Genomic DNA, 55,226 nt, shown 5'->3' with positions numbered 1-55,226 from the left:
GGATGCGGTTCGCGGCCCGGCTCGGTTCTGCAGCGAGGGAGTGAGGGAGCGTAGCGACTGAGCGGAGGAGTGAAGAACCGAGCTAGCAGGGTCGCGGACGGCCGGAGCGGAGCGGAGGCAATTGGATACAGCAACTCGTGGACTGCGAGTGGCGATGATGACTCGCGAATACCCGCCGGAGGTGTACGGCGGGGCGGGAGTCCATGTCACCGAGCTCGTGCCCCGATTGCGGCGGCTGTGCGATGTCACCGTGCACTGTATGGGGGTGGTGCGCCCGGATGCCGTGGTGCACCAACCGGATCCGATGCTCTACGCCGCGAACTCGGCACTCCAGATGATGTCCGCGCAGCTGCGCATGGCCGATGCCGCGAGCTTCGCCGACGTGGTGCACTCGCACACCTGGTACACCGGATTGGCCGGGCATCTGGCCGCGGAGCTGTACGGGATTCCGCATGTACTGACCGCGCATTCGCTGGAACCGCGGCGGCCCTGGAAGGCCGAGCAGCTGGGCGGGGGCTACCGGCTCTCCTCATGGTCGGAACACAATGCCATGACGTACGCCGACGCGGTGATCGCGGTGAGCGAGGGCATGCGCGCCGATGTGCTCGCCGCCTATCCCGATATCGATCCCGCCAAAGTTCATGTGGTGCACAACGGCATCGACGCCGATGTGTGGCATCCGGGCGAGCCCGCACTCGGCTCGCGGGACGTGCTCACCGAACTCGGCGTGTCACCGCAGCGGCCCATCGCGGCGTTCGTCGGGCGCATCACCCGGCAGAAGGGCGTCTCGCATCTGCTGGCCGCGGCCCGGCATCTGGATCCGGACATCCAGCTGGTGCTGTTGGCCGGGGCCGCCGACACCCCCGCCATGGAGGACGAGGTGGCGGCCGCGGTCCGCGCGCTGCGGACCGAACGCGACGGCGTGTTCTGGATCAAGGAGATGCTGCCCACCGAACTGGTGCGGCAGGTGCTCGCCGCCGCAACGGTTTTCGTGTGCCCGTCGGTGTACGAGCCGCTGGGCATCGTGAACCTGGAGGCCATGGCCTGCGGGACAGCGGTGGTGGCCTCCGATGTCGGCGGGATTCCGGAGGTGGTGGTGCCCGGGGAGACCGGACGCCTGGTCCACTACGACGAGACCGCGCCGCGCGACTACGAACGCGCCCTCGCCTCCGCCGTGAACACCCTCGCCGCGGACCCGGTCACGGCCGCCGCGATGGGGGCGGCGGGCCGCGATCGAGCGATCGGCGCCTTCGATTGGAACCGGATCGCCGCGCGGACCGCGCACATCTACGACCAGGTCCGCAAGGGGTAGCGGGGGCGCCGCGTCAGTCGGTCAGGGGGTACCGCATGAAGACATCAGCTCGGTCGTACGGGCTGGGCGGCAGCTCCGAAGGCGGGACGTGCACGAAGCCCATGGCCTCGTACAGGTGCACGGCGCTGGCCAGGCGGGCATTGCTGGCCAGGAAGAACTCCTTCGCGCCCAGTGCGCGCACCCGCTCGATGGCCGTGGCCAGCACCACGCGGCCGATGCCGCGGCCCCGCAAACGCGGCGACACCGCCATTTTCGACAGCTCGAAGATCCCGGGTTCCTCCTGGACCAGGGCGACACAGCCGACGGCCTCGCCGTCCAGCCGGGCGATGAGCACCTCGCCGCCGTGCTCGACGATCGCTCGCGGGTTGTCCAGGATGGCCAGATCGGCGGGCTCGACCGCGAAGATGGTCTCGATCCACTCCAGGTTCAGGTCCTTGAAGGCGCGGGCGTCATCCGGCGAGGACATCGGCGCGACCATGAGCGAATCGAGTTCGGGGGCGCGGGCTTCCGTCTGCTGAGTCACCACAAAAGCATGTCGGGCGCCGAACTATAACGTCCAATACTTGATAGCTGCGATCAATATGATCAGCTTATGAAAACCGGGGTGGAGCTGCGGCACCTGCGCTATTTCCTGACGGTCGCCGAGGAACTGCACTTCGGGCGCGCCGCGACGCGCCTGCACATCGCCCAGCCCGCACTCACCCAGCAGATCCAGCGCCTCGAAACCCTGCTCGGGACCAGGCTTTTCGAACGGACCTCCCGGACCGTAGCCCTCACGCCCGCCGGGGTCGTGCTGCGTGAGCGCGCCGGCGCGCTGCTCGGCCACGCCGAACGTGATCTGGCCGAGGTCATCCGCATCGGCCAGGGCAGTCAGGGCACGCTCTACCTCGGCTTCGTCCCCTCGGTGCTGCCGCTCGAGCCGCTGCGCGGGGTGCGCGAATTCCGCGAGCGCTTCCCCCTGGTCGAGGTCGATCTGGTCGAGGGTTTCACCAGCCATCTCATGGAGCGCCTCGCCAATGGCACCCTCGACATGGCCATCGTCCGCGATCCCGACCCGCGGCCCGGCACGGTGACCGTGCCCCTGGTGACCGAGCCGTTCATGGCCGTTCTCCCGGCCGATCATCCGGACGCCGATCGCGCCGGCCTCACCGGAGCCGAACTGGCCGCGAACCCGCTGGTTTTCTTCCCCCGCGCCGCGGGCGGGCTCGCCTATGAGAAGAATCTGGCCCCGCTGCTGGAGTCCGGGCGCCGCCCGCACATCGTCCAGGAGGCCACCAACTGGACCATCATCCTGTACCTGGTGGCCGCCGGCCTGGGCGTCACCATCGCCCCGCGCAGCGCCACCTTCACCGCCCCCGAATCCGTCCGCATGATTCCGCTGATCGGTACCGACGCCGACACCACGATCTATCTCGCCACCCGCGCGGGCGACGACCGCCCCCTTGTCCAGAACCTGCTCGACCTGCTCCCGAATCCGCCACGCGAATAACCGTGGGCGAGTGCCCCGCTCAGCGTCGGCGATACACCGACACCATCACCGAGGCGGTCACCGGCATCGGATCCGGCAGCGCCGCAATCCGTTCCGCCCGCCGCTCGGCGGCGTGGTGCGCCGACGGCCCCATGGCCGCCACATTCGACACATCCGCGTGCGAGAGCTTCATCGTGTACTCGACCGCGTCCCGCGCCACGAGGACGAACAGCTCTCCGAGCGATTCGGCGAGCCGATCCGCCTTGGCCGCGTCCACACTCACCATCCCGAGCGGCTCGATCAGCTCACCCAGATGCCGGGAGGTCGGCGTCACCACGATGAACCGCCCGTCCTCCGCCAGCACCCGCGCCACCTCGTCGGCATTGCGCGGTGCGAACACCGATATCACCGCGCTCATCACCGCGTCCCGCACCGGCAACCCCCGCCAGGCGTCGGCCAGCACCGATCCGGCCCGCCCGTGTGCCCGAGCCGCCCGCCGCGCCGCCGCCTTGGACACATCGAGGGCGATTCCCCGGGCTCCGGGCACGGCATCCAATACGGCGGCCGAGTAGTACCCGGTCCCCGCGCCGATCTCGAGTACTGCCGGGCCGCCTACCGTGCTTTCCCGCACGGCCGAATTCGGAACCGCCATCGAATTCTCCGCCGGCGTCGTGGACCGGTCGACGGATGATCGCCCAGGTGCGGCGGGGTCCTTCACGCGGCTGCTGCGGTCCGCGGACCGGCCTCCAGCGGCGAGCCGGTGATCGGCATCGTCCGCGGGCCACTGCCCACCGGGCGCTGTGGCCGATGTGGCGCGAGCGGTGGGTTCGGTTTCGGATGCGGGGGCCACGCCCGCGGACAGGAGGGTGGTGGCCAGTCGCGCCGCGGAGGCCGCGGCGACGGACGTCCCTGGCGTGGCGATTCCGGTGCGGAACCGGCGGCGCCGCGCCGGTGCGACTGTGCCGGGTTCGTCTGGATTGCCGGAGCATCCCGGGTCCGCGACCTCACCTGGTGCCGGTCGACGCTTCGCTGCGGCGGCAGCCGTGGACGCCTTCGCTCCGAATACAGCTGTGTTGAAACCACGGGTTGTGATGGCGGGCACGGGTGGTGCCGCCGGGGGTGGCCCGGCATCGGGCCGGGGGATGGCTGTCGCGACCGCGGCGGCGACAGCGTCGGCAATGGGTGCGAAATGTCCGGCGGCTTGGAAGGCGGCGCGGGCATCGAGCATGGCCGGGGTGTCGCCGGTCATCTTCGTGGACGCACCGGTGAGGAGGCTGACGTAACCCTGCTTGGCCAGGTCGAAGCTGTGGCCCTGTGGACACCGCAGGGCCCGTGCGGGTGGGTCGCCGGCAGCCGCGAGGGCGAGGCCGCACTGCGGGCAGGCCAATAGATCGGCACAGGCCAGGAGCCGGACCGCGGGGGCGGGCTCGATCGTGCCGAGAGGTGGGGAATATGGACTGTTATTCACCGTGGTACCGGTAAGCCGGGGTGCGGGGCGGGAGCCCCGGAAATGTCGCGGGGGTTCGGGAGGCGAAGCCTCTGAGAGTCCCGAGAGTTGGGCTTACCGGCACCGGCGAGTCGAGCTGTCAGCTGGTGACTTTGATGAGTTCGTCACCGAGCGCCGCGGCTTCATCCGGCGTGAGCTCAACGACCAGACGCCCGCCACCCTCGAGTGGAACCCGCATGACGATTCCACGCCCTTCCTTGGTTGCCTCGAGGGGACCGTCCCCGGTGCGGGGCTTCATGGCCGCCATCCTCTGCTCCCTCCAGATCTGCGCGGTCTACTGCGCACTTTCATGGAACTCCAGTTGTCACCAACCAGGCAGCCCGCCGGCATGTGGCGGGCTGCACCATGCCCATTCTTCCCTATCGCGGATCGGGGCGGGTACCTGAGTTCCAAAAACCGACCGCCGTGGCGTTCAGCGAGTACTCACATTCACCCAGCAATCGGCGATGTGATCGTCTACCATCCCCGTCGCCTGCATGAGTGCGTACGCCGTCGTGGGCCCCACGAATTTGAACCCTCGGCGCTTGAGTTCTTTTGCGAGAGCGGTGCTTTCGGCTGTGACAGCGGGCACATCGGACAGGCTCCGGGGCCGCTTGCGTGGGGCCGGGGCATAGGACCAGAGCAGGGTGTCCAGGCTCGCGCCGAGATCGCGGGCAACTCGCGCATTGTGGACGCTGGCCTCTATTTTGGCTCGATTGCGAACAATGCCCGGATCCGCCATGAGGCGTTCCACATCGGCATCCCCGAACGCCGCCACCCGTTCGATGGAGAACCCCTCGAATGCCGCCCGGAAGGCGGGCCGCTTCCGCAGAATTGTGATCCACGCCAACCCCGACTGAAACGCCTCCAGGCACATTCGTTCGAATAGCGCGTCATCCCCGTGCAGTGGGCGTCCCCACTCCTGATCGTGGTAATCCCGATAAAGCTGAGATCCCTCCGACCATCCGCACCGAATCAAACCGTCGAGGCTCGCTTCCGCGGTCACCGCGCACCCGGCTCTTCGCCGCGTTCGGCGGGGACGGCGGGCTCGGTCGATTCGGCCGGCAGCACCTGGGGCATCGCCGCCTCGCCGTTCGACTCGACGATCCGTTGTGGCGATACCGGCTCCGTCGGTGCAACGGGAGCGACGGCGGCCTGCTCGGTCGTCTCGGGTGCGGTCGCGCGGGCGAGCTGTCCCTCGAGTTCGTCGATACGGGCGGCCAGCCGGGTCAGAGCCCAGTCCACCTCGCCCGCCTTGTACCCCCGGAACACCTGCTGGAAGCGCAGCGCCCGCACATCGCAACCGCTGATCCCCGTCGCGGGCAGCACGGTGACAGTCGTCCCCTCCGGCAGCGGCCCGAGCTCCTCCGACCGCCCGAAGATCGCGCTGGCCACCAGGAACAGCAGCGCGGCGATCAATCCGACGATCAGCACGTACAGCAGCATCGTGAGCATGCCCCCGAGCTTAGGTGGAGCACGCGTTCGGGTCCGCCCTCGCCCCTGGCGGAAACCGGCCCTCGAATTCAGTGCTCCCCCATAGGGAGAACGAGCCGCCGTCATCCCGGCGCGTTTTCGGCCGGGATCCACGGCGGACAGGGTGGATTCGGGCCGAGAACGCGCCGGAATGACGCCATGCGTTACCGGCCCGAATAGCGCTGGTGCGCTACAGGTGGCGGGTGGTGTCGATGGACAGCGACATGCCCGCCAGGCCGCGGCGGCGGACGGCCAGCTTGTCGGCGATGTCGAGCAGGGCCTTGCCAGAGGCGCTCTCGGGGGCGCGCAGCACGATCGGGGTGCCCTCGTCGCCGGCCTCGCGCAGCTGTTGCTCGATCGGGATCTGGCCCAGCAGTGGGACATTCGCGCCGATGGCCCGGGTCAGGTTGTCCGCCACGGTCTGGCCGCCGCCGGAGCCATAGAGTTCCATGCGGGTGCCGTCGGGGAGGTCGAGCCAGGACATGTTCTCGATGACGCCGGCGATGCGCTGGCGGGTCTGCAGGGCGATGGAGCCCGCGCGCTCGGCGACCTCGGCCGCGGCCAGCTGCGGGGTGGTCACGACCAGGATCTCCGCGTTCGGGATGAGCTGGGCCAGCGAGATGGCCACGTCACCGGTGCCGGGCGGCAGGTCCAGCAGCAGGATGTCGAGGTCGCCCCAGAAGACGTCGGCCAGGAACTGCTGCAGCGCGCGGTGCAGCATCGGGCCACGCCACACCACGGGTGTGTTGCCCTGGGTGAACATGGAGATCGAGATGACCTTCACGTCGTGTGCGATGGGTGGCATGATCATGCGCTCGACCTGGGTGGGCCGCTGGTCGGTGCCCAGCATGCGCGGCACGCTGTGGCCGTAGATGTCGGCGTCGAGCACGCCCACCGAGAGGCCCTTGGCGGCCATGGCGGCGGCGAGATTGACGGTGACCGAGGACTTTCCGACGCCGCCCTTACCGGAGGCCACCGCGTAGACGCGGGTGAGCGAGCCGGGCTGGGCGAAGGGGATGACCGGTTCGGCCGCATCGCCGCGCAGCTTGCGGCGCAGCTCGGTGCGCTGCTCGTCGTTCATGACGTCCAGGTCGACCGTGATGGCGCCGACTCCGGCCACGTCGGCGACGGCCTTCGTGACCCGTTCCTGGATGGCGGTTTTCATCGGGCAGGCGGACGTCGTCAGGTAGACCACAACGTGGACACTGCCGTCCGCGCCGACCTCGACACTCTTCACCATGCCCAGTTCGGTGATCGGTTTCCGGATCTCCGGGTCGTTCACCTTCGCGAGCGCGCCCCGCACATCCGATTCCGTAACCACTGGCATGGGCCCAAGTCTAGGAGCGCCCTCGGCCGTGCCGATTTCGCCCTCCGCTTGTGCCCCGACCGGGCGCGGCGGCGTGGTCAGATTCGGGGCAGCGCGGCGGGCGACGGCGAGACGCCGGAGCCGTACGCGGTCTCCCATGCCATGACGTTGGCGACGTAGGCCATGGAGTTGTTGTAGCGCAGGATGGCCCGGGTCTGCTGGCCCGGATCACGCATGTCGAGGCCGCCCGAGCAGAGGTACTTGCCGGCGGTGAGCGCGGCGTCGTACATGTTCTGCGGATCGGCGATGCCGTCGCCATTGCCGTCGGCCGCGTACTTGCGCCAGGTCTCCGGCAGGAACTGCATGGGGCCCACGGCGCGGCGGTAGTTGCCGGACAGACCGTCCAGGTCGCCGCCCTCGGCGGTCTGGATCACGTTGTTGCCGTAGAGACTTCCGTCGAGGACCGGGCCGTAGATGGGCCGCAGCGGATTGCCGTCGTCGTCGACCTTGCCGCCGAAGCCGTGCGTGGATTCCACCCGGCCGATGCCGGCGAGCATGTTCCACGGCATATTGCAGGTCGGATTCTCTACCGCCAGAACATGTTCCGCGTTCTCGTAGGCGTCGAAGGCGATGCCGGGCATGCCGAGCGGTCCGGCGGGACGGGCGGAGGGCGCCCGGTCCTCGGACAGCGCGACCGACTTGACCACCGGGGGGCCAACGGGCGCAACCTGTTTGGCTTCGTGCAGCAGGGGTTCCGGGGCAGCGGCGGGAACCGCCGCCTCGGGTTCGGGTAGCTGTTCCGCGCCGTCTCCGGCCAGCTGTTGCTGGACGGCTGCCGTGAGCTTGTCGGCGATGTTCCCGTCGCCCGCTCCGGTAACTGTGGCCAATCCTGCGGGCACCAGCCCGGTCAATGCGATGACCGATCCGCGTCGAACTCTGGGGACCGGGGGTTTGCGGTGACGACCCACTGTGTGGTGACCCTCCATTGCCATCGGTTGATACCGGGGAGATGCAACGGAGGCCACGTTACCTTATCCGAGACCTTCTCGTTACCCCTTCGTGATCAACTCTCTGGATTTGAAGGAATCGCAAGTCAGACGCGAGTTCCGGAGCGCCGCCCCGCAACTCGCGAATCGCACATTCGCTACGGGACGGGCGCGGGGGCCGGGGCCGGGAGCGGAATCGTGATGCCGAACGGCAACGTGATGCCCGGGGCCGGGGTGGTGGTCTCCGGCGTGGATTCGGCCGGCGCGATCGGCTCCGGGTCGGGCGTCTTGGACGGCGTGACCGTTTGCTGGTCCCGCGGTTGCTGGACCGCCTGCTGCGGCTGATCCTGCGGCTTCTGCTCCTGCTGACCCGTCTGGGTGTTGCAGGTGGTGACCGCGGTCTGATCCTTGACCACCGGCTTGCCGTCGGGACCGAACTGCTGCTCGGCCGGCTGGCCGTGCTCGGGCTTGGTGCCGTCGTCGGCGGCCGCGTCGCCGGGAACCTTGTCGGTCTTCTGATCCGGCTGCGCCGGAACCGTCGCCTGCTCACAGGGATTCGCGGGCACGACCGGGGCCGGGCAGAAGATGCCGCACGGGATCGGCGGCAGGCCCGGAATGGTGATCATCACCTGGGTCGGCGTCTGCGTCGTGGTGGCCGGCTGCGTGGTGTCCGCCTCGGAGGTGGCCGGAATCGTGGTGGAGGCCACCGTGATGTCCGGGCCGCTGACCGGAACGTAGTTGTTGGGCACCAGATCCGGCGAGATGCTCACCTGCTGCGGCGTGCCGCCGGTCTTGTACGCATTGGCCCAGCTGAGCACATTGGCCGCGTACGACACCGAATTGTTGTAGCGCAGAACGGCCCTCAGCTGCTGCTGTGGATCCGCCAGATCCATGCCGCCCGAGCACAGGTACTTGCCCGCCGCCAATGCCGCGTCGAAGACATTATTGGGATCCGGTGTGCCGCTGCCCTTTCCATTGGCCGCGTAGATCGACCAGGTGCTGGGCAGGAATTGCATGGGCCCGACGGCGCGCACGAAGCTGCCGTCGGTGGCCTTGATGATCTCGTTGCCGGGCAGTGTCCCGTCCAGGGCCGGACCGTAGATCGGGCTGACCGTGGTGCCCGCGGCGTCGGTGCGGCCATTGTTGGCGTGGTTGGACTCGATGCGTCCGATGCCCGCCAGCAGATACCACGGCAGATGGCAGTTCGGGTCCGAAGACTGCAGTGCCAGTTCGGCATTGCGGTAGGCGGCCAGCACGATCTCCGGGATGCCGAGCACGCCGGCGCCGCCGGGCAACGCGATGTCCCGCAGCGGGACGGTGCCGCCGAACAGGGGTGTGCCGTCGGCCGGCGGGGTCATTGCGCTGAGTTTGCGGGGGGCCTCCGGAGCCGCCGGAACCAACCCGACGGTCTGATCCGCGGGGGTTTCGGCGGGGCTGTCGACACTCGCGTTGCGGGCGGAGGCGGCCGCCAGCAACGCGTCCGGCGCGGCCTGTGGGGCTGCGATATGGACGGTCGTATTGGTGGCAGAACCGGCGGTGACCATGCCTGCTATCAAGAGCGCCGACGCTGTCACTGGAGCAGATAATCTCTTCGCCACCACACAATCCCCTCAGTCGTGCGGCCGGTGCCCCGTGGTGACACTCATGGCGCGGTAGTGTCTGGGTCGGTCGCTCGGAACAACGTGATCCAGGTTACCCATCAGTCAGCTCGTTCGGTACACGTTCTGTGGTCAGTCGCCATCTTTTTGTGCCGAAATCGCGACCTCGCCAGGCTTTCGCTCGGTACTCTTCTTTGCCTTCTTGACCTTGGCGACATCATCGCCGACGGCCAGCTTTTCCAGTCTGGTCAGGAATTCCTTGATGTCATCCAGTTCCCGGCGCACGTAGTCGCGCGTGGCGACCTCGCCGACGGCCAGCCGCAGTGCGGCCAGCTCGCGCGCCAGGAATTCGGTATCGGCCTTCGTCTGGGCCGCTCGCGACCGGTCCTCCTCCAGCGAGACCCGGTCGCGATTGTCCTGCCGGTTCTGCGCCAGCAGGATCAGCGGTGCGGCGTAGGCGGCCTGGGTGGAGAACGCGAGGTTCAACAGGATGAAGGGGTACGGGTCCCACTGCAGCCGCAGCGCGAAGACATTGAGCACGATCCAGACCACGACGATCACGGTCTGAATCACCAGATAACGCCCGGTGCCCAGGAACCGGGCGACCTTCTCGCTGGTGCGGGCCATGGCCTCGGCGTCCCAGTCCAGGCCGCGGAAGCGGCTCTCGACCGGGGTCTCCAGGCGGCTGCGCGCGCTGAGTTTGTCGAGCCGTTCGCTCATGCGCGGCCTCCCGTCCCCTCGATCACGGGCACGCCGTGCACATCGTGATGGTCCTCGTCCTGCTCACGCCAGTCCTCCGGCAGCAGGTGGTCGAGCACGTCATCGACGGTGACGGCTCCCAGCAAATGATTCTCCGCGTCCACCACCGGGCCGCACACCAGGTTGTACGTGGCGAAATAGCGGGTCACCGCGGTGAGCGGGGCGTCGGGCCGCAGCTGCACCAGATCGGTATCGACGATGCCGCCGACCAGGTTCGCGGGCGGTTCGCGCAGCAACTGCTGGAAGTGCACGCAGCCCAGGTAACGGCCGGTGGGGGTGGCGGTGGGCGGGCGCACCACGAACGCCATGGAGGCCAGGGCCGGGGTGAGTTCGGGATCGCGGATGCGGGCCAGCGCCTCGGCGACGGTGGTGGACGCGGTGATCACGATCGCGTCGGGCGTCATCAGACCACCGGCGGTGTAGGGCGCGTGCTCGAGCAGGCGGCGCACCGGTTCGGAGTCCTCCGGATCCATCAGCGCCAGCAGCGATTCCGCCTCGCCTTCGGGCAGCTCGCCGAGCAGGTCGGCGGCGTCGTCGGGGTCCATGGCCTCGAGCAGGTCGGCGGCGCGTTCCACACCGAGCTGTTCGAGCAGGTCCACCTGGTCGTTCTCGGGCAGCTCCTGGACCACGTCGGCGAGGCGCTCGTCGTCGAAGGCGGCGGCGACCTCGATGCGTCGTTTGAGTGGCAGTTCGCGCAGCATGTGCGCGACGTCGGCGGGGCGCATGCCCTCGAACTGCTCGAGCAGTTGGGTGACGTCCTGGCCGGGCAGGTTCAGCTCGGTCTGGGTGAGGCCGCGCACCTGCGCCCAGTCGACCACGTGGACCGCGCCGCGGCGGCCGAAACCCACGCCCAAGCGGCGGCGTTCGCGCACCGCGACCCGGGAGACCACCCAGTCGCGGGTGCGGCCCTGCTCGATGCCCAGGTCGACCACCACGACGTCCACGCCCGCCAGCTGCGGCAGCTCCGGATCGGCGACGCGGACGGTGGAGTCGAGAATCTGTGCGATGGCCAGCAACTCGCCGGGCCGCTGCTCGAAGCGGCGCACGCTGATGGTGCCGGTGGTGAGGGTGAGCGCGCCGGGCTCGATGGCCTGGACCCGAAGCATGGGCACGAAAATCCGCTTCCGGGTGGGCAGTTCGACGAGCACACCCAGGACCCGGGGTTGCTGGCGGTCGTACCGTATCGAGATCACGATGTCGCGGAGGCGGCCGATAGACTCGCCGTCCGGTCCCAGTACCACCAAGCCCGCCAGCCGGGCGGCGAAAACCTTCGTCGCTGCCATGTTTGGTAAGGCTAGTGGGTCGAGCGCGCTCGAAATATCGCGCCACATGAAGGAGTGAGCCATGACATCGCGCCGATCGGTGCTCGCCGTACCCGGTAGCAACCCGCGCATGATCGAGAAGGCCAAGGGACTGGCCGCCGACGAGGTGTTCCTGGACCTCGAGGACGCGGTCGCGCCCGCGGCGAAGGCGGCCGCGCGGGCGAACATCGTGACGGCGCTCAACGCGGGCGGCTGGGGCACGCAGATTCGGGTGGTGCGGGTCAATGACTGGAGCACCGAGCACACTTATGCCGACGTCATCACGGTGGTGGAGGGCGCGGGCTCGGAGCTGGACGCCATCCTGCTGCCCAAGGTCACCGACGCCGGGCAGGTGCGGGCCTTGGACCTGCTGCTGACCCAACTGGAGAAGGCCAACGGGCTGCCGGTCGGGGGGATCGGGATCGAACCGCAGATCGAGAACGCGCTCGGGCTGCGCAATATCGACGCCATCGCCACCGCGAGCCCGCGCGTGCAGACCCTGGTATTCGGGCCCGCCGACTTCATGGCCTCCATCAATATGCGCACGCTGGTGGTGGGGGAGCAGCCCGAGGGCTACGAGCCGGGTGACGCGTATCACCACATCTATATGACGATCCTGTTGGCGGCCCGCGCCCACGGCCTGCAGGCCATCGACGGCCCCTACCTGGCGGTCCGCGATATCGACGGTTTCCGCCGCAACGCTTCCCGCACGGCCGCACTGGGTTTCGACGGCAAGTGGGTGCTGCACCCGGACCAGATCACCGCGTGCAACGAGATCTTCAGCCCGCGCCAGGCCGACTACGACCGGGCCGAGGAGATCCTCGAGGCCTACGCCTTCCACACCTCCACCGAGGGCGGCGCACGTGGCGCGGTCATGCTCGGCGACGAGATGATCGACGAGGCCAGCGCCAAAATGGCTCAGGTGATCGCTGATAAGGGCAGGGCCGCCGGAATGACGCGAACCACACCTACTCCGTGAATCCGGCACGGCGGCGCCGTCCGTGGACGCGAAATAGCATGATGGAGTCATGACGAATCCCTTGGGGAATGCGAACCGGGGCCGTCCGGGACTGCCGACGCCACCGTCGGGCTGGCCGGTCGGCTCCTACCCGACCTATGCGGAGGCGCAGCGGGCGGTCGACTATCTGGCCGACAATCAGTTCCCGGTGGAGGGCGTGACCATCGTCGGCGTCGACCTCATGCAGGTCGAGCGCGTGCTGTATCGATTGACCTGGGGCAAAGTCATTGGCGGCGGCATGGTTTCCGGCGCCTGGCTGGGCTTGTTCCTGGGTCTGCTGCTGAGCTTGTTCACCACCGGCGGGGCCATCGGCCCGCTGGTGGTCGGCCTGGTCGGCGGCATCATCTTCGGCCTCATCTCCGCGTCCATCCCCTACGCGGCCACCCGGGGCCAGCGCGATTTCGCGTCCACCATGCAGTTGGTGGCGGGCCGCTACGACGTGCTGTGCGACCCGAAGACCGCGGAGCAGGCGCGTGACATGCTCGCCAGGCTGGCCATCTAGATCGATGGAGGTGCTGGACGAGGTCCGGGCCGCAGTGCTCGGTCATTACGGTGTGGAGTCCGCGGACGCGGCGTCGGTGACGTTCCTGGGGTTGGAGCCCATCGACATCCTGCGCATCCCGGACGGCGAGTTCGTGCACTACGCCACGCTGGGCGGCTCCCGGCATCCGATGACGGATCCAACCGCGGCGCTGGCCGACCCGGTGCGCGGTCCGCGCGCGGAACTGGTGCTCACGCTGCGCGGCGGCGCGGGCGCGGGCTCGGGGCTGACCCGCACGCTGGGCGTGCTGGTGGCGGCCCCGTCGGTGGAAGGCGTTGTGCTGCAGGAGGATGCGCTGCTGGATCTGGGAGAACCCCTGTGGGCCGGTGCGCCGTTCACCGCGGTGCTGCTGGGCGAGAGCGATATCCCGGCGGTGACGCTGCCCGAACCCGCTGACCCCGTGCGGTTTCTGACGGTCGCGCCGATCACGGCGACCGAGGCGGCGTGGGTGCGGATTCGCGGCGCGGCCGCGCTGCGGGAGGCCTGGGCCGAGGCGGAAATCGATGTGCGCGATCCCGCCCGTGCGGCCGCGTCGCTCTAGTCGAAGGGGTTGCCGTCGATCGGGCAGGTCGCCCCGGTCGCCGGAAGCGTTCTCGCGGTGAGGTATTCGCGCACGGCGGCCTCGGAACAGGTGCTGTGCACGTACATGCTGCTGTGCCCGGCTCCTTCGACCACCAGCACGCGCGCGTTCGCCAGTTCCGCCGCGCCCGAGATGGCTCCGGCCAGCGGCGTCGCGGGATCGTTGCGGCTGTTGACGACCAGGATCGGGGCGGTGGGCCGATTCCACGGTCCCGGATAGGGGCGCACCGCGGTCTGCGGCCAGTAGGCGCACGTCAGGGCATCCAGGACGCCGAGACGGCCGAAGACCGGCACCCGATGGTCCTCGCTGGCGGCGAGGTCGCGGTAGCGCCGCTCGTCGCGCGGCACCCGGCTGTCGGCGCACTGGACGGCGTGGAAGGCCTCGGTGTAGTTGTCGTCGTAGGTGTTGACGCCGGTGCCGACCGGGCTCGCCGAGCTGCCCGTGCCGATATCGGCCACCTGCCGGACCAGGGCCGAGGTCTCGGCGAGCACATCGGTCGGCAGATACGGCGTGTCGCGGAGATCGTAGAGCAGTTGCAGGGTGGCGGCGAGCCGCGGCCAGCCGGCCGGGTCGGACAGCTGGCCCGCCGCGGCCACGACGGTGCCGTAGTCGTAGCGTTTGCCGTCCCACGAGATCGGTTCGCGCCGTACCCGTTCGAGGATCCGCTGCCATTTCTCGCGCGGATCCCCCGCGGAGAAGGCGCAGCCGGGCCCGGCGGCCACGCAGGCGTCGAGCATGGCGTCGAAGCTGCCCGCGATTCCGGTCGCGACGTCCTGCCGGGTGTCGACGGGCAGGTCGGCGGCATTGTCGTCGAGCCCGAACGCGTTGCCGCGGAAGTCCATCGAGCCGTCCAGCACCATGGCGCGGACGCGGCCGGGAAACATGTTGGCGTACACGGCGCCCAGATAGGTGCCGTACGAGATTCCGTGGTAGGTCAGCTTGTCGTCGCCGACGGCCCGCCGCAGCAGGTCCAGATCCCGGGCGGTGTTGTCGGTCGACAGGTGTGGCAGCAGGTCGGCGGCGCGCTCCGCGCAGGCGTCGGCGAGGGTTTTGGCGGCGGCGAAGAACGGCGGCTCGGTGCCGGGCGTGCCGGGCATGGCCGGATAGGTGGCGAAGAACAGCTGCTGCGCGGTCGCGTCCGGAAAGCAGTGCACCGGTGCGCTGTTCGCGGCGCCGCGGGTATCCCAGGAGACCAGATCGAAGCGGGCGCGCAGGGCGTCGGAAAACAGCCAGGGCCAGTGCGCCCGCTCTCGCAGGCGGGCTACGCCGGACCGGCCGGGGCCGCCGAAGTTGACGAACAGGGTGCCGATCCGCCGGGTGGGATCGGTGGCGGGGAGTTTGATCAGGGCCAGATCGATCGATCGGGCCTCGGGGTGCGCGTAGTCCAGGGGCACTCGCGCTGTCGCACAGGAGAATCCGGAATCGCAGCCGGTCCAGTGCAGGGTTGGGGCCGGCACGGCATCGGCGAGAGCGTCGACGTAGGAGTCGATCGCCGGGTCGGCCGACGTGGGCACCGGCACCGCTAGCAGTAGCCCGAATATCGCTGTCCACCAAGCCATCCGGCGAGGCATCGGAGTATCCCTCATCACGAACACAGCCGAATTCATAGCAACCCGGTGGCCGTCGAGTCGAGGCGCTCAGCAACGTCGCTGGTGGAGTGCGGTGCTCAAAGCCATTTGTTGCGGTGGAAATTCGCGTACAGGACGGTGCAGAGCAGCAGCATCACGCAGATCACCAGAGGATATCCGTAGGGCCATTTGAGTTCCGGCATGAAGTCGAAGTTCATGCCGTAGATGCCGGCGATCATGGTCGGCACCGCGGCCATGGCCGCCCAGGCGGAGATCTTGCGCATGTCGGTGTTCTGCTGGACGCTGACCTTGGCCAGCGCGGCATTGATGAGGGCGCTGAGCGATTCGTTGAAGTCGATGATCTGCTCGGTCACCGCGGTGTGATGGTCGGTGACGTCGCGCATGTAGCGGCGGATCTCCTTGGGCAGCGGCAGGGTCGTGTCGTTGGCGAGCACCTGCAGCGGCAGCTGGGCCGGCTTCACCGCCCGGCGCAGCTCCACCACCTCGCGCTTCAGCTGGTAGATGGCCTCGATCTGCAGCTTGTTGGCGGGTGTGAAGACCTCCTCCTCCATGGCGTCCACGTCCTCCTCGATGGCGGAGGTCACCGTCACATAGGAATCCACCACGTGGTCGGCCACCGCGTGCAGCACCGCCCCGGGCCCGAGCGCCAACTGCTTCGGGTCGGCCTCCAGATCCTTTCGCACCCCGGCCAATCCGCTGTGTTCGCCGTGGCGCACGGTGATCACGAAGTCGGGTCCGGCGAACACCATGATCTCGCCGGTGTCGACGATCTCGACGACGGTGTTGAGTTCGTGCTCGAGGTACTGCACGGTGCGCAGCACCAGGAACAGGATGTCGTCGTAGCGTTCGAGTTTCGGCCGCTGGTGGGCCTGCACGGCGTCCTCGGCGGCGAGCGCGTGCAATCCGAAGGTCTGCGCCACGTCGGCCATGAGCTCCTTGCCGGGTTCCAGCAGTCCCAGCCAGACGAATCCCTCGCGGCGCTCGCGCACTTCGTCGAGCGCGTTCTTGTAGGTGGATCGGTCCCACAGCCGCTGTCCGTCGACGTACACCGCGCAGTCGACGACGCGTCCCGCCCGGCGCGCCGGGAGCGGAGTGTCCTGTCGCGCGCCGGTCCACCCGGGCCAGCGGAAGGACGGCAGCGGCGAATTGGTCGACACATCAACGATGCTAATCGGCCCGCCTCCGGCGATCGTTCACGGCGGAGGCGATGATCATGTGCGGCGGAGGCAATATAGACGGCGTGCGTATCGATCTCCACACCCATTCCACCGCGTCCGACGGCACGGACACCCCGGCCGAACTGATCGCGAAGGCGGCGGCCGCCGGTCTCGACGTGGTTGCCCTGACCGACCATGACACCACCTCCGGCTGGGCCGAGGCCGTCGCCGCCCTACCGCCGGGGTTGACGCTGGTGCGGGGCATGGAGATGTCGTGTGTGGGGCTGGGGGAGGACGGCTATCCGGTGCCGGTGCACCTGTTGGCCTATCTGTTCGATCCCGAGAACGAGTCCTTCGCGCAGGAGCGGGAGCGGTTGCGCGCCGAGCGTGTGATGCGGCTGCGGGCCATGGCCGAGCAGATGGCGGCCGACGGCCTGCCGATCGATCCGGACGCGGTGATGGCCTCGGTCGGCCCGTCGGCGGGTCGCCCGCATCTGGCCCGGGCGCTGGTCGAGGCCGGCGTGGTGCCGACGGTGGACGCCGCTTTCCTGGAGTTGCTGGCCCCGCACGGGCGCTATTACGTCGAGAAGGCCGACACGCCGCTGCGCCGGGCGGTCGAGATGGTGGCCTCGGCGGGCGGCGTGAGTGTGGTGGCGCATGCCCGGGCGCGCAAGCGCGGCCGCCTGCTGGCCCTCGACCACATTCGCGAGCTGACCGATTTCGGGCTGGGCGGGCTGGAGCTCGACCACCCGGACCACAGCGCCGCCGACCGCGAGATCTTGCGCGGGCTGGCCGCCGAGCTGGGCTTGCTGACGACCGGATCGTCGGATTACCACGGGGCGAACAAGACCATTCGGCTCGGTGAATTCACCACCGATTCAACGCAATTCGAGGAAATCGTCGGCAAAGCCAGCGGGGTTCCGGTGATCTCCGTATGAGGGTGGTCCGGGGCCTGAGCGGAATGGTCGCGGGGGGCACGCTGGTGCTGGCGGCCACGGTCTTCGGTGCCGCGATCATCGGTGCTCGGCGCGGTTTTCCGGGTCCCGGATGGGTGGATGTGACGTGGCATGTGACCGCGGCGCTGGCGGTGGTGGCCGCCCAGATTTATGCCGATAAGCGTCAAGGTTTCGCGGCTTTTTTCGGATGTGCGGTCGTTTTCGGGATAGCTGGATATCTGCTCTGGGCGCAGTGGTGGAATTGAAATGCGCACAACAGTTGCGAGTGGGTGAACTGTAGTCGAACATTTGTCGAATGACCGAATTCGACGCCGATGTGCTGGTGCTGGGAGGTGGCCCGGCGGGGGCCTGGGCCGCCCTGGCCGCTGCCGCCGCGGGCGCGCGGGTATTGGTCGCCGACAAGGCTCGCTGCGGTGCCAGCGGGCCGACGGCGCGGGGCGGGGTCACGCTGTGGAACATCCCGTCCGGCGCGGCTCGCGAGGAGGCGGTGCGGCAGAACTTCGCCCACGGCGGCGGGCTCGGGGATCCGGAGTGGATGTACCGGGTGCTGGAGGAGACCCATCGGCGTGTCGGCCAGTTGGTGACCGGCGGCTTCCGTTTCCGGGGCGAACACGCGGAGCGCCCCGCGCGGGTCTATCTCGATGGCGCGAAGTATCTGGGGCGGCTGCGGCGCAGCATGGTGGTCGCGGGGGTGCGCATCCTCGATCACCATCCGGCGCTTCAGTTGGTCACCGACGGTGACGGTGTCGTGTCGGGCGCGTCGGGCGTGGCGCTGCACGGCGAGTCCCGCGGCTGGACCGTCCGGGCCCGCGCGGTGGTGCTGGCCACCGGCGGCTGCGCCTTCCTCTCCGGCGGCGCGGGCACCGATGTGGACACCGGCGACGGGCTGCTGATGGGTGCGGAGGCCGGGGCCGAACTGTCGGGCATGGAGTTCTCCAACGCGTATTCGCTGGCCCCGGTCGCCGACGGGCCGCTGCTGGGCGGCCGCCCGGTGGCCGCGGTGTTCGCCTCCGACCAGGTGATGCATTTCGCCACTCTCTACGACGAGTCGCGATCGGTGCTGTCGGGGCAGGGATGCGGTTCACGGGCGCAGGCTTTCGCGGCCATCGCCGACGGTCGGCGCGTCTATGCCGGCCTCGACGAGCTGCCCGAGACGGTGCGCGCGGAACTGTGGCGGCACTGTCCCAGCGTGACGGGTCAGGTGCCGCTGTGCGCCGTGCTGGAGGGCACCGTGCGCGGCACCGGCGGGCTGCGGCTGGCCGGACCGGATTGCGCCACCACGGTTCCCGGGCTCTACGGCGCGGGCGATGTCACCACCCGCGAGCCCATCACCGGGGCGGTCAGCGGTTTCGGCGGCCAGAACGGAGCCTGGGCCATCTCGTCGGGCGTGTGGGCGGGCGCGGGCGCGGCGGGTTTCGCCGCGGCCCGGCGCAAGCTCGGCAAGGTCCGTCCGGTCCCAGGCGCGGGCCTGGGTGACAAGGCTCGCCTGGATCCGCGCGCGGTGGTCGGTCTGGTCCAGGAGCACACCCTGCCGCTGCGCCGCAGCTACTGGCGCAGTGAGGGCAGCCTGCGCGACAGCATCTCCGAACTGGACGGCCTGTGGCCCGGTGTCGAATTGGCCCTGGGCGGAAAGGGGCCCGATCGCCTGCTCGCCCGGCAGGCCGCCGCCCTGCTCGCCGTCGCCCGCTGGACCAAGTACTCGGCCCTGGCCCGCACCGAGACCCGCGGCATGCACCGCCGCACCGACCACCCGGGCGTCGGAAGTGACTGGCGGGTACGGTTGCTGTCCGGGGGGCTGGAAGACGTATGGGTTCGACCGGACCTCACAGCGGTGGTCGCAAGCCCCGCTTGACAGCTCACAGCCGTGGTCGCGACCGCGTTGTGACAGTTCTCCGAGTTCAGGTTCCCACCAGCGAGTTTCCGTTCATCTGGGTGTGATGCGGCTGACTTACCCTTCAACGATGGTGAGGCGACGCGACGGACCCGGGGGCGATTTGGCAGGCCGTCGCGGCGACTGGCAGAATGGTTCGATCCCGGCCGCAGCCACCGCCCGGCCCGGGACACTCGGTGATCACGAACCCCGACTCGCGGGTTCACACGAGGTCACCCCGGCTGTATCGCCCGGACACACCCCTCCGGTTCTCGCTCGACGATCTGCGCTGCCGCGACACACTTCTCGCAATGCCGTAAAACTTTGTGTGCGTAGCCACGATGAGGTGGCAAGGTTTCCACGAAGTCGATCAGAAGTGGTGTCGATGTCGCTGAACGCGGCTGCGGCAAAAGATATATGAGCACCGAAACCAAATTCCGCCATTACCGAACGGTAACCGTCCAACGGTTGAGTCCGAACCGATCAGGAGTGAAATCGTGTCACCCGTGACTGAAGCAGTGAATGCCACCGAGGCCCCCGCGTCCGATGGGGCGAACCTGTCCGACATCACCACGGAAGAAATTTTCGCCGGGCATCTTGGCGGCAAGCTTTCGGTCGAACTCACCGCTCCGCTGGAGACCCAGCGTGATCTGTCCATCGCCTACACCCCGGGCGTGGCGAAGGTGTGCCTGGGCATCGCCGAGGACGAGTCCCTCGCCAAGACCTACACCTGGGCCGAGCGCCTGGTCGTGGTCGTCTCCGACGGCACCGCGGTGCTGGGCCTGGGCGATATCGGCGCCCGCGCCTCGCTGCCGGTGATGGAGGGCAAGGCGGCACTGTTCAAGAAGTTCGCCGGACTGGACTCGATCCCGCTGGTGCTCGACACCAAGGACCCTGACGCGATCGTCGAGACTCTGATCCGCCTGCGCCCCAGCTTCGGCGCGGTCAATCTGGAGGACATCTCCGCGCCGCGCTGCTTCGAGATCGAGAAGCGTGTCGTCGAGGCGCTCGACTGCCCGGTCATGCACGATGACCAGCACGGCACCGCCATCGTGGTGCTGGCCGCCCTCAAGGGTGCGGCCGCGGTGCAGGGCCGCGACATGTCCGGTCTGAAGGTCGTGGTGTCCGGCGCCGGCGCGGCCGGTGTGGCCTGCACGAATATCCTGCTGGCCGCCGGTGTCTCGGACATCGTCGTGCTCGACTCCAAGGGCATCGTCAGCACCGGCCGCACCGACCTCAACGAGGTGAAGGCCGAGCTGGCGCAGCGCACCAACCCGCGCGGCATCGCCGGCGGCGCGGCCGAGGCGCTGGCGGGCGCGGACGTGTTCCTGGGCCTGTCGGCGGGCACCATCGCCGAGGAGCTCATCGCGTCGATGGCTCCCGAGTCCATCGTGTTCGCCATGTCGAATCCGGACCCGGAGATCCACCCGGAGGTGGCCAAGAAGTACGCCGCCATCGTGGCCACCGGCCGCAGCGACTTCCCGAACCAGATCAACAATGTGCTGGCCTTCCCGGGTGTCTTCAAGGGTGCGCTGGACGCCGGCGCGCGCCGCATCACCGAGGGCATGAAGGTGGCCGCGGCCGAGGCGATCTTCAACGTGGTGGCGGATGAGCTGTCCGTGGACAGGATCATCCCCAGCCCGCTGGACCCGCGCGTGGCTCCGGCCGTCGCCGAGGCGGTCGGCAATGCCGCTCGCGCGGAGGGTGTCGCCTGATTCTCGACTGGAGGTCGGCCCCCTCGCGGACACTGCGAGGGGGCCGATTCATATTCGAGGGACGGTGTTCAGCGCAGAGTGCGGGACACCGTCCGCTATCGATCCGGTCTAGACCGTGGCCGGCGTCTTTTCGAAGTCGGTGGTGGCGGCATTCTCGCTCCAGCCGGGCGGGCCGAAGATATATCCGAGACGACCGCGCCAGGTTCGGGCAGTCCGGACATCACGGACCAGATCGACGAGTTCCGTGTAATTGACCTTGATCGGATTGTCGGTATTGATGTCTTTGGTCAATCCGTAGCGAATCGGCTCGGTTTCCGCGGCGAAGCTGCCGAAGAGGCGATCCCAGATGATCAGGATGCCGCCGTAATTGGTGTCCAGATACGGCTGGTTGGAGCCGTGGTGCACGCGGTGGTGGGCTGGGGTGTTGAACACGAATTCGATGGGCCGCCACAGGGTTTTCACGCGCTGGGTGTGGATGGGGAACTGGTAGAGCAGCCCCAGCGACTGCAGGGCGAACACCATCCAGGCCGGGAAGCCCAGCAGCGCGGCGGGCACCCAGCACAGGCCGCGCACGATAGCGGCGGCCGGATGCGCCCACGGCAGCCGGATGGCGGTGGAGAAATTGAAGAACCGGCTGGAGTGGTGGACGCTGTGCGAGGTCCACAGCAGCCGCACCCGGTGGTCGGCGCGGTGGGCCCAGTAGTAGCAGAAATCGGTGACGATCAGCCCCAGCACCCACACCCACCAGTGCTCCGGTGACAGGCGCAGCGGCGTGAAGTGCGCCGCCAGCACCACGCCGGAGAACGGGATAGCCTGCGCCAGAATCGGTTTGGCAATGCGTCCGAGCGCGAAGGTGGCGATGTTGGAGGTGGTGTCACGCCGGTCGATGCCATTGGCCGGCCGGGCCGGATCGCGGCGGTCCTCGACCCATTCGATCAGCATCAGCAGCGCGAACGCCGGCAGGGCGTAGATGAACAGATCGGCATTCACGGGCATGCTCCTCGGCGGGACGGTCGGGGTGCGGGCATGTCTTCGACGCTAGTTCGGCCGCGCGGCCGAATCGTCGCGCCGATGGGGGATTCCGTGTCCCCCACACGGGGGACGAGGGGTTCCCGGGGTACCGTGCGGCCATGGATATGACCAGGTCGCTGGCTAGGCAGTCGCTGCTGGTGGCCGCCGCGGCGGCGATCCTGGACGGCGCCCAGATGGTGATGTGCGGGGCCTTCGGCCTGGCGCCCGTGCTGGCCGCCATCCTCACGGTGGCCACGGTGGCCGCGGATCTGGCGCTGGCCGCACCCGCGTCGACGGCGGCGGCGGTCGCGGTGGCGCAGGTGGTGGTGAAGGTGTCGGTGGCGCTGTTCGCGCACCACTACGGGATCACCGCGCGGGTTTTCGACGTCGGTTTCCTGGTGGCCGGATATCAGGCGGGGGCGTGGCTGAGCGGGCTCATTTCGGTGCTGACCGTGCTGATGTTGGCCGGCGGCTCGCTGGTGGTGAACGTGGTGGCGGTCATTTCGGGGGCGAACAATCCGATCCGGCTGGTGATCTTCGCGCTGGGCGCGGGCGTGGTGCCGTGGTTGGTGGGCCGGTACACCGCGGCGCGCGGGGCCTATATCGCGGAGCTGGAACAGCGGGAGCGGCTGCGGCGGCAGGAGGAGCGGGCCGCGCTGGATCGGGCGCTGGCCGATGAGCGCGAGGCCATCGCGCGCGATCTGCACGACGTCATCTCCCACCATGTGAGCGCCATCGGCATTCACGCCGGGGTGGCGCGAATGGCCCTGTCCCGCACCGATACCGAGGCGGCGGCGCGGTCGGTGTCGGCGGTCGAGTCGAGCAGCCGGGCTGCCATGGTGGATCTGCGCAGGCAGCTGGATATGCTGCACGGCCGCGACGACGAGGGGCAGCGCCAGCCCGGCCTGGCCGATATCGAGGACCTGGTGCAGCGGGTGCGGGACGCGGGATTGACTGTGCATGTGGCGGTTTCGGGTGAGCCGCCGGTGCTGCCGGAGTCGCTGGACGTCATGCTCTACCGGGTGGTCCAGGAGCTGCTGACCAATGCGCTGCGGCACGGGCGCGATCCGGCCGCTCTCGAGATCGATTATCTGCCGGGCGCGGTGGAGCTGCGCGAGACCAATCCCATTGCCGCCGTGGAGACCACCGACGAGGTACATCGCGGCCTGGACGGCATTCGCCGCCGGGTCGAACTGTTCGACGGCACCGTGGTCTACGGTGCCGACCCGTCCGGGACCCGCTGGGTCATCCGGGTTTCCGTGCCGATCGGAGCCGCATGAGCATCACCATCCTGATCGCCGACGACCATACGGTCTTCCGCTCGGGCCTGCGCGCGGTGGTGGACGCGCACCCGGATCTCGAGTGCGTGGCCGAGGTGGGCGACGGCCGCGCCGCCATCGAGGCGGCCGCGCGCACCCATCCGGATGTGGCGATTCTGGATGTGCGGATGCCGAAACTGGATGGCCTCGCCGCCACCGAGGTGATCGTCGCCGCGGGCGGCACCCGCGTCCTGGTGCTCACCACCTACGACAGCGAGGCCAACCTGCACCGCGCCCTGTCGGCAGGCGCGAGCGGCTTCCTGCTGAAAAGTCTTCCCCCGGAAGAACTCGTGGCCGCCATCCGGGTGGCGGTGCGCGGCGACGCCGTCATCGACCCGTCCATGACCCGAAGGCTCGCTACCCGTTTCGCCCTCGGTATCGCCCCGCCGGTGGAGCCGCCCGAACTGGCCCAACTGACCGCCCGTGAACGCGAAGTCCTCCTCCTGCTCGCCGACGCCCGCAGTAACGGCGAGATCGCCGCGGACTTGGGCGTGGGTGAGGAGACGGTGAAGACCCACGTCTCCCGAATCCTCGCCAAACTCGGTGTGCGCGACCGCATCCACGCGGTCGTATACGCCCACCAACATGGACTCGTACATCTCGGTCGTCCGCGCTGACGCCGATCGACCGGCCGCTGCCGGCTGCCGTCGCGGAGGACGCGCGAAGCCGATCTTCGCCGGTGGTTCGTCGCGCCTGCCGACGTGATCGGATTCGTTGTGGTGCCGACAAGCCGAGGCCCGGTTGAATCGGCGGTCAGTGCCTCGACGTCTCGGTTCATGTCGGTGTGTCGTCGGCTCGGGCGGGTGCTGCTCGGGCGGCGAGTCGTCGCGCTATTTGGAAGGAGCTGATTTCGATTTTCGCCGCGCGGTCGGGGTCGGCGGTCCGGCTGAGTTCCGAGCAGGCGATGACGAGATCCGCGGCCGAGAGGGGTCGATCGGTGAGCAGCGCGTCGAGCATGTGTCGTTCGTCGGTCGACAGTTCGAGTGTGCGTGTGACGGTGTTGAGAACCGCAATCCTGTTGCCCAGCGGTCTTTTCGACAGTCCTCGCAGGCGTTTGGCCAGATGGGTCAGAAATGTGGGGGTGAGCCACTGCTGTGCGAGTGCCTGGACATCCTCGGCGATCTTGCTCATGCGGTCTTCAAAGGTGTGGGCGCCGACGGCGACTGTATCGGGACCGAACCCCGGCATCGGTTGGATGATTCGCGACAGCTCTGGGAACGCGATGACTTGGCCGTGATCGGATAGGACGAGTTCGGGGGTCACGGTGAGCAGGCGATGACCTGTCTCGGAATTGGAGATCCGGACTCCCAGGAAGCTCCCCACGGTGCGGCTGCCGAATCGGCGGCGCGCCCAGTCGAGCATCCTGGTTCGGGACTGGGTCGTTTCGTCAGGTTCTGACCGCGGCGGGTCGAACATGTTGGCCAACAGGGATAATGAGGGCGAGAAAATGCTGCAGGTGAGATGCTCGTCGGTCAGGTCTGCCGAGTACATCTCGACGTAGGCGCCCGCGCGGCGGATTCCTTGCACCATCGCGCCGAGTGCGTCGAGGTGGTCGACCACTGTCGCGGTGTCGGCCAGGACCGCTCGCACGACTCCGGATTTGCGGTGCGGATTCGGTGCGAACAGTCTCAGTAGGAAGATGCGGTTGTGGCGATGATCCGGGGCTGATAATGCGGTGGGCCCGTGCAGCATTCCGTTTACGTTGGCGTCGTAGAGATCGAGCCGTCCGTCGTGCCGTAGTTGCGCCAGGTAGGGCGCCGGTATGCGCAGGTTGTGCGCGATCTGCTCATCGGCGGCGGCAGTGGGCTGGAAACGCCCGTCGGCTGTATTCTCCGTCTCGTTGTAGTCGATTCTGCGAGTGCCGAACAGTTCGAGGGCGCCGTTGCTGGCGTGAATCGCCGATGCCGGCGCGAAGGTATCGATCTTGATCGTTTTTTGGCTCTCGAGGATGGCGAGAAGCTGCCCGAAGTTCGAGATGTGCTGGTTTCGGGGCCTGGGGGTGAGTGATGAATCGTGCATGTGCGTATGGATTTCGGATAGCCATTTGTATGGATGGCATAGCGCGCCTATGTTGTTGATTTCCCTCACGCTCGACGTGAGTGTCGGGTGTGAGCCGGCCGCTTCCCCGTGTTCCAGGCGACGCTACCGACCATAATGTGTCGTAAACCACTGTCAAATGGTCAATTCGAAGTCGGAGAATTGACCGTTTGGAGGATGCCTTGGCATCACCGGATATGGCACTGCCGCGGCCGGCTTCGATATTCAGGCGCGGTCCAGGCTGTGGCCGGCGAACTGCTCCCCGACCGCCCCGCGCTCGCCGCGGACGCCGCACGGCTCATCGCCGAACGTGTCGTCCACACCAGCCCAGACCCGGGACGTGCCCACGTCCATCAGCTCGTTGGAACCGTTCACCGCGGACGACCGCGCCGACGTTGCCCTGCACGGGATCGACTCGCACATCCCAATCCGCGGTCCGTCACGGGGAACCGGTCGGCCGAGCAGGAGCCACGATCGGCACACGAATCAAAGCCACACTTGATTCTCCCGGGCCGGCCGGATTCCGCACACTCAGTCGACCGACAAGAAAAGGCGGGACACGGATCACCTTTGCTGACAACGTAACTCACAGCAGGCGGCACGCTCTCGGGCGGCGTCCGGCCCAATTGTCATGTCGTGATCGTGAGCTGGGTCGCCAATCGGGCAGCCTCGTGCTTGGAGGCTGCGGCCACGCGTTTTTCGCCTTCGATGCGGGCTCGGATCGCGGCGACCGAGTGATGGTCTGGGGTGCGTGTGCTCGGGAAATGTCGTCGGGCGGTCTGCGCGAGATACAACGCGATGATCGTGAAAGTAGCTGCGGTGGTGACGAGTTCGGTGATCATGGTGTCCTCTTCAGGCTAGGCCGGGTAGGTGCGGGGGATGTCGCGGAGGACGATGCGGATCGCTCGTAGGACCGCGGTGAGGGGCTGGAGCATCTCGTACTGCGGGTATCTGAACCAGTGGGGCTCGGGTCCGGGCGGAGGGAGAGGGGACGGGAGGGTGATGTGGATGCCCGGCGGGAGGAACTCGCACCGCGCGCGGCGGCGGAGATCGGCGGCGCAGCGGGTCAGGTCGAGCGGGCTCGGGGCGGCCAGGAGGATCAGGTCGCTGCCGCCTTTGCCCTCGTCCAGGATCGGCGTGACCCGCTTGCTCCAGAACAGCTCGTCATCGATCAGCGCCGCCAGGCCGTTCGGCGCATTGACCGCGCTGACATCGCTGGTGGACAGCGTGATTCGGATGCCCGACACCTGACAGGGCAGACCGTAGAGCTCCCGGTACAGCCATATCTGTCGTTCGATCGGACTCTCACCGGTCATGCCTGCGCGTTCGGGCATCGGCTCAGACCTTCCTCGAGATACTTGCGGGCGCTCTCCGCGCGCGGGCATGGCGGCTCGCAAGTGGCGTGGATTGCCAGAATCCCTTCGGCGCGTTGGCGGCTGACCGGCCAGATACGGCCGTCAAGGCAGCCGTCGGCGACCCATTTCTCGACTGTTCGCGGGTAGGTGGCCATCTGAAGTCCTCTCGGCGGCGTGGTCTACCTCGAAGCTCACTCCTGTTCCGGTGGCATGAAAACTGAAAACTGGAAATCCAGATCGAGTTTCCTGTTTGCCCAGCGCGTGTCCCGAAGTCGGTGGGACGATTTTCTCGATCCTGAAATCAAGGCCCGCGAAATCTGGGAACTACGACGGCGTCAGAACGGGAAAACCCATGCCCGAGAACACGAGTACCCTCACGCGCCGCCAGTTGGGGCGCTACCTGCGCGAAGCGCGGGAGGCAGCGAAGTTGACTCTGAGTCAGGCGGCGAAGGTCATGGAGTGGGGCACAAGCACTCTCCAGCGGATCGAGGTTGGCGAAACGGCCAAAATTCGCATACACGACCTAGATAAGCTGATCAGCCTGTACGAGGTCGACGACCACTGGGCGGTCACCCTGCGGGCCATGGCGCAACAGGCGGCAGTCAAGAGCTGGTATCACGAGTTCGGTTCGGTTATCCCGGAGGACTTCCGGCTGTATGTCGACATGGAATACAACGCCCGGATAGTGACGTCGTTTCAGCCGGATCTGGTACCTGGGCTGCTCCAGACTCGCCCGTATGCGCGGGTCCTGACCAGCGCTGCCTATCCCGATGACGACGAAGACAAGCTCGGCGGCAGACTCGAGTTGAAGGCCCGACGTCAACGCGCCATCACTCGTGACGTCAACCCGGTCCAGTTCAACGTCATCCTCGGAGAAACCGTGTTGCGCAGAGTCATCGGAGGGCCGAGAGTAATGGCAAACCAGCTCGAGTGCCTCGCCACAGCCAGCACCCGGCCCAACGTCTCCCTCCGCGTCCTTCCGTTCTCCGCGGGAATGCCGACGGGTCGTCAGACCGGTCCATTCGTGATCCTCGAGGCGAAGCTCGACAGCCGTGGCGACCCGGTCGAGCCGCCGACTGTGTATGGAGAGGGGTTCTCGACGGACATGTACACCGAGAAGTCGGACATCGTTGAGAGCTACGCATCCGCCTTCAGGACTCTCCAGCGAGCAGCGTTGGACGAGATGAGCAGCAGGCAACTGGTGCGTGATGCAGTAAGGGAGTATTTGTGAACAACGAACTACGCGAGACGCTTTGGTTCAAGAGCAGTAAGAGCGGCGGCGGCAAGGAGTGTGTCGAGGCCGCGTTCCTGGTCGGTGGCAAGGTCGGCGTGCGCGACTCCAAGAATCCCGCGGGGCCGGCGCATGTCTTCACCGCCGGTCAATGGGATGCGTTCGTCGGCGCGGTCATGGCGGGGAAGTTCGACCTGGCCCGCGGTTGATCGATCGAAGGACCCCCGAAATGCGCACCGGGCCCGGTCATTTCGACCGGGCCCGTACGTGGTGACCGCTTACTTGTGCCGGCCGCAGGCCTTGTGATAGTCGATGACGGCCTGGCGGGCGGCCCTCAGGTCCTGCGCCTCCTGCGGGTTGGCCTGCCGCCATGCCTTCAGTTTGGCGCGGCGCTGGTCCTTGGGCAGGGTCTTCACCTTGGCGATCTCGGCGGCCACGTCCGGGTGCGCAGCCAGGTAGGCGGCCACCTTGGGGGCGGCGTCCGCGCGGGCCGCGGCGGCGGCCTGCGGGCCGCACTGCGGCGTGTCGGCGGAGGCGGTGCCGGGCACGGCCAGGGCGATGGCGGCCGCGCCTGCGGCGCCGGCGAGGAGCGCGGCAAGGGTGCGTTTCATTCTCACTCCAGAATCGTGGGGTTCGGTTCCCCACCGAATCTGCCCGGGCAAGCTGAAGGCGGCCTGAATCGGCCGGCCATCTTCAGGTGATCTTCAGACACAGCCCGGCGATCACGGGAGCGCGGGCGGCGCGCCGGCGGGCAGCCGTAGAACGAAGACCGCGCCGGGCGTCCCGGGGGCGGGGTCGGCGCAGGTCAGGTCGCCGCCGTGGGCGCGGGCCAAGCCGCGCGCGATGGCCAGGCCCAGGCCCGAGCCGTCCGGGCGATTGTCGCGGGCGTGGTCGAGGCGGACCAGGCGGTCGAAGATCCGCTCGCGATCCCCGGCCGGTATCCCGGGGCCGCTGTCGGAGACGACGAGTTCGACGGTCCCGGCGTGCGGACGCAGCTCGATGGTGATGCGGCCGTGGTCCTTCATGGCCTGGCAGGCATTGGTGAGCAGGTTGGTGAGGATCTGGGTGATCCGCTCGGGATCGGCGGGCACGGTGGCCGCCGTGCCGGTGAGCTGGAATTCGATGTGCGGGTGCAGCATTCGCATGCGGTCCACATGCGTGGCGGCCAGCGCGTACAGGTCCACCGGCTCGAGCCGCAGTCGCAGACCGGCGTCGATGCGGGCCAGGTCCAGCAGGTCCTCGACCAGGCGGCCCGCGCGCTGGGTCTCGCGGACCAGGAGCAGCAGCATGCGCTGGCGGTCCTCGGGATCGGTGTCGGCGGGCTGTTGGAAGACCGCCTCGGCCAGCGAGCGCACCCCGGTGATGGGGGTGCGCAGTTCGTGCGCGGCATCGCCGACGAAGACGCGGATGCGCTGTTCGGAGGCGCGGGCGCGGGCCTCGGCGGCCGCGGTGTCGCGCAACGCGCCCTCCAGCGCGTCCAGCATTTCGTCGAAAGCGGCGGCGGTGCGTCCCAATTCGGTGTCGGTACGGGACGGTTCGAGTCGGCGGCCCAGGTGGCCGTGCGCGATATCGCGGGCCAGCCGGGTCATGGCGTCCAGCGGCGCGAGCGCGCGGCGTACGCCGAACCAGAGCCCGATCGCGATCACCGCGATGGCCCCGGTGGTGGCGAGGGCCAGCAGCAGACCCAGCCGCGACTGCACCCGGGCGATCAGCGGGGTGTCTATCTGCAGGGTGAGACGACTGTCGTTGAGCGTGCCCGGTCCGGTGAGTTTGATGAATCGGGTCTTGGTGGTGCTGTCTTCCGCGAGGCGGTGGTCCAGGCTGCCGAAGGTGCGACCGTCGGGGAGCACCAGCCGGACCCGCACCGAATGCGTGTCCACCCTGGTGATCAGGTCCTCCGGCGAAACCCCCTGCTGCGCGAGCTGTCTGGCCAGCTGGGCGCGATCGGTGAGCACGGTGTTCTCGCTGCGGGTGACGACCAGCCCGAACAGCGCGTGCACACTCAGCGCGACCAGCACCAGCACGATCCCGGAAACCAGTGCGGCGGTGAGGGTTACGCGCCCGCGCAGCGAGACGGTCTTCATCGCGGCAGCCGCAGTGTGTATCCGAGCCCGCGCACGGTGTGCACCACTCGCTCGCCGTGTTCCTCGAGCTTGCGGCGCAGCGCGCTCACGTGCACCTCGACCAGATTCGGGTCGTAGTCCTCGTATCCCCAGACGGCCGTGAGGATCTGGGTCTTGGTGAGCACCCGTTCCCGCTGCGCGGCCAGGTAGGCGAGCAGTTTGAACTCGGTCGCGGTGAGGGTGAGTTCGTGCCCGGCCCGCCGCGCGCCCCCGGCGTCCACATCCACCTCGAGGTCGCCGATCACGATGCGGCTCTGCAGTTTTCCCATCCGTCGCAGCAGCGCGTCGACGCGCGCCACCAGTTCGGTGAGGTCGAAGGGTTTGACCACGTAGTCGTCGGAGCCGGCACGCAGCCCGCGCACCCGGTCCTCGACGCCGTCGCGGGCGGTGAGCATGACCACGCCCGCGGCCGAACGCGCCCGCACCGATTGCAGCAGCGCGAAGCCGTCGCGGCCGGGCAGCATGACATCGAGGACCACGACATCGGGCCGGAACTGGGCCAGGTCCTGTTCCAGCAGGACGCCGTCCGCGCGCGCGAGCACCTGGTGCCCGGCGGCGGACAGCCCGGCTCCTACCGCGGCTCGAATGGCCTCGGCGTCTTCGATGACAAGAATGCGTCCCGGTTGCACGCGGCAATTCTGCGGTCTATGCCTGTGAATCCGCTGCGAACCGGGACGCTTGCCGTGAGTCGGCGCGGTGCGATGGGATCAGTGCGGCACGGCGACGGCGGTGATGAATTCCACCAGCTGCTTGTCGGAGATGTTCCTGGCCAGGTCGGATTCGCAGATCATGCCGACCAGCTGGTTGCCCTTGCGCATATCGAGCACCGGCATGCGCTTGATCTGGTTCTGCTCCATGACGTCCAGGACGGTGCTCAGATCCGTGTCGACGTCGACCGACCACACGCGGCCCTGGGCCAGATCACCGGCCCGGACCCGGCTCGGATCGTGTCCCATGGCGACGCAGCGCACGACGATGTCGCGGTCGGTGAGCATGCCGATCACGGTTTCCCCGTCGCAGATGGGGAGGGAGCCGACGTCCATATTGCGCATGAGCTGGGCGGCGCGATCGAGGGTTTCGTCGGCGGGGATGCATTCCGCACTCCGGTGCATGATGTCGCGAGCCTTCACTGCAACCTCCTGTCTCGGATGGGTGTTGCCACGACACATCGTGACCCCGATCACATCAAAGGTCAATGCGCGTGGGCCGCACGCGGCTCGTGAGCGTGCGCAGACGACCCGTGCCCGGCACGCTCAGCCACACCGCGAAGGCCAGCAGACCGTCCAGCGCCAGCGCCAGCGCGGCCACCAGGATCGCGCCCACCAGCACCTTGTCGTAGCGGTAGAGGCTGATGCCGTCGAAGATGTAGCGGCCCAGCCCGCCGAGGTTCACATAGGCGGCGATGGTGGCGGTCGCGACGACCTGCAGGGTGGCCGCGCGCAGGCCGCTCAGCAGGACCGGGAGCGCATTGGGCAGCTCGACCTGGAAGAGCACCCGGGGTTCACTCATGCCCATGGCCCGCGAGGCGTCGACCACGATCGGATCCACATTCGCGATGCCCGCGTAGGCGCCCGCCAGCAGCGGCGGAATGCCGACGGTGAGCAGGGCCAGCAGCGGTGGCGCCAGGCCCAGCCCCATCAGCAGCACCACGAAGGTGAGCACGCCCAGGGTCGGCAGGGCGCGCATGGAGTTGGCGAAGCCCACGATGAGCGCCGAGCCGCGCCGGGTGTGCCCGATCAGCAGCCCGATCGGCGCCGCGATGACCGCCGAGAGACCCACGGCCAGCAGGCTGTACCAGAGGTGTTCGAGGATGCGCCGCCCGATGCCGGCCGGGCCGGACCAGTTCGCGCTGTCGGTGAGGAAGTGCCAGGCATCGAGGAAAAGGTTCATGCCGCATGTACTTTCAGCCACGGCGTCGCCACCCGGCCCAGCAGATACAGCAGGCGGTCCACGATCAGGGCCAGCATGAGCACGACGATGATGCCCGCGACGATCTCGTCCGGGTAGTCGCGCTGGTAGCCCTGGGTGAACAGCTTGCCGAGGCCGCCGACGCCGATCAACGCGCCGACGGTCACCATCGAGATATTGGTGACAGCCACGACGCGCAGATTGGCCATGAAAACCGGTAGGGCGAGCGGGAAATCGACGGTGAGCACGCGCCGCCAGCGCGGATAGCCGATGGCGTCGGCGGCGTCGAGGGTGTCGGCGGGCACCGAGTCCAGGGCGGCGGGGACCGCGGTGACCAGCAGAGCTACCGAGTAGATGGTCAGGGCGATAACGACATTCAGCGGATCGATGACGCCGATGCCCAGCAGCGGCGGGATGATGACGAACAGCGCCAGTGACGGAATCGTGTAGGCGATGCCGGCCGCCGTGGTGGTGACCCGCCGCAGCCAGCGCGCCCGATGCGCGAGCGCGCCCACCGGAACCGCGATCACCAGACCCAGCAGCAGCGGCAACAGCGCCAGATACAGGTGGGTGCGGGCGTATCCGGCGATCTCGTCGAAATTTGCGAGGAGATACCTCACCGGGTCTCCTCGAAGAAGACCCGATTGCGTTCGGCGTTCTCGACGGTGCGCTGCCGGTGCAGCTGCTCGAGCACGTCACGGGCCACGATCGCGCCCACCGCCGCGCCGGAATCATCCACGGCCACGCCTATTTCCGAGGGCGAGGAGATGGCGGCGTCGAGGGCTTGGCGCAGGTCGCCACCGGCCGGGAAGAGCGAGCCGCCCGCGGCCATGCTGTCGGCCAGGGCGTGCCCGGCGCGCACGCCCTCCACGCCGGTGGCGTCGATCCAGCCCATGGGCCGCTTCGCCCGGTCGACGACCAGCCGCCATTCTCCTTTCTCGAGACGGATCGCGGGGATCTCCTCCGGCGTCACCGTCGAGAGTTCGCGCAGCGGAACGGTGTCGGCGGGCCGGAACGACAGCTCCCGGTAGCCGCGGTCGCGGCCGACGAAGCCGGCCACGAAATCGGTGGCGGGCTGGGCGAGTACGGTCCGCGGCACATCGTGCTGCTGGAGGTACCCGCCCGGCCCGAAGACGGCGATGTGATCGCCGAGCTTGATCGCCTCGTCGATATCGTGGGTGACGAAGACGATGGTCTTGTGCAGTTGGGCCTGCAGCCGCAGCATCTCGTTCTGGAGTTCGGTGCGCACCACCGGGTCGACGGCGCTGAACGGCTCGTCCATGAGCAGGATCGGCGGGTCCGCGGCCAGCGCGCGGGCCACGCCCACGCGCTGCTGCTGACCACCCGATAGCTGCGCCGGATAGCGTTGCGCCAGAATGTGATCCAGTCCGACGCGGTCCATCGCCTCGAGCGCGTCCCGGCGGGCCGCGCGGCGGGACTGTCCACGCAGCACCGGCACGGTGGCCACATTGTCGACCACGGTGCGGTGCGGCATCAGGCCCGCGTTCTGGATCACGTAGCCCATGCCGAGCCGCAGCTTGACCGGGTCGAGGCGCGAAATATCCCGCCCGCCAACGGAGATGGTGCCCGTACTGGGGCCGATCATGCGGTTGATCATCCGCATGGAGGTGGTCTTGCCGCAGCCGGACGGCCCGACGAACACGGTGAACGATCCTGATTCGATGCGCAGGTCGAGGTTGTGGACGGCGGTGGTGCCGTCCGGATACGTCTTGCTGACGCCGGTGAACGCGATGTCGGACACCGTATCCCCTCCCTTACGCAATCGGCTTGTCGAGCCCCTGCGCGGCCACCCACTGCCCGGCGGCCGCGGCCGGCTCGGTCTTGCCGCTGCCGGAGACGGCGGTATTGAGCGAGATCAGTTCGGCGGTGGTCAGTTTCGCCGAGACCGCGTCGAGCACCTTCACCAGCTTGTCGCTCTTCTTGGCGGTGTTGTAGAGCGGCACCACGTTCTGCGGCGGGAAGTTGTGCTTCGGATCGGTCAGCACCACCAGGTTGTTGGTCGCGATGGCGGGGGAGGTGGTGAAGATGTCGGCCGCGGTGACCTGACCGTCGGTCAGCGCCTTGACGGTGGCGGGGCCGCCGCCGTCGGCGATCGGCACGAAGTTGGCGGCCGGAATGTCCAGGCCGTAGTTCTTCTTCAGGCCCGGCAGGCCGCCCGGGCGCTCCGAGAATTCCGCGGGCGCGGCCAGTTTCACCTCGGCCGAGTGCGGGGCCAGGTCGGCGATGCTGGTCAGATTCCACTTGTCGGCGGTGGCCTTGGTGACCACCACGGCGTCGGAGTCCTCACCGGGCGCGGGGGCGCCGATGGCGAGTTGATCGCCCAGCGCCTTGGTCAGCGCGGCGGTCACCTCGTCGGGCGTGGTGGCGGTGCTCAACTTGTCCAGGTACTGCAGCAGATTGCCGGTGTAATCGGGGATGAGGTCGATCGAGCACTGCTTCAGGGCCGGCACGTACGCTTCGCGGCTGCCGATATTGAGCTTGGTGTCGATACCGAAACCGTTGGCGCGCAATGCCGCCGCGTACACGTCGGCCACGGTCTCGGATTCCGGGAAGTTGGCCGATCCGACGGTCACCTTGGTGGTGTCCCCGCCGCAGCCGCCCCCGCCGCCGAGCGGGTTGGACGTGGAGCCGCCGCAGGCGGACAGCGCCATGGCCGCGGCCAGCGCGACCGACGCGGCCAGAATTCGGAGTGCGGTTCGGGCGGTGCGCCTGGCGTCGGCGCGCGTGGTGATGAGCGAGTGCACTGTCGTCCTTCCGAGCGGGGTGCCTGCGCGGGCGGGGTGGCGTGCACCCCTGAACAGACCTAACTGTCCATAGTGCCCGGCTCTTCCCGCGAACGTTGCCTACCCTGTGGTCGGTTTCGCGCATTTGGCGGATACGGTCGAGCCATCCTGTCGGGTCGTTTCGCGCGGCGGATCCGCTCCGCTCGCGCCGCGCGGAAATCGGCGGTGCGGCGCGATACGCGGGTCGGTTTCGCCTTCGGGAGGGGTGGCGCGGCAGACTGTTGCGCGTGTTCGGCACAGACTCCCACGCCTCGCCCGACCCCGGCCGCCGCGCAACCCGGCGGCGTCCCGCGGGGCGCGCGCGAGCCCTCCGCCTCGGGCGGACTCTGCTGGTCGTCGCGGTCGCGGTGGGCGCGGTGGCGTGCGGGAGGGCCGACACCGGGCCGGTATTGACCGTGGGCGCGGGGGATTCGGCCGAATCGATGATGATCGCCGAGCTCTACGCGGGCGCGCTGGCCCGCACCGGCCTGCACACCCGGACCGATCGGGTGGGGCAGCGCAAGGATCTGCTCGCCGCCCTGGACGCCGGCCGGATCGCGCTGTTCGGGGATGTCAGCGGCGATCTGCTGACCACCCTGGACTCCACCGCCGCCGTCACCAAGCCCGACGAGGTGAATACGGCCCTCGCCAAGGCGCTTCCGGAGGGCATCGTCGACTCCGATGCCGCCGACGGCGCCGATCTGCGGCCCGCCGTGGTGACCGCCGAATCCCGAACCACCGGCCTCCCCTCCTCCCTGCGGGACCTCGCCGCCCGCTGCGACGAGCTCAACGTCGGCATCGACACCGGCACGCCCCTGGACGCCCTGCGCGCACCGCTGGACCCGCAGCGCGATGTCGTCGACCCGCTGAACCGGGTCTACCACTGCGCGATCACCCACACCGTGACCTTCGCCGACGACACGGACCTGCGAAAAGCGCTCTCCGACGGCGAAATCCAGCTGGCCGTCCTCCCCGGCCCGCTCGCGTTCCTCTCCGACGGCGGCGTCGGCCTGACCCCGCTCGCCGATCCGGACTACGCCTTCCGGGCCGCCATGGTCGTCCCGGTCCTGCGCAAGGCGGCCCTGACCGATCAGCAACTACGCAAACTCAACTACGTCGCGGGCGAACTCACCACCACCGATCTCGCCGCCATGATCCGTCAGGTCCGCGACCAGCACGCCATTCCCGCTGCCGTCGCCCGCGACTGGCTCGACGCCCACGCCCTGTGAACCGCGTTCGGCCGTCGCGATTTTCGCGGGTGGCCGAACCCCCGGTGTTATCGGAGAGCGGTTTTCGCACGATCTGAAGCCACCGCTGGTGGGTCGGTCATGCCTGCTGAGCGAGCGTGAGCTCGCACGGAACGTTGCGCGAGGACACCGGTCCTGATGTCAGAGCAGACCGCGTGCGTCAGACCTCTGGTCTCACCGCTTCGCCATCGCGGCGATGCGCAGGTCTCTGGTTCGGGACTGGTGAGCGATCATCAGCACGCGCGCGCTCTCCGCGTCACCGGACCTGACTGCGGCGAGGATGTCGCGGTGTTCGGCCTCGATTTGCTGCAGATTCGATTCCGCCTGAGCATCTTTGGCGTCATAGACGCGTAGTTGGGCGTCCAGCCGATCCATCAATTCGGCGATCGTTTGGTTGTGGGCAGCCGCGCGAAGGGCGGTGTGCCACTCGTTGTGCAGCGCCAAGCTCGTGACCGGATCACTCGACTCGGCCGCTTTGTCGAGGAGCCGGGCCAGACGAGCCAGATCGAGCTCGGTGTGCCGAGCAGCGGCCGAGTAGGCGATGGCGGATTCGAGTGCGATGCGGGCCTCGCAGATCTCGAGGATCTCCTCGGCGCTGCGTTCTCGCACTCGGTATCCGCGTGGCGCCTGGACGACCAGCCCCTCGTACTCGAGCCGCTGCATGGCCTCCCGTACCGGGGTGCGCGAGAGCCCCAACTGCACACCGACCGCGGCGGGAACCAGCATCGCCCCGGGCAGGTACTCCCCGGCTGTAATGCGTTCGCGTAACTGCTTGTACGCGTACGACTCTCGTTCCACCATGGCCCCTCTCCAGCGCGCCGACATGGCACATCGCAACCTCTACCAGAGCTGAGATGCCGGGGTAAAGAGTTCGAATCCATGTGTATACATATGCAGACACTGGTGTGCAGTCCTTCCTACTCTGCGTTGCGTTCGTAAGAGGAGGAGTCATGCAGACCCGTTCCGCTCGACCAGGCGACATCCATGCCTGAGATCGAGTTCGCACCCCGTCCGACGGCCGCCCGCCGGACCGCCCGCCGCCGATCACGCGTGCGCCCGCGGACGCTACTGCCGTGGATCGTGCCGGTACTGGTGGTCGCCGGCTGGCAATGGGCGTCGTCGAACGGCGTGATCGCACCGTCGATCCTGCCGCCGCCGACGAAGGTGCTCGATACGGCGCGTCAGCTGTGGGCGACCGGTGAGTTGCAGCATCACCTGGTGGTGAGCCTGCGGCGGATCATCATCGGGTTCACCATCGGCGCGGCGATCGGGCTCGTACTGGGCTTCGCGGTCGGGCTGTCCGAACTCGCCGAGGGCCTGGTGGACCGCAGCCTGCAGATGATGCGCGTGCTCCCGCACCTGGCGTTGGTTCCGCTGCTGATCGCATTCTTCGGAATCGGAGAGTTGCCGAAGATCATGCTCGTCACCCTCGGCGTGATCTTCCCGGTCTACCTCAACACTGTCGCGGGAATTCGCACGGTGGATCCCAAACTCGTGCAACTCGGCGAGTCGTACGGTCTGGGCCGGGGCGCGCGGATACGGGACATCATTGTTCCCGGGGCGATGCCGCTGATTCTCACCGGCATCCGTTACTCCCTCGGCGTCGCATGGCTGACCCTCGTGGTCGCCGAGACCATCGCCACCAGTGAGGGCATCGGTTTTCTGGCGCAGAACGGCCGCGAGATGCTGCGCAACGATCGGATCGTGCTGGCCATCGCGCTCTACGCCATCGCGGGGCTGCTCGCCGACCAGATCACTCGGCTCATCGAAGCCCGCGTCCTGCGCTGGAACCCGCACTTCCGGATCGGAGATCACTGATGCCCGCACTAGTCGGCCTCGACCTGGTCGGTTTGGGCCACCGATACGGTGACACCACCGTTCTGCACGATATCGATGTGCACATCGCCCCGGGCGAATTCGTATCGGTCCTCGGGCCCAGCGGCGTCGGTAAGTCCACGTTGCTGCGCATTCTCGCGGGCTTGGAGATGCCCTCGGCCGGCTCGGTCGAACCGGTCGGCACGGCTCCCGGCTCCCTGGTCTGCCGGATGATGTTTCAGGAAGACAGACTGCTGCCATGGCGGTCGGTGCTGGACAACGTCCAGATCGGTACCCGCCGACAAGCGGACCGAGCAGCAAGCCTGCTGCGGGCAGTCGGGTTGGCGGGCCGTGAAAAGGACTGGCCCGCAGAGCTTTCCGGCGGTCAACGGCAGCGTGTCGCATTGGTGCGCGCCTTGCTCCACCGGCCACATGTGCTGTTGCTCGACGAACCGTTCGGCGCACTGGATGCGATCACCCGCGTAGCGATGCAGCGCCTGCTCGAACAGATGCTCGCCGAACAGCCACGAACCGTCCTGCTGGTCACCCACGACGTGGAAGAGTCGCTGACCCTGTCCGACCGCGTGCTGGTCCTGTCCTCCCACGGCATCACCCGAGACCTGCACATTCCACAGCCGCGCCCCAGACATCGCAGCGATCCGCAACTGGCCCTCTGGAAAGAGGAACTGCTCGAGGGACTACTGCGGTCCGAAACCACAACACGCTTTCGCTGATACAGAAAGGCCTTGTCCTTCATGCCCTCCCACCCCGCAACGCCCGCTCGGGCACTCGATCGCCGCAGTCTGTTCAAATCGGCCGGTGCCGGTGCGCTCGCCTTGGCCGGTCTGTCGCTGGCAGCCGCGTGCGCACCGGGCACCGCATCACGAAGCGCCGCGGGCCCGCTCACCCGCGTGCGCTACGCCCTGGTCGGAGACGGCAAAGCCGAACCCGGCGCCATTCTGCGCAACAACCTCGGCGGTTTCGACCTGGCCAAAGATCTCGGTGTGCCCGTCGAATGGCCGACCGGATTCCCCGCGTCGCTGCCGGTCATGGAGGCGATCAAATCCGGCAGTGTCGACTTCTCCTTCGCCACGGCGACCGCCCTCATCTACGCGATCGGCGGCCATGTTCCGGTCGTCCCGCTCGCGTCCTATCCCCTGCCGTCCAATGAGGTCGACATCCTGGTCCCACGCGGTTCGAGCATCAAGACCGCGGCAGATCTCAAAGGCCGCAAGGTAGCCGACCAGCGTGGCACCACGGGCACCTACAGTCTCGTCAAATACCTGCAGTCGGCCGGGCTGACGCTACGCGACATCGACTACGCCAATCTCACCGCCGCCGACGCCGAGGCAGCTTTCGCGCAAGGGAAGGTCGACGCGTGGATCAGCTGGCAGCCCACCGTCGAACTCGCCAAACGCAAGCACGACGCCATCGCCCTGCCGTCTGTCAAGACCTATGACTACGCCTTCTTCGTGGCCAGCGAAGACTTCGCGTTCAACCACCCGCAGGCGGCCGCGACACTCGTGCGCGAGGTGCGCGACGCCCAGCGCTGGATCGACGCCAACCCCGACAACGCCGTCGCCGCGTTCGCCGGCCTCGGCGGCTTCGGCCACAGCGAACTCGAACAGCAGGTATACCTCGACTTGCTGAAAGCGCGGCGACTGTCGTATTCCGGAGCAGGCGAATTGGGTGCCGTCGATACAGCCGCAATCCGCGGAACTCAGGACCTTGCCGACAACTTCCACAATCTCGGCGTCTATCCCGACCGAGTCGACGTCACCGCCTGGCTGCAGGACTCGCGCTTCGACTCCATCAAATCCACCGTCGCACAAGCACTCGCGAACTAGGACCAGCCACCCCATGTCACCGTCCCGTATGCACCTCGCAGCATTCGTCACCGCCGGCCCGGGCCGGCCCGGCGGATGGCGATACCCCGCCTCCGTTCCCGGCTGGCTCTCGGCGCGCTACTACCAGAACATCGCACGCACTCTCGAAGAAGCGCGCTTCGATCTCGCGTTCTTCGCCGACATCCTCTCCGTCCCCGACCGATTCGGCGCCAGCACCGACACCCAGCTGCGCAACGGCGCACTCGGCGCGATGCGGCTGGACCCGCTGCACATCGTGTCCTCGATGGGCGCGGTGACCTCACACCTCGGTCTGGCGGCGACCGTGTCCACCACCTACTCGCAACCGTTCACTCTCGCCCGATCCTTCGCCACCCTCGACCATCTCACCGACGGCCGCGCGGCATGGAATGTCGTCACCTCGTTTCAGGAATCCGAAGCCCGCAACTTCGACCGCGACGAGCAATCCTCGCGAGACCGACGCTACGAACGCGCCGAGGAATTCCTCGAAGTCACCGGCAAACTCTGGGACAGCTGGGACGACGACGCACTGGTCCTGGACACGGGCACACCACTTTTCGCCGATCCCGAACGAGTGCACCGCATCGACCACAAAGGCCAGTGGTTCACCGTTCAGGGCCCGCTCAATGTCCCACGACCGCCACAGGGCTATCCGGTCATCATCCAGGCCGGAGCATCCTCGAAGGGCAAAGACTTCGCGGCCCGCTGGTCGGACGTGATCTTCTGCAGCCACGCCTCACTGGACTCGGCCAAAGACTTCTACCGCGAGATCAAAGAACGCGCCGCTACACACGGCCGCGACCCTCACGCGGTGAAGATCCTGCCCTCCATCGCCCCGGTCGTGGGAACGACATCGGCATCCGCACAGCACAAATACGACCAACTCTTCGACCTCGTACCACCTTTGGGCGGACTGTCGACGCTGGCCTATCACCTCGACGTCGACCTCTCCACATTCCCCCTCGATGAGCGCCTCCCCGAGGTCGAGGTCCCCGGAGTGGAAGGACATTACCGCGAAGTCCGGGAAATGACCGAGCGTGAAGGCCTCACCCTGCGAGAACTCGGCAAGCGTTACGGCGGGCGCGTCGAGGGCGGATTCATCGGCACCGCAACCGAAGTCGCCGACGGACTCGAGCAGTGGTTCACCGAACAAGCCTGCGACGGGTTCATGGTGCAAGCGCCCTACCAACCCGGCGGATTCGAGGACTTCACCCGCCTGGTCGTACCCGAGTTACAGAAGCGGGGCCTGTTCGGACCGAATACGAGGGCAGCACCCTCCGCGAAAACCTCGGGCTGCAGCGGATCGCACCAGGCGAATGGCGCAACCGCGTTCGCCACGCCAGTGAGGCCGAGGCGTGAGCAACGACGTCGTCGAAGTTCACGGCCACACCATCGCCGACGTACCCGGGCGATATCTCCTCGACGCACGCCACAATCACTTCGTCAGCGACTCCCGCTTCGGCCCGGCCGAATCTGTACAAGCGGGCGAACTGCTCCTGTCCGCGCTCGCCTCGTGCGCCATGGCCAACATTCAGACCAACGCCGACAACGACAACATCGCCATCGGCGCCATCCGCATCACGGTCACCCACCGCCGCGGCGCCCACGACCCCACCCGCTACGACTTCACCCACCTCCGAATCGACATCCACGACACCGACCAGGCACGTGCGGACGCCTTGGCGGCACGATTCACCGCAACCTGCCCCATCTACAACACCATTCGCCGCGGCAGCGGCATCGACCTCACCGTCCACGCACACCCATGACGAGTGTCGGGAGTCGGGCTGCTCGAGCAGCTCACCGAGACCGTGCTCGAAACCGCGCTCGAGGCGGACATGACTCGGCTACGAGAAACACGACCGTGCCGGCCGCGAAGCGGCAACTCTCGCAACGGGACTCGGTCGAAGACGGTGCTCACCGAGATCGGGCCGGTCGACACTCACGGCGGAGCCACGTCCCCGTCAGGGTGCGACAGGAGAATGCGGGTAACGGACGGTGAGCCCCTCTGGGTTCGTGATCCGATGTCTCTCGGGCGCCCGCATGCGGTGATCCGCCGGTTGGCGTCTATTGCTGCAGGGCCGCAGTCAGATCCGCGTTCAGGGCCAAGGCCGGGAGGGAGGCGACGAGCATGTCGACCAGGGCCTCGCGGGTGATCGGTTCCTCGCGCAGCCAGGTCAGGGTGGTCTCCTCCACGAAGGCGATCCAGCCGCGCACGGCCAGGGCCAGGCGGGGGCGGTCGGGGTCCTCGGTGGGGACGGGGGCCTCGGTGAGGATGCGGTCCACCAGGGCCATTCGCGTGGCGTTGACCAGGGCGACCAGTTCGGGGCTGGCGCTCGCGGGGCCACGCAGCAGGGCCAGGTAGGACGTGCGGTTCTCGGTGACGTAGTCGATGTAGCGCTCGACGGCGTCGCGGAGCATGTCGAACAGGCCCAGGGACGGGTCCGGCGTGGTCCGTTCCAGCAGTTCGGCATTGGCGTGTCGGACGATCGCCAGGTGGAAATCCTGCTTGGTCGGGAAGTAGTGGAACAACAGCCCGCGTGAGATGCCGGCCTGCTCGGCGATCTCACCGATGGAGACATCCTCCAGGGCGCGTTCACGCAGCATGCGGGCGCCGAGCGTGATCAACTGCTCACGGCGTTCGGCGGGGCTCAGGCGCACGCGCTTGACCCGGCTGTCCGGACTGCTGCGCGCGGCGCGCTTCTTGGTCATTAGTCCAACCTTAGGCCATTTCGCCAACGTTACTGAACGTGAGTCAATACTGTTGACTCCTGCTCAATAGGACCCTACTCTCGCATATATGAGTCGCAAGGTTACAGACAAAGCTGTCGGCAACCGGTCCGCCCGGCACTCCCACGTGATCATCGTCGGCAGCGGATTCTCGGGCCTGGGCCTGGCCATCCGGCTGAGCCAGCAGGGACGCACCGATTTCCTCGTGCTGGAGCGCGGCAGTGATGTCGGCGGCACCTGGCGCGACAACACCTACCCGGGCGCGGCCTGTGACGTGCCCTCGCAGCTCTACTCCTACTCCTTCGCGCTCAACCCGGAGTGGTCGCGCTCGTTCTCCAAGCAGCCGGAGATCCAGCGCTACATCCAGGGCGTCGCCGACAAGTACGGCGTGCGCGACAAGCACATCTTCGACTGCGAGATGACCGCCGCCCGGTGGAACGTCGAGGACGCCCGCTGGGAGATCCAGACCGGTCAGGGTTCCTTCACCGCCGACATCCTGGTCTCCGCGGTCGGCGCGCTGTGCGAGCCCAACCTGCCGGATATCAAGGGCATCAACGACTTCCAGGGCGAGATCTTCCACTCCGCCCGCTGGAACCACGACTCCGATCTGACCGGCAAGCGCGTCGCCGTCATCGGCACCGGCGCCTCCGCCATCCAGATCGTCCCCAGCATCGCCGGCAAGGTCGCGCACCTGGACGTCTACCAGCGCACCGCGCCCTGGCTGCTGCCCCGCGTGGACCGCGAATACCTGGCCCCGGAGAAGTTCGCGCTCGAGCACATTCCGGCGCTGCGCAGGCTCTACCGGGCGGGCATCTACGCCGCCCGCGAGACCCAGGTGGTCGGGCTGGCCAAGTTCCCGCCCGCGATGCTGCTGCTCGAGACCATCGCCCGCGCCAAGCTCTTCGCCGAGGTGCGTGATCCGGAACTGCGCCGCAAGGTCACCCCGAACTTCCGCATCGGCTGCAAGCGCATGCTGATCTCCAACGATTACTACCCGGCCCTGAGCCGCGACAATGTCGATGTCGTGACCGACGGCATCACGGAGATCCGCTCGGGCTCCATCGTCACCAAGGACGGCACCGAGCGCGAGGTCGACGCCATCATCGTGGCCACCGGCTTCCACGTCACCGACTCGCCGGTCTACGACACCGTCTCCGGCCGCGACGGCCGCACGCTCTCCGAGGTCTTCGACGCCATCGGCCAGCAGGGCTACAAGGGCTCGGCCATCAACAACTTCCCCAATATGTTCTTCATGCTGGGCCCGAACGTGGGCCTCGGGCACACCTCGATGGTGTACATGCTGGAATCGCAGATCAACTACATCTCCGACGCCATCGAACAGTTCGACAAACTGGGCCTGCGCACTGTCGAGGTCCGCAAGGATGTGCAGGACGAGTTCAACGCCGAACTGCAGCGCAAGCTGCAGCGCGCGGTGTGGAGCACCGGCGGCTGCGCCTCCTGGTACCTCGACAAGCACGGCAACAACACCACACTGTGGCCGGACTTCACCTTCCGGTTCCGTAGTCTGCTCGAGCACTTCGATGTCTCGGCCTACGACACGACCACCGAGGGTGTTGTCGCACAGGCCATCTGATCGATCCCACCAAGACAACCGAAAGCGGTAGCCGTGAGCAATGATGCTTACTTCAAGGACAAGGTCTGCGTGATCACCGGTGCGGGTTCCGGCATCGGCCGCGCGTTGGCGGAGAACCTGGCGAGGCGCGGCGCGCGCCTGGCGCTGTCCGACATCGACGTCGAGGGCCTCGCCGAAACCGTGCGACGCTGTGAGCGGTACGGCGTCCAGGTCAAATCCGATCGGCTCAATGTGGCCGAGCGCGAGGCCGTGCTGCACTACGCCGACGAGGTGAAGAAGCACTTCGGCAAGGTCAACCAGATCTACAACAACGCCGGCATCGCCCACCACGGTGATGTGCTCGACACCCAGTTCAAGGACATCGAGCGCATCATGGACGTCGACTTCTGGGGCGTCGTCAACGGCACCAAGGCGTTCCTGCCGTTCCTCATCGAATCCGGTGAGGGCCATGTCGTGAACATCTCCAGCCTCTTCGGCCTGATCGCCGTCCCCGGCCAGAGCGCCTACAACGCCGCCAAATTCGCGGTGCGCGGCTTCACCGAGGCGCTGCGCCAAGAGATGCTGATGGCCGGTACGCCGGTCGAGGTCACCTGTGTGCACCCCGGCGGCATCAAGACCGCCGTCGCCCGCAGCGCCACCGTCGCCGAGGGCCTCAACCAGACGAACCTGGCCGCCCTCTTCGACAGCAAGCTCGCCCTGCACACCCCGGAAATGGCCGCGCAGACCATTACCGAGGCCGTCCGCAAGGGCCACGGCCGAGTGCTCATCGGCTGGGAGGCCAAGGTCCTCGACCTGTTCGTGCGCACCACCGCCTCGTACTACCAGCGCATTTCCGCCGCGGTGCAGAAGCGCTTCCTGCCGTGAGGATCTCGGACATGCCCGATGTGACGCTGCCGCTGCCCGTCGTCCGCGCGGCCCTGAATCCCGTCTTCCGGATCATGCTCCACCATCGGCTTCCGTTCAGTGTCCAACGGGCGCTGATGGATTGGGGCTCAGCGGCGCAGCGCGCCCCGCGCGGCACCCGAGTCGAGTACGTGGAACTCGGCGGCCGCCCGGCCGAACGCGTCACGGTCGGGCAGGACTCCGACACCGCCACCGTGCTGTACCTGCACGGCGGCGGCTACACCGTGGGTTCGCCGGTCACGCACCGTGCGCTGGCGGCCTATTTGGCGCGCGAAACCGGTTGCGCGGTGCAGGTTCTGGACTACCGGCTGGCTCCCGAGCACCCGTTCCCCGCGGCGCTCGAGGATGCCGAGGCGGCCTTCCTGGAGCTGGTGGACTTCGGGTACCGCCCGGATCGCATCGCGGTGGCCGGCGACTCGGCCGGCGGCGGACTCTCGCTCGCGCTGGCCGAACGGCTGCGCGACCGCCACGTCGTGACCCCGGCCGCGCTCGGGCTGATCGCGCCGTGGGGCGACCCCAACGAGGTGCCCACCCGCGACCGCGATCTGGTGGTCAGCAAGCCGTGGTCGCGGGCTTGCGCCGCGGCCTATCTCGGCCGCGGCGACGGTTCCGACACCGGGTACGCGCCGCTGCTCGGCGAGCTGCGCGGGCTGCCGCCCACCTATGTCCAGGCCGATGTGGACGAGCTGCTGCACAACCAGTGCGCACGTCTGGTCGCGCAGCTGCGGGCGGCGGGCGTGCCGACCGAGTTCACCGAGACCCGCGGACTGTGGCATGTCGCCCAGTTGCAGGCGGGTCTGGTGGACTCCGCCGCGGCGGTGACCGTCGAGCTCGGGCAGTTCTTGCGGCAGGCCCTGCGACCAGCTCGAAACCGGTCAATAGGATAGGGAGAAGACCGTCCGAGAACTGGTTCGGGCGGTCCGCCCGGAGCCACCTGTGAGCGTGGCGTAAATTACCCGCCAGTAAACCCACTGTGGAAGGGCAGCGATGCGAGAGTTCGAAGTCCCGGCTACCTACACCATTCCGGAGAACGCCAATATGTCGGATGGCGCGTTCCGGCATGCGGAGAAGACCCCCAACCTGGTCGTCTTCAACACCCCGGATGGCAAGGGCGGCTGGAACGACGTCACGGCGGCGGCGTTTGCGAAGACCGTGACCGACGTAGCCAAGGGGCTGATCGCCTCGGGCATCGAACTCGGTGACCGCGTCGCCATCATGGCCCAGACCAGCTACGAGTGGGTCGTGCTCGACTTCGCCATCTGGGCGGCCGGCGGCTGCACCGTCGCCATCTACGACTCCTCCTCGGCCGAGCAGGCCCGCTGGATCCTCGCAGACTCCGCCACCAAGCTCACCGTCGTCCAGAACGATAAGCACCGCGCCACCATCGCGGAAGTCGAAGGCGGACTGGACAGCCTGAAGGAAGTCCTGCAGATCGACAAGGGCGCCATCGCCGACCTGGTCGCCCGCGGCACCGACCTCGACGACGCCGAGGTGCACGAGCGCCGCGCCCTGGTGAAGGCGGCCTCCCCGGCCACCCTCATCTACACCTCCGGCACGACCGGCCGACCCAAGGGCGTCATGCTCTCGCATGCCAACCTGTACGCCGAGTCGGCCGCCGACCGCTCCGCCATGAGCGAGTTCCTGCGGCCCGGCCGCAAGTCGCTGCTGTTCTTGCCGCTGGCCCACGTCTTCGCCCGCGCGGTCGCGCTGGCCGCCTTCGACGCCGGCGTCACCGTGGCCCACACCGCCGACTGGTCCACCCTGGTGGAGCAGTTCGGGCAGTACCAGCCCAACTTCATCCTCTCGGTGCCGCGCGTGTTCGAGAAGGTGTTCAACGGCGCCAAGCAGAAGGCGCACGACGGCGGCAAGGGCAAGATCTTCGACTACGCCACCGAGATCGCCGTCCAGTACAGCCAGTCGCTGCAGAACGGCGGCCCGAACATCGTGCTCAAGCTGCAGCACATGCTTTTCGACAAGCTGGTCTACTCGAAGCTGCGCGAGGCCATGGGCGGTCAGTGCGAGTCCGCCGTCTCCGGTGGCGGCCCGCTGGGCGCGCGCCTGGGCCACTACTTCCGCGGCGCGGGCGTCACCATCTACGAGGGCTACGGCCTCACCGAGTCCACCGCCGCCGTCAGCGTGAACACACCCAAGCACATCAGGGTCGGCACGGTCGGCCGCCCGCTGCCGGGCCACGGCGCCAAGGTCGCCGACGACGGCGAGCTGCTCATCCGCGGCCCGGTGGTCTTCAGCGGGTACTGGAACAACCCCGAGGCCACCGCCGACTGCTTCGACACGGACGGCTGGTTCAAGACCGGCGATCTCGGCGCCATCGACGAACAGGGCTTCGTCTCGATCACCGGCCGCAAGAAGGAGATCCTCGTCACCGCCGGCGGCAAGAACGTCTCCCCGGCCATGCTCGAGGACTCGCTGCGCCAGAACGCACTGATCAGCCAGGTCATGGTGGTCGGTGACGGCCAGCCCTTCATCGGCGCGCTCGTCACCCTCGATCCCGAGGCCCTTCCCGCCTGGAAGGAGCGCAACGGCATCCCCGCCGAAACCCCGATCGAGCACCTCATCGAGAACCCGGCCCTGGTCGGCGAGATCAACGACGCGGTCGCGGCCACCAACAAGCTGGTCTCGCACGCCGAGGCGATCAAGAAGGTCCGCATCCTCCCGGTCGACTGGACCCAGGAGGGCGGCGAGCTCACCCCCAAGCTCTCCCTCAAGCGCGCCGTCGTCATGAAGCAGTACGCGGCCGACGTGGACGCGATCTACAACTCCTAGTCGGAGCCGACAAGGGTGCTGCCGGTGGAACTTCCGCCGACAGCGCCTTTTTCGTTCCCGAAGCCGGAGGCGCCGCCCGCTCGGAACACCTCCGCGCTCGTAACCGAGATATCGCGCTCGTAACCGAGATATCTGAGGCGTCGCCGTCGGCCCCTCGGCCCGGGCGCCCAGCACCTTCACCGTGATCTCGCGGCCATCGGCGATGCGGGCGCCCGGGTGTGCGCCGCGCGAACGGCCTGGGGGTAGTTGTGCATCTGCCCGAGATCCGGCGCTAGCATCTAAATATGCTGCGGCACAGCATGATTCGATACCAGCCGCGCGATGGAGCGAAATCCGGCGCCAAGGCGGTTGCCGCAGATAATTCCGGCATTATCTGCGGCAATGCGGGGCGCGACCTGCGGATACGTGATCCGCCTGGAACACTGGTCGGCCTGGGCTGGCAGCCTAGGCCGACCATGTAGGCCGGGAGCGTTTAGAACCAGTCGTCGAACTTCGGCAACATCGCCTTGCAGGCGTCGGAGGCGATGTCGCCGAGAAACCGGCCGATGAATGCGCCGGTGGCCGCGGTAAAGAAGGTCCTGCGGGAGCCTCCCGTCACGGCGTCGGCCGGCGGTTGAGGAACGGGGACGTTCTCGCGGGGGTTATGTGGCTGGTCGGACGGGGTGGTTACAGTCATTTCCTGCCTCGATGATCTGTCATGGGAATGCGGGTATTGAGGTGGGTCTGCTGTCCCTGCCTGGTGGCGCAGGCGGGGACAGCGCACGTATGCGGCGGGCCTCGCCGATCGACGCCTCGGTCCCGCAGGGCGGGTTCGTCTCCTCGCCGGGCAGTGAGCGGTGTGCTCATGCGTATCTCCTTGTGTCCGTGGAGGTTCGGTGGTGAACCATCCGGCGGAACCAAGGTTGGCAAGAGAGTTTGAGAATGTTGCACAATCTATCTCTCACGACCGTAGTATTCGCGAGAGATGTTGGCGCACAGCAGTTTTCATGCGGCGGACTGCTTTGTGCGGCGTGCTTCGGCGACGATCTTGCGCTCTTCGACGGTGTTCCTGGCCCACTGGCCGAGGCCGGTGGCTTCGGGGATTTCGAGCACGCGGCGGAAGTGCAGCCAGGCGATGCGGTTCTTGTAGCGCATGAGCTGCGAGCGGATCGTGGTGGGCTTGACGCCCACCCGCTTGGCGGCCTCGGCGAGGGTGGTGCCCTCGTAGATCACCAGCAGCAGCACCGAGCGCAGGTTACGGGGAGCTTCGAGCAGCAGGTCGCGGGCGAGTTCGAACCCGTCGACGGTATCGGGGCCGATGGCGGTGTTGCGGGCGCGGTCGAGCAGTTCCTCGGTGTCGGCGCGCAGCTCCATGATGCGGGTGTGGTGGGACCAGACCACCTCGCCGATGCGGTTGCGGCAGGCGCCGATGAAGAAGGTAGTGACCGATGCGGCCCCGTTCGCGTCGAAGTCGCCGCGGTCGAGGCGGCGCAGGAAGGGCACCAGGGCGCGCACGAAGGTCTCGATGGCGATGTCCTCGCGCAGGAAGCGGTCGCCCTGGGCGGTGTTGAGGACGACCTGCGACAGTTCCCCGTAGCGCGAGTGGCGGGCGACGTCGCCGGCGGCGAGCCAGCCGAGCATCGCACCGACCGCCGGATCGTAGAGCTCCGCGGAGAGCTTCTGCCCGGCGAGGGTCAGCGTCTTCTCGTTGGGCTCCAGATATTTCGGCATCAACAACCTCCGTATAAGGGGGCAACCCGAAGTGGATCGCCCAATACCGGTTACACGGGAGCCGAGCCGTCGAGCGTTGCAAGCAGTTTCGGTTGGCTTCTACCGGATTGCCCTGGCCGTGTCGCAGTACCGCGCGGACAGCGCCGTCAGCGTGGTGGCGGCGTTCGGAAAACGATCGCCCACTTCAACAAACGCACGCCAGAACCCGCTCTCACGATCTTGCCCAGACCGCGAACCGCTGCGAATAGATAAGTCGACAGTTGAATACGCGAGCGCGCCAGCTCACCAGTCGGTGATGCCGCGTCAATACTGGTATTCAAAGCAGCGACGCGCCTGGATCGCAGTGTCCAGGCAGGATTCAAAGAGTCAAGGGAAAGCCCGACGGCTCAAGCTCACCAACGGTCGGTTATCCACGGCCACTACGCGCGGATGTTGCCCTCGAGAGCTTCGACTTGGATCAATCACAAACCGTCCCCGGTTGTGAGTCGTCGATGTCCGGGGATGGCGTAAAACTGGCCGGCCACTGGGTACCTTGATGTCTGTCGTCGTAAAATTTCGCCGTGTCGATTTGCGGTTCGACCCGCATTATCCCAGCGACCCCCATGTTTAAGAATTCTCCGAAATCGGCCTCATCGAGGTTGCTCTGCGAAAAGCAGGCGTCGGTAAAGTTGACACCAACCAGTTCGGCGCCTGTAAGGTCGGAGCCGGTGACTCTCGCGCTTGTCATGTCACTGCGATCGAAGCGTGCTCCGCGAGCGTCCGCGGTGTCGAACCATATTCCGTAAAGGTCAGAGTACGAGAATATCGAGTTTGCGAGTACAGTGTTACGGAATGGCATGTTGATTATAGTATGCGCGTCATCCCGCGGCGCGTCGGGTAGGGAAAACTTCGCATTGGAAAAGTTTGCATTTGCTAGATTCGATTCCTGGAAGTTCACATCGTACCAATTTCCTTCACTAAAATTCGCATTGGGCAGGCAGGTACCCGTCAATGATATCTCTATTCTGCTTTGCGGTTTGCGTCTGCCTATGACGGTCAGAGCCGTCCTGATATCTTCACCCAACTCCTGATTGGTGTCACATTCGCCGGGAGATTTTATGTGCGCTTTATCTCGTATGTAAGCCGACAACACCTCGAAAACTGTGGTGCGCACTTCGGCAGAGTCGACCGCAAGCTGTTCCAATGAATAGATGCCTCCTAGTCTTGAATTTATTGTTGGACTGTCCAGGGCTGCCACTGCTTTCGTGAATCTGTCTGTTATTTCGGTTTGGCGAGAAATCTCGTATTGCTTGCCCGTTGCTTGGAGTGAATGGTTTGTGAACCAGAAACCGACCAGCACACCGACAGCGGTGACGACCGCGCCGAGCTTCAGCCAGCCATCCCACGTCGCCGCCCTGCCGATCCCCCTGCCGAGGCGGTCGAGGCGGCTCGGCGAAGATTCGGGTTCCGGCCCTGGTGTGTCCGGTTCCGGGACGGGCGGAGTCGAGGGAGGCTGCTCTGGTCGTCTCAATCCCCCAGTGACGCGGCTAAGCCGTCGACGCGGTACAGGCGTGCTCACGGCTCTCATCGTCGCAGGAAAACCTCCCGTCACTCAGTGGATTAGACCCGTGCCGAGCGGGCGACATCAGGGTTCCTGCGGCAGGGACGCCGTGGCGCCAACGACAAGTGATTTCGCGATCTCACCAGTCCAGGACCGACACGCTCGGAAACATCCACATCGATGACGCTGTCCACCACGCAAACATGCAGGTGGACACGGCGATTCTTCGCTGAGCAGCAGATAAAGCATTGCGAGATCCGCGCCGGCATGGCCTTCCCCGACGAGTTCAAAGCCTTCGGCGACAAACGAACCCAGGCCCGCGGCTACGGCAACGCCGTCAGCCCACCCGTCGCCGCAGTCCCCGGCTGCGCCCTGGCGGAATCGACCGATTGGCCGCCCACACCAGCAGCCGATCGACGATCGCTGTTCCGAGTCCGAGCCCCTGGTACTCCGGTGCGGCACGGCTGGCGGTGCCCGCGCCGATCGCCCGGGCCTGCCGCATGGCCTCGCGGCGACCGGAGGAGTCAGGAAGTGGGCCGACTCGGACGATCGAGTCTTTCGCCGGCCAGTCCTCTTACCGCTTGAGTGTCGAGAATCGATCGGTTCCCAACACCCCAGCGCCCGAGCATGAATCGGCAGGATTGTGGTTCGGATGCCGTGTCGGAAAGCGTGTTGCGAAGTCGGGGTGCTGGTTATGCGGGGAGCCCGGCGTGCTGCTTGCCGGGCGAGTGGGTGTGATGATGTGCGGGATGTGTTGTGCGGCTTGGCCGGTAAGGCGGGCCGCGGCTGGCGGGGAGGGTAAGGGTGTCGGTAGAGGGGACGCGGTTCGGCCGGTACGTGCTGCAGCAGCTGCTCGGTGAGGGCGGGATGGGGCAGGTGTATCGGGCCTTCGATACCGGGACCGATCGGGTGGTGGCAGTGAAGGTGCTGCACGCGCATATCGCGGCGGATCCGGTGTTCCGGGAACGGTTCCGCCGGGAAGCCAAAACTGCTGCGGCGCTGGGCGACCCGCATGTGGTGCCGATCTTCGACTATGGCCAGATCGAGGGCCACCTGTTCATGTGTATGCAGTTCCTCGACGGTGAGGGGGTCGATGCGCTGCTGGCGCGGTCGGGTCCGATGGCGGTCACGGATGCGGTGTCGGTGCTCACGCAGGCGGCGGCCGCTCTGCAGGCCGCGCATGCGGCAGGTTTGGTGCACCGGGATGTGAAACCGTCGAACCTGTTCATCACCGCGAACGGGTTCGTGTATCTGATCGATTTCGGGATCGCCCGCGCGGCCGGGGAAACCGGTTTGACCAGCATCGGTTCCACGATCGGCACCTTCGCCTACATGGCGCCCGAACGGTTCACCACCGGCATCGCCGATGCACGCGCGGATGTGTACGCCCTGGCGTGTGTGGCGTTCGAACTGCTGACCGGTCGTCCTCCGTTCCCCGCGGCCGGTGTCGAACAGCACATCGCCGCGCATCTGACCCAGCCGCCTCCCCGGCCCAGCCTTCTGCGGCCCGAGGTCGGGACCGGGTTCGACGCGGTGATCGCCCGCGGCTTGGCCAAGGACCCCGACCAGCGGTACCAGACGGCCGGCGAGCTGGCCGCCGCGTGCCTCGCGTCTGCCTCGGCCGCGCCGCGGCTGGTTGCGACCCAGGTCAATCCAGGCCCGAGGCTGGCCGACCCACAGCCGGTACATTCTGTGGAACTTGCGAGGGCCGCGCCGATTCCCGTTCCTCCGAGCCCTTCCTCGAGCTATCGGGTTGTCCTCCCCGCGTTGGGGATTGCGGCTGTGACCGTTTTGGCCATCGGTTACTGGGTGCTGAAGGACACCAGCCCACATAGCCAGCCACTCACCGCCTCCCCGACCCTCATAGCCGTCCCGGCCGGGGGTGTGTTGGGCATCGCGGTCGATCCCGGCACCCACACCGCCTATATCACCAAAGGTGACAACACGGTGTCGGTGATCGACACCACCACCCACGCCGTCACCGCCACCATCCCCGTCGGCAAAAATCCGATGGGTGTGGCGGTGGATCCCGACACCCACACCGCCTACGTCACCAGCTACAGCGACAACACGGTGTCGGTGATCGACACCACCACCCGCGCCGTCACCGCCACCATCCCCGTCGGCAAAAATCCGATGGGTGTGGCGATGGATCCCGGCACCCACAACGCCTACGTCACCAATTACGGCGACGGCGACAACACGGTGTCGGTGATCGACACCACCACCCACGCCGTCACCGCCACCATCCCCGTCGGTAAAGATCCGGAGGGTGTGGCGGTGGATCCCGGCACCCACACCGCCTACACCACCAACAACAGCGACGCGACGGTGTCGGTGATCGACACCGCCACCCGCGCCGTCACCGCCACCATCCCCGTCGGTAAAGATCCGGAGGGTGTGGCGGTGGATCCCGGCACCCACACCGCCTACCTCACCTACCACAACGACGCGACGGTGTCGGTGATCGACACCACGACCCGCGCCGTCACCGCCACCATCCGCGCCGGGGTTTTTCCGATGGGTGTGGCGGTGGACCCCGGCACCCACACTGCCTACGTCACCAACGACGACGACACGGTGTCGGTGATCGACACCGCCACCCGCGCCGTCACCGCCACCATCCCCGTCGGCAAACATCCACATGGTGTGGCGGTGGATCCCGGCACCCACACCGTCTACGTCACGAACACCGACAACACGGTGTCGGTGATCCCGCGGGCGTGACGGTGCGCTACGACGCGGCAGCTCACCTGCGAGTTTCAAGCGCGCTTGCGCGTTCGGAATCGGCCGCGCGGGTCGGCGAGACTAACGAGCCGAGGCTATCTCGGCTCAGCGCAGCACTGGGGCCAAGGCGAGCAGTAGCGAGATAAGAAGCAACGGTGCCGAGAGTCGCTCGACCAGGGCATGAGTCCGGTCGAGATCGGTATGGGGTCCCTGACTGGCAGGGGCCGGTATTCGGGTAGTCGGAATAGCGCCCACGGCGTCGCGGCGCTCGGACGGCACGGACGATGAACGGCGGCCGACGCCGACACCTGATCTACTCCTGCCGGCAGGTACTCACCAGCTGCGCCAGCTGGGTCCTGGTCGTCGATTCCGACCAGCCACTCGCCGATGTTGTCGCCGTTCGGATCGTTGGTGCTGGGGCCGCCTACGACATGGCCGCGTCCACGACTGTGGCGGCCGGGGACGGCTAGGATTGCGTGCAAGATCGTCAAAAGCAGGGGGCGGGAATTGTTCTGGGTTAGGCCGTGGCGAGTGCTCATGTCCGTCGCCGCGCTCGGCGCCGGTGGCGGGATCGGTGCGGTGTCCGGCACTCCCGCGCTGGGTGTCATCGTGTGTGTCGCGGTTGTGGTGGCCGGAGTCACGGTCGAGAACCGTGTTCTCCGCCGACCGCACCCACGCCCGCACCAGACCGATCCTGGTGCCGCCCCGCGTTTTACGCCGACCCCGGTCGAGCAGCGGCCATGGTATTGGGTCGAGGTCCGGACCTTTGATCCACGGAACTCGATGATGCGCGACGACATCGATGGCATCAGCGTGACAGCCTCGGCGTCGATGTCCTTCGCCACCCCAGCAGAAGCGCGCGCAGATCTGCTGGAGTGGCTCGATCTCATGGCGGACGTCTTCGGCGACGTCGGCGACCATGTTCGCCGAGCAGTGCCGGACCCCGATGGTCAGATCCTGCTGGTGGTTCCGCCGCGAGGATGGTGGCTATACCGCGTCCCGCCTCAGCGGGCCGGGGAATACGACAGCGTGGCAAGGGACTTCATCCGCGCCGAACACGGTCGGCGACTGCGCAGTCTCGTGCCGTGATCGCCCGCAGCGCTGGCGAACATCGGGCTTCCACACCGGCAACGGTCGCCAGCGCGCGATGATCGGCAGCATGAACGAACCTCCGCGGGACCCGATGGGAGGCAAGCCAGTAGAGAGCCACGCCAAATCAGATGGCGGGCAGCCGAATATTGGGAGCATCCCACCGGGCACCTGGATCAAACCCTGGCCGGGATCCGATCCTGACACCAGTCTCTAACCTCGGCCAATCATGGCGGTTGAGCTGGTCGTCGCGTAGAAATGGCGAAAGGTGCTCTGAACTGCGATAATTCGATTTGCTGAAGATCGAAGTACGCAGTGTGAGGAGCACCTTTCTGGTGCG

Annotated in this window: 56 protein-coding genes and 4 pseudogenes; 27 read left to right on the top strand and 33 right to left on the bottom strand. The window is 67.5% G+C overall.

Going from position 1 to position 55,226, the window contains the following annotated elements:
• The first annotated feature begins 142 nt into the window (after positions 1-142).
• Positions 143-1,312 (top strand): glycogen synthase, encoded by a 1,170-nt coding sequence (gene glgA / locus GLP40_RS32325; RefSeq protein ID WP_154791822.1) that lies wholly within the window; start codon positions 143-145, stop codon positions 1,310-1,312.
• A gap of 13 nt (positions 1,313-1,325) precedes the next feature.
• Here the strand turns inward: glgA and GLP40_RS32320 are convergent, their stop codons facing one another.
• On the bottom strand, positions 1,326-1,835 hold the full coding sequence (locus tag GLP40_RS32320; protein WP_328290920.1) for a GNAT family N-acetyltransferase: 510 nt from the start codon (positions 1,833-1,835) through the stop codon (positions 1,326-1,328).
• A gap of 69 nt (positions 1,836-1,904) precedes the next feature.
• Between GLP40_RS32320 and GLP40_RS32315 the strand changes: the two genes are divergently transcribed.
• Positions 1,905-2,801: a LysR family transcriptional regulator gene (locus GLP40_RS32315; protein ID WP_154791808.1), complete on the top strand. Its 897-nt coding sequence runs from the start codon at positions 1,905-1,907 to the stop codon at positions 2,799-2,801.
• 19 nt (positions 2,802-2,820) lie between these two features.
• Here the strand turns inward: GLP40_RS32315 and GLP40_RS32310 are convergent.
• The 10 genes and pseudogenes from GLP40_RS32310 to GLP40_RS32265 all read right to left on the bottom strand — a co-directional run.
• Positions 2,821-3,414, bottom strand: a pseudogene (locus GLP40_RS32310) (methyltransferase domain-containing protein); the annotation flags it as partial.
• Positions 3,415-4,059: 645 nt separating this feature from the next.
• Positions 4,060-4,248, bottom strand: a pseudogene (locus GLP40_RS35190) (putative RNA methyltransferase); the annotation flags it as partial.
• A 118-nt stretch (positions 4,249-4,366) separates the two neighbouring features.
• Positions 4,367-4,534: a DUF3117 domain-containing protein gene (locus GLP40_RS32300; RefSeq protein ID WP_084528678.1), complete on the bottom strand. Its 168-nt coding sequence runs from the start codon at positions 4,532-4,534 to the stop codon at positions 4,367-4,369.
• A gap of 165 nt (positions 4,535-4,699) precedes the next feature.
• A complete protein-coding gene (locus GLP40_RS32295; RefSeq protein ID WP_328290919.1) occupies positions 4,700-5,272 on the bottom strand; it encodes a DNA-3-methyladenine glycosylase I in 573 nt (190 codons plus the stop codon).
• Complete coding sequence (locus tag GLP40_RS35185) at positions 5,269-5,721, bottom strand: DivIVA domain-containing protein (RefSeq protein ID WP_154791807.1); 453 nt, start codon at positions 5,719-5,721, stop codon at positions 5,269-5,271. The genes GLP40_RS32295 and GLP40_RS35185 overlap by 4 nt, the downstream gene beginning before the upstream one ends.
• A 208-nt stretch (positions 5,722-5,929) precedes the next feature.
• On the bottom strand, positions 5,930-7,066 hold the full coding sequence (locus tag GLP40_RS32285; protein WP_154791806.1) for an Mrp/NBP35 family ATP-binding protein: 1,137 nt from the start codon (positions 7,064-7,066) through the stop codon (positions 5,930-5,932).
• 77 nt (positions 7,067-7,143) lie between these two features.
• Entirely contained in the window at positions 7,144-8,013 is an 870-nt protein-coding gene (locus GLP40_RS32280) for a lytic transglycosylase domain-containing protein (RefSeq protein WP_407671740.1), read from the bottom strand.
• A gap of 176 nt (positions 8,014-8,189) precedes the next feature.
• Complete coding sequence (locus GLP40_RS32275; RefSeq protein ID WP_230330150.1) at positions 8,190-9,587, bottom strand: lytic transglycosylase domain-containing protein; 1,398 nt, start codon at positions 9,585-9,587, stop codon at positions 8,190-8,192.
• 174 nt (positions 9,588-9,761) lie between these two features.
• Positions 9,762-10,349: a DUF1003 domain-containing protein gene (locus tag GLP40_RS32270; protein WP_154791804.1), complete on the bottom strand. Its 588-nt coding sequence runs from the start codon at positions 10,347-10,349 to the stop codon at positions 9,762-9,764.
• Positions 10,346-11,671: a magnesium transporter MgtE N-terminal domain-containing protein gene (locus tag GLP40_RS32265; protein ID WP_154791803.1), complete on the bottom strand. Its 1,326-nt coding sequence runs from the start codon at positions 11,669-11,671 to the stop codon at positions 10,346-10,348. The genes GLP40_RS32270 and GLP40_RS32265 overlap by 4 nt, the downstream gene beginning before the upstream one ends.
• 61 nt (positions 11,672-11,732) lie before the next feature.
• On the opposite strand from GLP40_RS32265, the gene GLP40_RS32260 reads away from it, so the two are divergent.
• Genes GLP40_RS32260 through GLP40_RS32250 form a run of 3 tightly spaced genes read left to right on the top strand, consistent with a single transcriptional unit; the run spans position 11,733 to position 13,789 of the window.
• Positions 11,733-12,668: an HpcH/HpaI aldolase/citrate lyase family protein gene (locus GLP40_RS32260; RefSeq protein ID WP_154791802.1), complete on the top strand. Its 936-nt coding sequence runs from the start codon at positions 11,733-11,735 to the stop codon at positions 12,666-12,668.
• Positions 12,669-12,717: 49 nt separating this feature from the next.
• A complete protein-coding gene (locus tag GLP40_RS32255) occupies positions 12,718-13,209 on the top strand; it encodes a general stress protein (protein WP_154791801.1) in 492 nt (163 codons plus the stop codon).
• Between the two features lie 4 nt (positions 13,210-13,213).
• Positions 13,214-13,789, top strand: coding sequence for a suppressor of fused domain protein (locus tag GLP40_RS32250; RefSeq protein ID WP_154791800.1), 576 nt, complete (start codon positions 13,214-13,216; stop codon positions 13,787-13,789).
• Here the strand turns inward: GLP40_RS32250 and GLP40_RS32245 are convergent.
• Both GLP40_RS32245 and corA read right to left on the bottom strand, forming a co-directional pair.
• Positions 13,786-15,399 carry an alpha/beta hydrolase gene (locus tag GLP40_RS32245; protein WP_230330149.1) on the bottom strand — a complete coding sequence of 538 codons (1,614 nt, stop codon included), beginning with the start codon at positions 15,397-15,399 and terminating at the stop codon, positions 13,786-13,788. The two genes, GLP40_RS32250 and GLP40_RS32245, sit on opposite strands and share 4 nt — an antisense overlap.
• 95 nt (positions 15,400-15,494) lie before the next feature.
• Complete coding sequence (gene corA / locus GLP40_RS32240) at positions 15,495-16,556, bottom strand: magnesium/cobalt transporter CorA (RefSeq protein ID WP_154791816.1); 1,062 nt, start codon at positions 16,554-16,556, stop codon at positions 15,495-15,497.
• Between the two features lie 101 nt (positions 16,557-16,657).
• On the opposite strand from corA, the gene GLP40_RS32235 reads away from it, so the two are divergent.
• The 4 genes from GLP40_RS32235 to GLP40_RS32220 all read left to right on the top strand — a co-directional run bounded on the left by GLP40_RS32235 (position 16,658) and on the right by GLP40_RS32220 (position 21,115).
• A complete protein-coding gene (locus GLP40_RS32235) occupies positions 16,658-17,512 on the top strand; it encodes a PHP domain-containing protein (RefSeq protein ID WP_328290918.1) in 855 nt (284 codons plus the stop codon).
• Positions 17,509-17,775: a hypothetical protein gene (locus GLP40_RS32230; RefSeq protein WP_154791798.1), complete on the top strand. Its 267-nt coding sequence runs from the start codon at positions 17,509-17,511 to the stop codon at positions 17,773-17,775. Before GLP40_RS32235 ends, GLP40_RS32230 begins: the two co-directional genes overlap by 4 nt.
• Before the next feature lie 50 nt (positions 17,776-17,825).
• Complete coding sequence (locus GLP40_RS32225; protein ID WP_154791797.1) at positions 17,826-19,382, top strand: FAD-dependent oxidoreductase; 1,557 nt, start codon at positions 17,826-17,828, stop codon at positions 19,380-19,382.
• 515 nt (positions 19,383-19,897) lie between these two features.
• The gene (locus tag GLP40_RS32220; RefSeq protein ID WP_407671739.1) at positions 19,898-21,115 is read left to right on the top strand and encodes an NAD(P)-dependent malic enzyme; all 1,218 of its coding nucleotides are present in this window, start codon (positions 19,898-19,900) and stop codon (positions 21,113-21,115) included.
• Positions 21,116-21,223: 108 nt separating this feature from the next.
• Here the strand turns inward: GLP40_RS32220 and GLP40_RS32215 are convergent, their stop codons facing one another.
• On the bottom strand, positions 21,224-22,111 hold the full coding sequence (locus tag GLP40_RS32215; protein WP_154791796.1) for a sterol desaturase family protein: 888 nt from the start codon (positions 22,109-22,111) through the stop codon (positions 21,224-21,226).
• Between the two features lie 134 nt (positions 22,112-22,245).
• Here GLP40_RS32215 and GLP40_RS32210 point away from each other — a divergent pair, with 134 nt between their 5' ends.
• Together GLP40_RS32210 and GLP40_RS32205 are read left to right on the top strand one after the other, a co-directional pair.
• Positions 22,246-23,406, top strand: coding sequence for a sensor histidine kinase (locus GLP40_RS32210; protein ID WP_154791795.1), 1,161 nt, complete (start codon positions 22,246-22,248; stop codon positions 23,404-23,406).
• Complete coding sequence (locus GLP40_RS32205) at positions 23,403-24,062, top strand: response regulator (protein WP_154791794.1); 660 nt, start codon at positions 23,403-23,405, stop codon at positions 24,060-24,062. Before GLP40_RS32210 ends, GLP40_RS32205 begins: the two co-directional genes overlap by 4 nt.
• A gap of 157 nt (positions 24,063-24,219) precedes the next feature.
• Here the strand turns inward: GLP40_RS32205 and GLP40_RS32200 are convergent, their stop codons facing one another.
• The 4 genes from GLP40_RS32200 to GLP40_RS32185 form a co-directional block, all read right to left on the bottom strand.
• The gene (locus GLP40_RS32200; protein ID WP_154791793.1) at positions 24,220-25,533 is read right to left on the bottom strand and encodes a hypothetical protein; all 1,314 of its coding nucleotides are present in this window, start codon (positions 25,531-25,533) and stop codon (positions 24,220-24,222) included.
• A gap of 174 nt (positions 25,534-25,707) precedes the next feature.
• Complete coding sequence (locus GLP40_RS32195) at positions 25,708-25,857, bottom strand: hypothetical protein (protein ID WP_154791792.1); 150 nt, start codon at positions 25,855-25,857, stop codon at positions 25,708-25,710.
• Between the two features lie 254 nt (positions 25,858-26,111).
• A complete protein-coding gene (locus GLP40_RS32190) occupies positions 26,112-26,324 on the bottom strand; it encodes a hypothetical protein (protein ID WP_154791791.1) in 213 nt (70 codons plus the stop codon).
• 15 nt (positions 26,325-26,339) lie between these two features.
• Positions 26,340-26,816 (bottom strand): hypothetical protein, encoded by a 477-nt coding sequence (locus GLP40_RS32185; protein ID WP_154791790.1) that lies wholly within the window; start codon positions 26,814-26,816, stop codon positions 26,340-26,342.
• A gap of 373 nt (positions 26,817-27,189) precedes the next feature.
• Between GLP40_RS32185 and GLP40_RS32180 the strand changes: the two genes are divergently transcribed.
• Together GLP40_RS32180 and GLP40_RS32175 are read left to right on the top strand one after the other, a co-directional pair.
• Entirely contained in the window at positions 27,190-28,068 is an 879-nt protein-coding gene (locus GLP40_RS32180; RefSeq protein ID WP_154791789.1) for a helix-turn-helix domain-containing protein, read from the top strand.
• Positions 28,065-28,277 (top strand): DUF397 domain-containing protein, encoded by a 213-nt coding sequence (locus GLP40_RS32175; RefSeq protein WP_328290916.1) that lies wholly within the window; start codon positions 28,065-28,067, stop codon positions 28,275-28,277. The genes GLP40_RS32180 and GLP40_RS32175 overlap by 4 nt, the downstream gene beginning before the upstream one ends.
• A gap of 69 nt (positions 28,278-28,346) precedes the next feature.
• Here GLP40_RS32175 and GLP40_RS32170 read toward each other — a convergent pair whose 3' ends face one another.
• The 8 genes from GLP40_RS32170 to GLP40_RS32135 form a co-directional block, all read right to left on the bottom strand.
• Complete coding sequence (locus tag GLP40_RS32170; protein WP_154791788.1) at positions 28,347-28,679, bottom strand: hemophore-related protein; 333 nt, start codon at positions 28,677-28,679, stop codon at positions 28,347-28,349.
• 111 nt (positions 28,680-28,790) lie between these two features.
• Complete coding sequence (locus GLP40_RS32165; protein WP_154791787.1) at positions 28,791-30,152, bottom strand: sensor histidine kinase; 1,362 nt, start codon at positions 30,150-30,152, stop codon at positions 28,791-28,793.
• Positions 30,149-30,820, bottom strand: coding sequence for a response regulator transcription factor (locus GLP40_RS32160; protein WP_328290915.1), 672 nt, complete (start codon positions 30,818-30,820; stop codon positions 30,149-30,151). The genes GLP40_RS32165 and GLP40_RS32160 overlap by 4 nt, the downstream gene beginning before the upstream one ends.
• A gap of 78 nt (positions 30,821-30,898) precedes the next feature.
• Positions 30,899-31,321, bottom strand: coding sequence for a CBS domain-containing protein (locus tag GLP40_RS32155; protein ID WP_328290914.1), 423 nt, complete (start codon positions 31,319-31,321; stop codon positions 30,899-30,901).
• Positions 31,322-31,376: 55 nt separating this feature from the next.
• On the bottom strand, positions 31,377-32,081 hold the full coding sequence (locus GLP40_RS32150; RefSeq protein ID WP_154791814.1) for an ABC transporter permease: 705 nt from the start codon (positions 32,079-32,081) through the stop codon (positions 31,377-31,379).
• Positions 32,078-32,719: an ABC transporter permease gene (locus GLP40_RS32145; protein ID WP_328290913.1), complete on the bottom strand. Its 642-nt coding sequence runs from the start codon at positions 32,717-32,719 to the stop codon at positions 32,078-32,080. Before GLP40_RS32145 ends, GLP40_RS32150 begins: the two co-directional genes overlap by 4 nt.
• Positions 32,716-33,861 (bottom strand): ABC transporter ATP-binding protein, encoded by a 1,146-nt coding sequence (locus GLP40_RS32140; protein ID WP_328290912.1) that lies wholly within the window; start codon positions 33,859-33,861, stop codon positions 32,716-32,718. The genes GLP40_RS32145 and GLP40_RS32140 overlap by 4 nt, the downstream gene beginning before the upstream one ends.
• Positions 33,862-33,874: 13 nt before the next feature.
• A complete protein-coding gene (locus GLP40_RS32135) occupies positions 33,875-34,771 on the bottom strand; it encodes an ABC transporter substrate-binding protein (protein WP_154791812.1) in 897 nt (298 codons plus the stop codon).
• A 359-nt stretch (positions 34,772-35,130) separates the two neighbouring features.
• Here GLP40_RS32135 and GLP40_RS32130 point away from each other — a divergent pair, with 359 nt between their 5' ends.
• On the top strand, positions 35,131-36,111 hold the full coding sequence (locus tag GLP40_RS32130; protein ID WP_328290911.1) for a glycine betaine ABC transporter substrate-binding protein: 981 nt from the start codon (positions 35,131-35,133) through the stop codon (positions 36,109-36,111).
• Between the two features lie 192 nt (positions 36,112-36,303).
• Here the strand turns inward: GLP40_RS32130 and GLP40_RS32125 are convergent, their stop codons facing one another.
• Positions 36,304-36,930 carry a GntR family transcriptional regulator gene (locus GLP40_RS32125; RefSeq protein ID WP_230330148.1) on the bottom strand — a complete coding sequence of 209 codons (627 nt, stop codon included), beginning with the start codon at positions 36,928-36,930 and terminating at the stop codon, positions 36,304-36,306.
• A gap of 183 nt (positions 36,931-37,113) precedes the next feature.
• Between GLP40_RS32125 and GLP40_RS32120 the strand changes: the two genes are divergently transcribed.
• The 6 genes and pseudogenes from GLP40_RS32120 to GLP40_RS32095 form a co-directional block, all read left to right on the top strand.
• On the top strand, positions 37,114-37,947 hold the full coding sequence (locus GLP40_RS32120; RefSeq protein ID WP_154791782.1) for an ABC transporter permease subunit: 834 nt from the start codon (positions 37,114-37,116) through the stop codon (positions 37,945-37,947).
• Positions 37,947-38,678 carry an ABC transporter ATP-binding protein gene (locus GLP40_RS32115; protein ID WP_154791781.1) on the top strand — a complete coding sequence of 244 codons (732 nt, stop codon included), beginning with the start codon at positions 37,947-37,949 and terminating at the stop codon, positions 38,676-38,678. The genes GLP40_RS32120 and GLP40_RS32115 overlap by 1 nt, the downstream gene beginning before the upstream one ends.
• A 21-nt stretch (positions 38,679-38,699) precedes the next feature.
• A complete protein-coding gene (locus GLP40_RS32110; RefSeq protein ID WP_154791811.1) occupies positions 38,700-39,791 on the top strand; it encodes an NrtA/SsuA/CpmA family ABC transporter substrate-binding protein in 1,092 nt (363 codons plus the stop codon).
• 13 nt (positions 39,792-39,804) lie between these two features.
• A pseudogene (locus tag GLP40_RS32105) lies at positions 39,805-41,168 on the top strand (LLM class flavin-dependent oxidoreductase).
• Positions 41,165-41,578 (top strand): OsmC family protein, encoded by a 414-nt coding sequence (locus GLP40_RS32100; protein ID WP_328290910.1) that lies wholly within the window; start codon positions 41,165-41,167, stop codon positions 41,576-41,578. The pseudogene GLP40_RS32105 and the gene GLP40_RS32100 overlap by 4 nt, the downstream one beginning before the upstream one ends.
• 15 nt (positions 41,579-41,593) lie before the next feature.
• Positions 41,594-41,749, top strand: a pseudogene (locus GLP40_RS32095) (transposase); the annotation flags it as partial.
• 127 nt (positions 41,750-41,876) lie between these two features.
• Here the strand turns inward: GLP40_RS32095 and GLP40_RS32090 are convergent.
• Positions 41,877-42,521 carry a TetR/AcrR family transcriptional regulator gene (locus tag GLP40_RS32090; RefSeq protein ID WP_154791780.1) on the bottom strand — a complete coding sequence of 215 codons (645 nt, stop codon included), beginning with the start codon at positions 42,519-42,521 and terminating at the stop codon, positions 41,877-41,879.
• Between the two features lie 88 nt (positions 42,522-42,609).
• On the opposite strand from GLP40_RS32090, the gene GLP40_RS32085 reads away from it, so the two are divergent.
• From GLP40_RS32085 to GLP40_RS32065, 5 genes are all read left to right on the top strand, one after another.
• On the top strand, positions 42,610-44,133 hold the full coding sequence (locus GLP40_RS32085) for a flavin-containing monooxygenase (RefSeq protein WP_154791779.1): 1,524 nt from the start codon (positions 42,610-42,612) through the stop codon (positions 44,131-44,133).
• A gap of 33 nt (positions 44,134-44,166) precedes the next feature.
• Positions 44,167-44,997: an SDR family NAD(P)-dependent oxidoreductase gene (locus GLP40_RS32080; RefSeq protein ID WP_328290909.1), complete on the top strand. Its 831-nt coding sequence runs from the start codon at positions 44,167-44,169 to the stop codon at positions 44,995-44,997.
• 11 nt (positions 44,998-45,008) lie between these two features.
• Positions 45,009-45,923: an alpha/beta hydrolase gene (locus tag GLP40_RS32075; protein ID WP_154791778.1), complete on the top strand. Its 915-nt coding sequence runs from the start codon at positions 45,009-45,011 to the stop codon at positions 45,921-45,923.
• A 100-nt stretch (positions 45,924-46,023) separates the two neighbouring features.
• Positions 46,024-47,820 (top strand): AMP-dependent synthetase/ligase, encoded by a 1,797-nt coding sequence (locus tag GLP40_RS32070; protein WP_154791777.1) that lies wholly within the window; start codon positions 46,024-46,026, stop codon positions 47,818-47,820.
• Between the two features lie 284 nt (positions 47,821-48,104).
• A complete protein-coding gene (locus GLP40_RS32065) occupies positions 48,105-48,281 on the top strand; it encodes a hypothetical protein (RefSeq protein ID WP_154791776.1) in 177 nt (58 codons plus the stop codon).
• 11 nt (positions 48,282-48,292) lie between these two features.
• Here the strand turns inward: GLP40_RS32065 and GLP40_RS32060 are convergent, their stop codons facing one another.
• The 4 genes from GLP40_RS32060 to GLP40_RS32045 form a co-directional block, all read right to left on the bottom strand.
• The gene (locus GLP40_RS32060) at positions 48,293-48,496 is read right to left on the bottom strand and encodes a hypothetical protein (protein WP_154791775.1); all 204 of its coding nucleotides are present in this window, start codon (positions 48,494-48,496) and stop codon (positions 48,293-48,295) included.
• Positions 48,497-48,804: 308 nt separating this feature from the next.
• Positions 48,805-49,530: an RNA polymerase sigma factor gene (locus tag GLP40_RS32055; protein ID WP_154791774.1), complete on the bottom strand. Its 726-nt coding sequence runs from the start codon at positions 49,528-49,530 to the stop codon at positions 48,805-48,807.
• 457 nt (positions 49,531-49,987) lie between these two features.
• Positions 49,988-51,088, bottom strand: coding sequence for a pentapeptide repeat-containing protein (locus GLP40_RS32050; RefSeq protein ID WP_196054877.1), 1,101 nt, complete (start codon positions 51,086-51,088; stop codon positions 49,988-49,990).
• A gap of 319 nt (positions 51,089-51,407) precedes the next feature.
• Positions 51,408-51,572, bottom strand: a complete 165-nt coding sequence (locus tag GLP40_RS32045) for a hypothetical protein (protein WP_154791772.1) — start codon at positions 51,570-51,572, stop codon at positions 51,408-51,410.
• Between the two features lie 302 nt (positions 51,573-51,874).
• On the opposite strand from GLP40_RS32045, the gene GLP40_RS32040 reads away from it, so the two are divergent.
• Positions 51,875-53,797: a serine/threonine-protein kinase gene (locus GLP40_RS32040; protein ID WP_154791771.1), complete on the top strand. Its 1,923-nt coding sequence runs from the start codon at positions 51,875-51,877 to the stop codon at positions 53,795-53,797.
• 537 nt (positions 53,798-54,334) lie between these two features.
• Entirely contained in the window at positions 54,335-54,886 is a 552-nt protein-coding gene (locus tag GLP40_RS34285; protein WP_230330147.1) for a hypothetical protein, read from the top strand.
• Between the two features lie 127 nt (positions 54,887-55,013).
• Here the strand turns inward: GLP40_RS34285 and GLP40_RS34280 are convergent.
• Positions 55,014-55,226: hypothetical protein (locus GLP40_RS34280; protein WP_230330146.1), on the bottom strand; the 213-nt coding region annotated here is incomplete at its 5' end.

It is taken from the genome of Nocardia aurantiaca, from assembly GCF_009708175.1.
GTDB lineage: Bacteria > Actinomycetota > Actinomycetes > Mycobacteriales > Mycobacteriaceae > Nocardia > Nocardia aurantiaca.
Note: the sequence above shows the minus strand (reverse complement) of the source record. Positions and strands in the feature narration are given on the sequence as shown.

Coding starts and splice junctions, on each gene's coding strand:
- GLP40_RS32315 (WP_154791808.1), top strand. CDS start 1,905: ATGAAAACCGGGGTGGAGCTGCGGCACCTGCGCTATTTCCTGACGGTC.
- GLP40_RS32300 (WP_084528678.1), bottom strand. CDS start 4,534: ATGGCGGCCATGAAGCCCCGCACCGGGGACGGTCCCCTCGAGGCAACC.
- GLP40_RS35185 (WP_154791807.1), bottom strand. CDS start 5,721: ATGCTCACGATGCTGCTGTACGTGCTGATCGTCGGATTGATCGCCGCG.
- GLP40_RS32285 (WP_154791806.1), bottom strand. CDS start 7,066: ATGCCAGTGGTTACGGAATCGGATGTGCGGGGCGCGCTCGCGAAGGTG.
- GLP40_RS32270 (WP_154791804.1), bottom strand. CDS start 10,349: ATGAGCGAACGGCTCGACAAACTCAGCGCGCGCAGCCGCCTGGAGACC.
- GLP40_RS32265 (WP_154791803.1), bottom strand. CDS start 11,671: ATGGCAGCGACGAAGGTTTTCGCCGCCCGGCTGGCGGGCTTGGTGGTA.
- GLP40_RS32260 (WP_154791802.1), top strand. CDS start 11,733: ATGACATCGCGCCGATCGGTGCTCGCCGTACCCGGTAGCAACCCGCGC.
- GLP40_RS32255 (WP_154791801.1), top strand. CDS start 12,718: ATGACGAATCCCTTGGGGAATGCGAACCGGGGCCGTCCGGGACTGCCG.
- GLP40_RS32250 (WP_154791800.1), top strand. CDS start 13,214: ATGGAGGTGCTGGACGAGGTCCGGGCCGCAGTGCTCGGTCATTACGGT.
- GLP40_RS32245 (WP_230330149.1), bottom strand. CDS start 15,399: ATGCCTCGCCGGATGGCTTGGTGGACAGCGATATTCGGGCTACTGCTA.
- GLP40_RS32230 (WP_154791798.1), top strand. CDS start 17,509: ATGAGGGTGGTCCGGGGCCTGAGCGGAATGGTCGCGGGGGGCACGCTG.
- GLP40_RS32225 (WP_154791797.1), top strand. CDS start 17,826: ATGACCGAATTCGACGCCGATGTGCTGGTGCTGGGAGGTGGCCCGGCG.
- GLP40_RS32215 (WP_154791796.1), bottom strand. CDS start 22,111: ATGCCCGTGAATGCCGATCTGTTCATCTACGCCCTGCCGGCGTTCGCG.
- GLP40_RS32210 (WP_154791795.1), top strand. CDS start 22,246: ATGGATATGACCAGGTCGCTGGCTAGGCAGTCGCTGCTGGTGGCCGCC.
- GLP40_RS32205 (WP_154791794.1), top strand. CDS start 23,403: ATGAGCATCACCATCCTGATCGCCGACGACCATACGGTCTTCCGCTCG.
- GLP40_RS32190 (WP_154791791.1), bottom strand. CDS start 26,324: ATGATCACCGAACTCGTCACCACCGCAGCTACTTTCACGATCATCGCG.
- GLP40_RS32185 (WP_154791790.1), bottom strand. CDS start 26,816: ATGCCCGAACGCGCAGGCATGACCGGTGAGAGTCCGATCGAACGACAG.
- GLP40_RS32180 (WP_154791789.1), top strand. CDS start 27,190: ATGCCCGAGAACACGAGTACCCTCACGCGCCGCCAGTTGGGGCGCTAC.
- GLP40_RS32170 (WP_154791788.1), bottom strand. CDS start 28,679: ATGAAACGCACCCTTGCCGCGCTCCTCGCCGGCGCCGCAGGCGCGGCC.
- GLP40_RS32165 (WP_154791787.1), bottom strand. CDS start 30,152: ATGAAGACCGTCTCGCTGCGCGGGCGCGTAACCCTCACCGCCGCACTG.
- GLP40_RS32150 (WP_154791814.1), bottom strand. CDS start 32,081: ATGAACCTTTTCCTCGATGCCTGGCACTTCCTCACCGACAGCGCGAAC.
- GLP40_RS32135 (WP_154791812.1), bottom strand. CDS start 34,771: ATGGCGCTGTCCGCCTGCGGCGGCTCCACGTCCAACCCGCTCGGCGGC.
- GLP40_RS32125 (WP_230330148.1), bottom strand. CDS start 36,930: ATGGTGGAACGAGAGTCGTACGCGTACAAGCAGTTACGCGAACGCATT.
- GLP40_RS32120 (WP_154791782.1), top strand. CDS start 37,114: ATGCCTGAGATCGAGTTCGCACCCCGTCCGACGGCCGCCCGCCGGACC.
- GLP40_RS32115 (WP_154791781.1), top strand. CDS start 37,947: ATGCCCGCACTAGTCGGCCTCGACCTGGTCGGTTTGGGCCACCGATAC.
- GLP40_RS32110 (WP_154791811.1), top strand. CDS start 38,700: ATGCCCTCCCACCCCGCAACGCCCGCTCGGGCACTCGATCGCCGCAGT.
- GLP40_RS32090 (WP_154791780.1), bottom strand. CDS start 42,521: ATGACCAAGAAGCGCGCCGCGCGCAGCAGTCCGGACAGCCGGGTCAAG.
- GLP40_RS32085 (WP_154791779.1), top strand. CDS start 42,610: ATGAGTCGCAAGGTTACAGACAAAGCTGTCGGCAACCGGTCCGCCCGG.
- GLP40_RS32075 (WP_154791778.1), top strand. CDS start 45,009: ATGCCCGATGTGACGCTGCCGCTGCCCGTCGTCCGCGCGGCCCTGAAT.
- GLP40_RS32070 (WP_154791777.1), top strand. CDS start 46,024: ATGCGAGAGTTCGAAGTCCCGGCTACCTACACCATTCCGGAGAACGCC.
- GLP40_RS32065 (WP_154791776.1), top strand. CDS start 48,105: ATGCTGCGGCACAGCATGATTCGATACCAGCCGCGCGATGGAGCGAAA.
- GLP40_RS32060 (WP_154791775.1), bottom strand. CDS start 48,496: ATGACTGTAACCACCCCGTCCGACCAGCCACATAACCCCCGCGAGAAC.
- GLP40_RS32055 (WP_154791774.1), bottom strand. CDS start 49,530: ATGCCGAAATATCTGGAGCCCAACGAGAAGACGCTGACCCTCGCCGGG.
- GLP40_RS32045 (WP_154791772.1), bottom strand. CDS start 51,572: ATGCGGCAGGCCCGGGCGATCGGCGCGGGCACCGCCAGCCGTGCCGCA.
- GLP40_RS34285 (WP_230330147.1), top strand. CDS start 54,335: ATGTCCGTCGCCGCGCTCGGCGCCGGTGGCGGGATCGGTGCGGTGTCC.